The sequence below is a fragment of the Streptomyces gelaticus genome, from assembly GCF_014649535.1.
GTDB lineage: Bacteria > Actinomycetota > Actinomycetes > Streptomycetales > Streptomycetaceae > Streptomyces > Streptomyces gelaticus.
On the sequence record NZ_BMTF01000017.1, the window covers coordinates 66,144 to 123,380 of the forward strand.

Here is a 57,237-nt window from a genome sequence, read left to right on the forward strand (position 1 = left end):
CCGGGTGCTGGTCGACAAGCTGACCCCCTGGTTCGGCGGGGAGCCGGAGCGCGGCGAGGTGGTCGTGTTCCACGATCCGGACAACTGGCTGGCCGGGGAGCCGACCCCCGAGTCGAACATGGTGCAGGATTTCCTGAGCTTCATCGGCCTGATGCCGTCGTCCAAGGAGAAGGACCTGATCAAGCGGGTGATCGCGGTCGGTGGCGACACCGTGCAGTGCGCGAAGGGCGGCCCGGTCGAGGTCAACGGAAAGGCGCTCGACGAGCCGTACATCTTCCCGGGGAACTCGGCGTGCGACGACAAGCCCTTCGGGCCGTTCAAGGTGCCCGAGGGCAAGATCTGGGTGATGGGCGACCACCGGCAGAACTCCCTGGACTCGCGCTACCACACCGACGAGGCGACCAAGGGCTTCGTGCCGGTCGACGACGTCGTGGGGCGGGCCGTCGTGGTGGCGTGGCCGATCAACCGCTGGGCGACGCTGCCGGTCCCGGACACCTTCGACCAGCCGGGGATCGGCGCGGCGGCGGCTCTGGCCCCGGGGGCACTGGGCGTGGCGGGTGCGCTGCCCCTCGTACTGTGGCGCCGCAAGAGGCTGACCAGCGGGCGTACCGCCGGGTAGGGTGCCGACTCGGATCAGCGATTGTCGATCTCCGAGGTGGGTGACGCTGGGATGAGCGGAAACGGACGTACGGGTGACGGCCACGGGCGGCTCGGCAGCATGCTGTCGGGGCTGGCCGTGGCCGTCGGCTGTGTGTTCTTCCTCGGCGGGTTCGCCTGGGGAGCGGTGGTGTACAAGCCGTACACGGTGCCGACCGGATCGATGACCCCGACGGTGCAGGCCGGTGACCGAATACTTGCGCAGCGGATAGACGGCAACGAGGTGCACCGCGGCGACGTGGTCGTCTTCACCGATCCCACGTGGGACGCCAACCTGCCGATGGTGAAGCGGGTCGTCGGGATCGGCGGCGACAGGATCGCCTGCTGCGGGAAGGACGGGCGGCTCACGGTCAACGGCAAGCCCATCGACGAACCGTATCTGCACACAAAGGGCCCTGCCTCCGCCGAGGACTTCACGGCGGAGGTGCCCAAGGGGAAGCTCTTCCTGCTGGGGGACGAACGCACCGCCTCACTGGACTCGCGCGTCCACCTGGACGAAGCGGGACAGGGCTCCGTTCCCCGTGACGCGGTTCAGGCCCGGGTGGACGCCGTCGCGTGGCCGATGAACGGCATGGTCGATCGCCCGCAGGCCTTCGCCTCCCTCCCCGGCGGCGTGTCGTCGCCCGGACCGCTGTGGCTTCAGCTCGGCGCCGTGCTCGTGGGCGTGGTGCTCATCCTGTGCGGCGCGGCATACGGTCCGATCGTGGCGCGGTCCGCCCGGAACAGACGCGGAAAGGTGCCCGCCGGTGCGCGTTGAGAAGCGGAAGGTCGCCCGTGTGGTGCTCCTGGACCCCGACGACCGGATCCTCCTGATCCACGGATTCGAGCCCGAGGATCCGCAGAGCACGTGGTGGTTCACGCCCGGCGGCGGTCTGGAGGGCGACGAGACCCGGGAACAGGCCGCCCTGCGCGAGCTGACGGAGGAGACCGGCATCACCGATGTCGAGCTCGGCCCGCTGCTCTGGCAGCGGATGTGCTCGTTCCCGTTCGACGGGCGCCGCTGGCACCAGGACGAGTGGTACTTCCTGGCACGTACGACGCAGACCGCCACCGACACCAGTGGGCTGACCGGGCTGGAGCAGCGCAGCGTCGCGGGTCTGAGGTGGTGGACCTCCGCTGAACTGTCGGCGGCGCGTGAGACGGTGTACCCGACCAGACTCGCCGAGTTGCTGCGCACGCTGCTCGACGAGGGTCCTCCGCGTACGCCACTGGTTCTGGACCCCGAAATCGCCTGAGCGCCCGAGGGAGCCGGGGCCTGGCGCACAATAGGGGGACGCACGGCTGAAGGGGAACATGCCAATGAGCGCCGAGGACCTCGAAAAGTACGAGACCGAGATGGAGCTGAAGCTCTACCGGGAGTACCGAGATGTCGTCGGGCTGTTCAAATATGTGATCGAGACCGAACGGCGCTTCTACCTCACCAATGACTATGAGATGCAGGTGCACTCGGTCCAGGGCGAGGTGTTCTTCGAAGTATCGATGGCGGACGCCTGGGTCTGGGACATGTACCGGCCCGCACGGTTCGTCAAGCAGGTACGCGTGTTGACGTTCAAGGACGTCAACATCGAGGAGCTCAACAAGAGCGATCTCGAACTTCCGGGTGGCTGATCCCACTTTGAGAAGGGAGTGATTCCCACTTCCGGGTGGCCGGGTTATCCACAATTCCGGAGTTGTCCACCAAGATCCACAAGCCGGGGCCGGACACGTCAGAGTCGGTCCCGGAGGTGGTGCCGAAATGAACGCACGGGGGGCACTCGGGCGGTACGGCGAGGATCTGGCGGCGCGGTTGCTGGCCGATGCCGGCATGTCCGTACTGGAGCGGAACTGGCGCTGTCGCGCCGGTGAGATCGACATCGTCGCGATGGACGGCGACGCACTCGTGGTCTGTGAGGTGAAGACCCGCAGGGCGGGTGCGTTCGAGCACCCGATGGCGGCCGTCACGCCGGTCAAGGCGGAGCGGCTGCGGCGGCTGGCCGGTATCTGGCTGGACCGGCACGGCGGCCCGCCGCCCGGCGGGGTCCGGATCGACCTGGTCGGAGTGGTGCTGCCCAGACGCGGAGCACCCGTCGCCGAGCATGCGCGGGGGGTGGCCTGATGGGGTTCGCGCGGGCGTGCTCGGTGGCGCTGGTCGGCGTCGAGGGTGTGGTGGTGGAGGTCCAGGCGGACCTGGAGGCGGGGGTGGCCGCGTTCACCCTGGTGGGGCTGCCGGACAAGAGCCTGGTGGAGAGCCGGGACCGGGTCAGGGCCGCGGTGGTGAACTCGGGGGCCGAGTGGCCGCAGAAGAAGCTCACGGTGGGCCTGTCCCCGGCCTCCGTGCCGAAGGGCGGCTCCGGATTCGACCTCGCCGTCGCCTGTGCGGTGCTGGGGGCGGCCGAGCGGATCGATCCGGCGTCCATCGCCGATGTGGTGATGATCGGTGAGCTCGGGCTCGACGGCAGGGTCCGGCCGGTGCGCGGCGTGCTGCCGGCCGTGCTCGCCGCGGCGGAGGCCGGCTACCGGCAGGTCGTCGTGCCCGAGCAGACCGCGGGGGAGGCTGCGCTGGTCCCCGGGGTCTCCGTCCTCGGGGTACGGAGCCTGCGGCAGCTGATCGCCGTGCTCTGCGAGGAGCCGGTGCCCGACGAGCGGGCGGCGCACCACGAGGGGCGTCCCGACACCATGGGGGCCGGGCTGATGGTGCCCGGCGCGGGCATCGGTACCGGGCTCGCCCGGGCCGGGCAGAGCGACGGAAATCCACCGGATCTGGCGGACGTGGCGGGGCAGGCGCTGCCCCGCAAGGCTCTGGAGGTCGCCGCAGCCGGCGGCCACCATCTGCTGCTCTCGGGGCCGCCGGGCGCCGGCAAGACCATGCTGGCCGAGCGGTTGCCGGCGATCCTGCCGACGCTGACCAGGAAGGAGTCCCTGGAGGTGACCGCGGTGCACTCGGTGGCGGGCATCCTGCCGCCGGGGGAGCCACTGGTCGCCCGGCCGCCCTACTGCGCGCCCCACCATTCGGCCACGATGCAGTCGCTGGTCGGCGGGGGCAACGGACTGCCGCGGCCCGGCGCGGTCTCGCTGGCCCACCGGGGGATCCTCTTTTTGGACGAAGCGCCCGAATTCTCCGTGCGGGCACTGGACGCGCTGCGCCAGCCGCTGGAGTCGGGGCACGTGGTGGTGGCACGCAGCGCCGGGGTGGTGCGGCTGCCCGCCAGATTCCTGATGGTGCTGGCCGCCAACCCCTGCCCGTGCGGCCGGTACAGCCTCAGCGGCGCCGGCTGCGAATGCCCGCCGGCGGCGGTCAGGCGCTACCAGGCGCGACTCTCCGGACCACTGCTCGACCGGGTGGATCTGCGGGTGCTCGTCGACCCGGTCAGGCGTCAGGACCTGATGGGACAGGGCGGCAGGGGCGAGTCGACCGCCTCCGTCGCGGCCCGGGTCCGGGAGGCCAGGGCGCGGGCCGCGGACCGGCTGGCGGGCACCGCGTGGTCCTCCAACAGCGAGGTGCCCGGCCATGAGCTGCGGACCAGACTGGTCGCGGCGCCGGGCGCGCTCATGGAAGCCGAACGGGACATGGAACGGGGCCTGCTCACCGCTCGCGGCCTGGACCGGGTGCTCAGGGTGGCGTGGACGGTCGCCGACCTGCGCGGCGCCGACCGCCCGGACGCGTCCGATGTCGCGGTGGCGCTGGAACTGCGGACCGGGATTTCGCGCGGCGCACTGACGAACGCGGGGGCGTCATGACGGTGAGCGGTCAGGAGCGGCTGGCGCGGGCCGCCCTGACCCGCATCATCGAACCGGGGGACGAGCACGGTGGCCGCTGGCTGCGCGAGTGCGGTGCCGTCGAGCTGATACGGCGGATCACCACCAGGGACGGCACCGCGGAGCAACTGGGCGGGATGACCCCGAAACGGCTCGCCGGATACCGGCTGCGGGCCGAGAGCGCCGACCCCGGGCAGGATCTCTCGGCGGTCGCCGCGCTCGGCGGGCGGTTCATCTGCCCCGGGGACCGGGAATGGCCCACCCAGCTCGACGACCTCGCGGATGCCAGGCCCACCGGCCTGTGGGTGCGGGGGCCCCGGGATCTGCGGCTCTGGGCGCTGCGCTCGGTCGCCGTGGTCGGCGCCCGTGCCTGCACGCCCTACGGATCGCACATGGCGGCCGGTCTCGGCGCGGGGCTCGCGGAGCTGGGCTGGGTGGTCGTGTCGGGAGCCGCGTTCGGGGTCGACGGGGCGGCGCACCGCGGCGCGCTCGCCGCCGGCGGGGCGACGGCGGCGGTACTGGCCTGCGGGGTGGACGTCCCCTACCCCCGGGGACACGCCGAGCTGATCGGGCGGATCGCGGAACAGGGGCTCGTCATCGGCGAATTGCCACCGTCCGATCATCCCACCCGCAGCAGATTCATCCTGCGGAACCGGGTCATCGCCGCGTTGACGCGCGGGACGGTCGTGGTCGAGGCCGAATACCGCAGCGGTTCACTGGTCACCGCGCGCTGCGCACAGCGGCTCGGCCGCTTCACCATGGGCGTGCCGGGCCCCGCCACCAGTGGGTTGTCCGCAGGGGTCCATGAGCTCCTTCGCGGAGAGGGCGTCCTGGTGACCGACGCCGCGGAAGTCGCCGAACTCGTGGGGGAGATCGGCGAACTCGCTCCGGCCAGACGAGGCCCCGTCCATCCCAGGGACCTGCTGGACGCGGTCTCCGCCAGAGTCCTCGACGCACTGCCGTACCGGGGCTCTGTCGGCGGACGTGAGGTGGCCCGCACCGCAGGAACCAGCACCGACGAGGCGCTCGGCAGACTGTACGAACTGCACTCACTGGGGTTCGTCGAACGGGATGGCGATGGATGGCAGTTGACGCCGCGGCCGACTTGCAATGGTGACGCGCGGCGAGGCGGTACTTGACCTGGAGCATTCGGGTGAAAAGGTGAGGCAGATGACCTCGGCGGATCCTTCAGTGACGCCTCTGGGGCCGACGCACGCGGCGACGGCCCCGGACCTCAGTCATGTCGGATCGGCCGAAATCGCACGGCGCCGATCGCTTATCCTGCGCGGACCGCGACATCACAGTCACGCTACGCTCACAAGGATTCCGACTCAGACATACGTCCCAGCACTCCACAGCAGAACGGCTCAAGGCACCACATGCCCCAGCACACCTCCGGGTCTGGCCGCGCGGCAGTACCACCGGCTGCGCGTGGCACTGTGCGCCCCCCTGCCCCCTCCTCGCTCGACGAGTTGTGGCGTTCATACAAGTCCACGGGCGACGAACGGCTGCGGGAGCAGCTGATCCTGCACTACTCGCCGTTGGTGAAGTACGTCGCGGGCCGGGTGAGCGTGGGCCTGCCCTCCAACGTCGAGCAGGCGGACTTCGTCTCCTCGGGGGTCTTCGGACTGATCGACGCGATCGAGAAGTTCGACATCGAGCGGGCGATCAAGTTCGAGACGTACGCGATCACCCGCATCCGGGGCGCGATGATCGACGAACTGCGGGCGCTGGACTGGATCCCGCGCTCGGTGCGCCAGAAGGCGCGGGCCGTGGAACGCGCCTACGCCACGTTGGAGGCGCAGCTGCGGCGTACCCCTTCCGAGGCGGAGGTCGCCGCGGAGATGGGAATCGCCCTGGAGGAACTGCACGCGGTTTTCAGCCAGTTGTCACTGGCGAACGTGGTCGCGCTGGAGGAGCTGCTGCATGTCGGCGGCGAGGGCGGCGACCGGCTCAGCCTGATGGACACACTGGAGGACACCGCCGCCGACGATCCGGTGGAGGTCGCCGAGGACCGCGAGCTCAGACGGTTGCTCGCGCGGGCCATCAACACACTCCCGGAGCGCGAGAAGACAGTCGTGACGCTCTACTACTACGAGGGCCTCACCCTCGCCGAGATCGGCAATGTGCTCGGCGTCACCGAGAGCCGGGTCAGTCAGATCCACACCAAGTCGGTGCTCCAGCTGCGCGCGAAACTGGCCGACGCCGGACGCTGAGTCCCGCTCGCGACCAGTGCGGTTCATGGCCGCCTCGGCCAATGACCGGGGCCGTACCTGCCCTCTCGAACACCGGTCGCCGTAGAGTGGGCATGTGCCCAGGATTCGAGCGGCCTCGGTGGCCGAGCACCGGACCATGCAGCGCGGCGCCCTCCTGGACGCCGCACGCTCCCTGCTGTCCGAGGGCGGTACGGAGGCGTTGACCTTCCCCGCCCTCGCCGAACGCACGGGCCTCGCCCGGTCCTCCGTGTATGAGTACTTCCGCTCCCGCGCGGCGGTGGTCGAGGAGCTCTGCGCCGTCGACTTCCCCGTCTGGGCGGCCGAGGTCGAGAGCGCGATGGCGCAGGCCACCACGCCCGAGGGCAAGATCGAGGCCTATGTGCGCCGGCAGCTCGACCTCGTCGGGGACCGCCGTCACCGGGCGGTCGTCGCCATCTCGGCGAGCGAGCTGGACGCCGGGGCGCGCGAGAAGATCAGGGCCGCGCACGGCGGGCTGATCGCCATGATCGTCGAGGCGCTGGGCGACCTCGGCCACGCACAGCCGAGACTGGCGGCCATGTTGCTCCAGGGGTCGGTGGACGCCGCCGTGCGACGTATCGAACTGGCCGTGGCCGAGGAGCCGTCCGTGATCGCGGACACCGCCGTCGCCATGGTTCTCCGAGGTGTGCAGGGCGCACAGGACTGACGGGGCCGCCGCGTCGCGGCGACCGCGAGCAGAACGCCGGGGGCGGCGAGCCCGTCCCCGGTCCCCATGGCCGATTGCGCGGACACCGGCTCGGGCACGCCGAACACCGGGAGCAGCCGGGACGGGCCCCGTCGCAGCAGCGACGGCGGCAGCAGCGACAACGGATCCAGATAGGTGTCACCGCGCCGCAGCCCCCAGTGCAGACAGCCCGAAGCGCAGTGGAAGGGCCCCGCCTCCACTACGGCCACCACCTGTCCCGACGTCACCTTCTCGCCCTTCGCGACGAGCGCGCGCACCGGTTCGTACGTGGTCCGCAGCGGCGGGTCGCCGCTGCCGGCCACCTCGATCGCCACCACCCCGCGCCCCGCCACACGCCCCGCGAACGAGACCTGCCCCGAGGCGGCGGCGAGCACCGCCGCACCCGGTTCCGCAGCGAGGTCGACGCCGCGGTGACCTCGCCCGTAGGGACCGGCCGGGGGCTCCCATCCCCGTACGACCGCGGGCCGCCCCGCCAGCGGCCAGCCCCGGTCGCCGTCCGGCGCCGGTGCGGGGGCCGGAGCCGGTGCCGGTGTCCGTGCGGTGGCGACCGCCGGGCCGCACACCACCGCCAGCAGGGCCACCACCGCCACCACGAGCGCCTCCCGCAGGCGAAGTGAAGCGGGCTCCGCGGGAGCGGCAGGACCGGTCGGATCAGTTGTGCATCGCATGGCGGAACCATCCCGCAGTCCCACGATCCGCGGGGATCATGAGCCGGATCTGTGGACAACCATCCGGTTGTGGACAGCGTCGTCACCCGGCACCCGGGCCGTCCCGTACACTTCCTATGGCGATCCGGGTCACCGGGTCGACTTCGCACGCCCCGCCACCTCCCTCTCAGCGGACGGTGGCCGCGCTCCTCGGTCCCTCGTGGCACGGCGCGTCGGGGCGTCAGGCGCGACAGCAATCCTGCGGTCGCGACAACCGAGCACCTCAAGGAGTACGGCCATGGCCGTCGTCACGATGCGGGAGCTGCTGGAAAGCGGCGTCCACTTCGGTCACCAGACCCGTCGCTGGAACCCGAAGATGAAGCGCTTCATCTTCACCGAGCGCAACGGCATCTACATCATCGACCTGCTCCAGTCGCTGTCGTACATCGACCGCGCCTACGAGTTCGTCAAGGAGACCGTCGCCCACGGCGGCTCCATCATGTTCGTGGGTACGAAGAAGCAGGCCCAGGAGGCCATCGCCGAGCAGGCGACGCGCGTCGGCATGCCGTACGTCAACCAGCGTTGGCTCGGTGGCATGCTCACCAACTTCTCCACCGTCTACAAGCGCCTTCAGCGTCTGAAGGAGCTCGAGCTCATCGACTTCGAGGACGTGGCCGCCTCCGGCCTCACCAAGAAGGAGCTCCTGGTCCTCTCCCGCGAGAAGGCCAAGCTGGAGAAGACCCTCGGTGGTATCCGCGAGATGCAGAAGGTGCCGAGCGCCGTCTGGATCGTCGACACCAAGAAGGAGCACATCGCCGTCGGTGAGGCGCGCAAGCTCCACATCCCGGTCGTCGCGATCCTCGACACCAACTGCGACCCCGACGAGGTCGACTACAAGATCCCGGGCAACGACGACGCGATCCGCTCCGTCACCCTGCTCACCCGCGTGATCGCCGACGCCGTCGCCGAGGGCCTCATCGCCCGTTCCGGTGCCGCCACCGGTGACTCGAAGCCGGGCGAGAAGGCTGTCGGCGAACCGCTCGCCGAGTGGGAGCGCGACCTGCTCGAGGGCGACAAGAAGGCCGACGCCGAGGTGCAGACCTCCGCCGAGACCGAGAAGGTTGCGGACGCCGAGGCCACCGAGGCTCCGGCCGCGGACGCCGAGCAGGCCTGACACCCGTCACGGCTGAATGACGGCGGGGGTCGGTGCCACAAGCGCCGCCCCCGCCGTTCACCCGTAGATCTTTCAGACTTCGAGAGAGAAACACAGACTCATGGCGAACTACACCGCCGCTGACGTCAAGAAGCTCCGCGAGCTGACCGGCGCCGGCATGATGGACTGCAAGAAGGCGCTCGACGAGGCCGACGGCAACGTCGACAAGGCCGTCGAGGCGCTCCGTATCAAGGGCCAGAAGGGCGTCGCCAAGCGCGAGGGCCGTTCTGCCGAGAACGGTGCCGTCGTCTCCCTCGTCTCCGAGGACCAGACGTCCGGTGTTCTGCTGGAGCTGAAGTGCGAGACGGACTTCGTCGCCAAGGGCGAGAAGTTCCAGAACGTCGCGAACACCCTCGCCGCGCACGTCGCCGCCACCTCCCCGGCTGACATCCAGGCGCTGCTCGCCTCCGAGATCGAGGCCGGCAAGACCGTCCAGGCGTACGTCGACGAGGCCAACGCCAACCTCGGCGAGAAGATCGTCCTGGACCGCTTCGCGCAGTTCACCGGCGCGTACGTCTCCGTGTACATGCACCGCACCATGCCCGACCTGCCGCCGCAGATCGGTGTCCTGGTCGAGCTGGACAAGGCCGACGCCGAGCTGGCCAAGGGCATTGCGCAGCACATCGCCGCGTTCGCCCCGAAGTACCTGTCCCGCGAGGACGTCCCGGCCGAGGTCGTCGAGGCCGAGCGCCGCGTCGCCGAGGAGACCACGCGCGCCGAGGGCAAGCCCGAGGCCGCGCTCCCGAAGATCGTCGAGGGTCGCGTCAACGGCTTCTTCAAGGAGGCCACCCTCCTCGGCCAGCCGTACGCGCTGGACAACAAGAAGTCCGTTCAGAAGGTCCTGGACGAGGCCGGTGTCACCCTGAAGCGCTTCACGCGCATCAAGGTCGGCATCTGAGTCCGTCCGCGAACAACGGTGGACCCCTATAGGGTCTAGTGCAGTCGTCGGCCGCACTCACGCCGTACGACCGCAGATCTGACGAGGAGGCCATTGCCGCTGAGGGACACCAGACCCACCGGCAATGGTCTTCTTCGTATGTGCACGAGGAGAATCTCCATGAACAAGGGCGCGGACGCCGCAAAAGGTGACCACAAGCGCGACGACGGCAAGGTGGCCGGACGCTTCATGCTGAAGCTGTCCGGAGAGGCGTTCGCCGGCGGCGGGGGTCTCGGTGTCGACCCCGACGTCGTACACGCCATCGCCCGCGAAATCGCGGCGGTCGTCCGCGACGGCGCGGAAATCGCGGTCGTCATCGGTGGCGGCAACTTCTTCCGCGGCGCCGAGCTCCAGCAGCGCGGTATGGACCGGGCCCGGTCCGACTACATGGGCATGCTCGGCACGGTCATGAACTGCCTGGCGCTCCAGGACTTCCTGGAGAAGGAGGGCATCGACTCCCGCGTCCAGACCGCCATCACCATGGGGCAGGTCGCGGAGCCGTACATCCCGCTGCGCGCCGTACGCCACCTGGAGAAGGGGCGCGTCGTCATCTTCGGCGCCGGCATGGGGATGCCGTACTTCTCCACCGACACCACTGCCGCCCAGCGCGCCCTGGAGATCGACGCAGAGGCTCTTCTGATGGGCAAGAACGGGGTGGACGGGGTCTACGACTCCGACCCGAAGAGCAACCCCGACGCGGTGAAGTTCGACGCGCTCGAGTACAGCGAGGTTCTCGCCCGCGACCTCAAGGTCGCCGACGCCACCGCCATCACGCTCTGCCGCGACAACGACCTGCCGATCCTCGTCTTCGAGCTGACTGCAACGGGCAATATCGCCCGCGCGGTCAAGGGTGAGAAGATCGGCACGCTCGTGAGTGACCGGAGCACCCGGGTCTGAGGACCGGGGGACCTTCCCGGAGCACCACGGGAAGGTCCGGGCCCCCGGGGAAACAACAACCCCCGGGACCGGCCCCGAAGGATGGACAACGGCCTGCCGGTCGGACACCGTGCAGGTGAGGACGCGACGCAGGATCCGCCGGGCCCGGGCACGACGGGCCCACACAAGACACGCAGGAGCACGTGGTGATCGAAGAAACCCTCCTCGAGGCCGAGGAGAAGATGGAGAAGGCCGTCGTCGTCGCGAAAGAGGACTTCGCCGCGATCCGTACCGGCCGTGCGCACCCCGCGATGTTCAACAAGATCGTCGCCGACTACTACGGCGCGCTGACGCCGATCAACCAGCTCGCCTCGTTCTCGGTGCCCGAGCCGCGCATGGCCGTCGTGACACCGTTCGACAAGAGCGCGCTGCGCAACATCGAGCAGGCGATCCGCGACTCGGACCTCGGCGTCAACCCGAGCAACGACGGCAACATCATCCGGGTGACCTTCCCGGAGCTCACCGAGGAGCGCCGCCGCGACTACATCAAGGTCGCCAGGGGCAAGGCCGAGGACTCCAAGATCTCCATCCGCGCGGTGCGCCGCAAGGCCAAGGAGACCCTCGACAAGCTGGTCAAGGACAAGGAGTCGGGCGAGGACGACGTGCGTCGCGCCGAGAAGGAGCTCGACGACACCACCGCGAAGTACGTCGCGCAGGTCGACGAGCTGCTCAAGCACAAGGAAGCCGAGCTGCTCGAAGTCTGATGAACGACTCTTCCTGGGGCGCCCCGCAGGGAGCCGGCCACTGGGGTGCGCCCGAGATGCGGGCTGCCCCGGCGGGTCCTGCTTACGATGTGCATGACGCCCAGCAGACTCGGCCCATGCCCATCGTGCCGGACGTTCCCGACGCAGGTAGAGACGCTGACGACCGTGATGACCGGGGCCAGGGGGCCGGACGCCTGAGCGGCGGCCCTCTGTTCCGTGACGAGAAGCCGCAGGAGCCCATGTCCACCGCGCCACCGCCCCCGCAGAAGAAACGTGCGGGCCGTGACCTGCGAGCCGCCATAGGGGTCGGTGTGGGGCTGGGCGCCGTGATCGTCGCCTCGCTGTTCATCGTCAAGGCCGTCTTCGTCGGTGTGATCGCCGTCGCCGTCGTCGTGGGCCTGTGGGAGCTGACTTCCCGGCTCCAGGAGCGCAAGGGCATCAAGGCGCCGCTCGTCCCGCTGGCGGTGGGCGGCGCGGCGATGGTGGTCGCCGGCTACGCACAGGGTGCCGAGGGCGCCTGGGTGGCGATGGCGCTGACCGCGCTGGCGGTGCTCGTCTGGCGGATGACCGAGCCGCCCGAGGATTACCTCAAGGACGTCACGGCCGGTGTGTTCGCGGCGTTCTACGTACCGTTCCTCGCCACGTTCGTCGCCATGCTCCTGACCGCCGACGACGGGCCGCAGCGGGTGCTCACCTTCCTGCTGCTGACGGTGGTCAGCGACACGGGTGCGTACGCCGTCGGCTGGCGCTTCGGGAAGCACAAGCTCGCGCCGCGCATCAGCCCCGGAAAGACCCGGGAGGGCCTGTTCGGGGCCATCGCCTTCGCGATGGTGGCCGGTGCGCTGTGCATGCAGTTCCTGATCGACGGCGGCTCCTGGTGGCAGGGGCTGCTGCTCGGGCTCGCGGTCGCGGCCAGCGCCACTCTCGGCGACCTCGGCGAGTCGATGATCAAGCGGGACCTCGGCATCAAGGACATGGGCACGCTGCTGCCGGGCCACGGCGGCATCATGGACCGGCTCGACTCGCTGCTGCCGACCGCCCCGGTGGTCTGGCTGCTGATGGTGCTGTTCGTCGGATCCGGCTGAGAGCACGTCGCTGACCTGGGATTTTACGAGTGAGGGCCCGCTGTCCACAGGACGGCGGGCCCTCACTGTTCCGTCTGCGACACTGGATGGACCATGCCTAAGCCCGGAGAACTCACTTTCGTCGCGCCCCGCGGAGCCAAGAAGCCGCCGCGGCATCTCGCCGACCTCACGCCCGCCGAGCGCAAGGAAGCCGTCGCCGCGATCGGCGAGAAGCCGTTCCGCGCCCAGCAGCTCTCGCAGCACTACTTCGCGCGGTACGCGCACGACCCGGCCGAGTGGACCAACATCCCGGCCGCGTCGCGGGACAAGCTCGCCGAGGCGATGTTCCCCGACCTGATGTCGGTGGTCCGCCACATCAGCTGCGACAACGACACCACCCGCAAGACGCTCTGGAAGCTGCACGACGGGACGCTCGTCGAGTCCGTCCTGATGCGCTACCCGGAGCGGGTGACGATGTGCATCTCCTCGCAGGCGGGCTGCGGGATGAACTGCCCGTTCTGCGCGACGGGGCAGGCCGGTCTCGACCGCAATCTGTCGACCGCCGAGATCGTCCACCAGATCGTGGACGGGATGCGGGCGCTGCGCGACGGCGAGGTCCCCGGAGGCCCTGCGCGGCTCTCCAACATCGTCTTCATGGGCATGGGCGAGCCGCTCGCCAACTACAACCGGGTGGTCGGTGCGATCCGCCGGCTGACCGACCCCGAGCCGGACGGGCTGGGGCTCTCGCAGCGTGGGATCACCGTCTCCACGGTGGGTCTGGTGCCCGCGATGCTCCGCTTCGCGGACGAGGGCTTCAAGTGCCGTCTCGCCGTCTCGCTGCACGCGCCGGACGACGAGCTGCGCGACACCCTCGTTCCCGTGAACACGCGCTGGAAGGTGGGCGAGGTGCTGGACGCGGCGTGGGAGTACGCCGAGAAGTCCGGCCGCCGCATCTCCATCGAGTACGCGCTGATCCGTGACATCAACGACCAGGCGTGGCGTGGTGACCGGCTCGGCCGGCTCCTCAAGGGCAAGCGGGTGCATGTCAACCTGATCCCGCTGAACCCCACGCCCGGTTCCAAGTGGACCGCCTCGCGGCCCGAGGACGAGAAGGCGTTCGTCGAGGCGATCGCGGCCCACGGGGTGCCGGTGACCGTGCGCGACACCCGCGGCCAGGAGATCGACGGAGCCTGCGGACAGCTGGCGGCGGCCGAGCGCTGAGGCCGCTCCCGGCCGGGACCGGGGGCCCGTGTAGCCTGGGCCCGAATTCAACTTCATATTCCGACAGGGGAGCGCCACAGCGCTGAGAGTGCGGCACCGAGGACAGGTCGTCCGCAGACCCTCTGAACCTCGCCCGGGTCATTCCGGGTAGGAAGTTCGGTCATCAACTCATGCTGTTGCGCCCTGCCCGCTTCTCCGCGGGCGGGGCCGCGTCTCTTCCTGGCCAAAACCCAGGAGGAATCCACAATGAGCACCACGCGCAGGACCAGGCAGCTCGCGGCGTCGGCCGCCGCCGCCGCGCTCGGCGTCACTGCACTCGCCGGGTGCGGGAGTTCCGACGACTCGGCCTCCGGTTCCGGCGGCACGAAGGGGTCGGGGTCCAAGACCGTGACCCTCGTCAGCCACGACTCCTTCAACGCATCCAAGGACGTACTGAAGGAGTTCACCAAGGAAACCGGCTACACCGTCAAGGTGCTGAAGAGCGGCGACGCGGGTGTCGCGCTCAACCAGGAGATCCTGACCAAGGGCTCCCCGCGCGGCGACGTGTTCTTCGGTGTCGACAACACGCTGCTCTCCCGCGCCCTCGACAGCGGGCTCTTCACCCCGTACGAGGCCAAGGGCATCGACCGGGTCGCGGCAGACACCCGGCTCGACGCCGGCCGGTACCGGGTCACCCCGATCGACACCGGCGACATCTGCGTCAACTACGACAAGAAGTACTTCGCCGACAGGAAGCTCGCACCGCCGCGGTCCTTCGACGACTTGGCGAAGCCCGCGTACAAGGACCTCCTCGTCACCGAGAACGCCGGCACCTCCTCGCCCGGCCTCGGCTTCCTTCTCGGCACCGTCGCCGCCTACGGTGAGAAGGGCTACCAGGACTACTGGAAGAAGCTGGAGAACAACGGCGTCAAGGTCGTCGACGGCTGGGAGCAGGCGTACAACGAGGAGTTCTCCGGCTCCGCGGGCGGCAAGAAGGCCAAGGCCGACCGGCCGCTCGTCGTCTCGTACGCCTCCAGCCCGCCCGTCGAGGTGCTGTACGCGAAGCCGCAGCCGGCCGAGGCGCCGACCGGTGTCGCCACCGGGACCTGCTTCCGCCAGACCGAGTTCGCGGGGCTGCTGAAGGGCGCGAAGAACGAGGCGGGCGGCAAGGCTCTGCTGGACTTCCTGATCAGCAAGAAGTTCCAGGAGGACATGCCGCTCAACATGTTCGTGAACCCGGTCGTCAAGGACGCGGAACTGCCGGAGCTCTTCACGAAGTTCGGCGCGACGGTGGACAGGCCGGCGACCGTGGCCCCGGACCTGATCGCCAAGAACCGTGAGCAGTGGGTCCAGTCGTGGTCCTCGCTCGTAGTGAAGTAACGAAGGCCCCCGTACGCGGACCGGGCGCGGGCGGGAAGGTTCCCCGCCGCCGGTCCGCGCACGCCGAGGCGGCTCGGGCGAAGGCCCGGCGCGGAAGTGCGGTGCGGCTCGGCCTGATGGCCGTGCCCGTCGCGTTCTTCGCGCTGTTCTTCGCCTACCCGGTCGCCGCGATCGTCGGCCGCGGTCTGAAGGTGGACGGCGTCTGGCAGTTCGGCCGGATCGGCGAGGTGCTGACCCGGCCGGACATCCGCGACGTCCTCTGGTTCACCAGCTGGCAGGCGCTCGCCTCGACCGCGTTGACCCTGCTGATCGCGCTGCCCGGCGCCTATGTCTTCGCCCGCTTCGACTTCCCCGGCAAGCAACTGCTGCGGGCGGTCGTCACGGTGCCGTTCGTCCTGCCGACCGTGGTCGTCGGGACGGCCTTCCTGGCGCTGCTGGGGCGGGGCGGATTCCTCGACGAGCTCTGGGGCGTGCGGCTCGACACCACCGTGTGGGCGATTCTGCTCGCCCATGTCTTCTTCAACTACGCGGTGGTCGTACGGACGGTCGGCGGGCTGTGGGCCCAGCTCGACCCCCGGCAGGAGGAGGCCGCCAGGGTGCTGGGGGCGGGACGGTTCGCCGCCTGGCGGCGGGTCACCCTGCCTGCCCTCGCACCCGCCGTGGCCGCGGCCGCGCTGATGGTCTTCCTCTTCACCTTCACCTCCTTCGGGGTCGTGCAGATCCTCGGCGGTCCCGGGTTCTCCACGCTGGAGGTGGAGATCTACCGGCAGACCGCGCAGCTGCTCGCCCTGCCGACGGCCGCCGTGCTGACGCTGGTGCAGTTCGCCGCGGTCGGCGCGATCCTCGCCGTGCACGCGTGGACCGTACGGCGCCGGGAGACCGCGCTGAAGCTGGTCGACCCGGCGCAGACCGCCCGCAGGCCGCGCGGTGCCGGGCAGTGGACGCTGCTCTGCGGGGTGCTGCTGACCGTACTGCTGCTGATCCTCCTGCCGCTCGGAGTGCTCGTCGAGCGCTCGCTGAACACCGATGGCAGCCATGGCTTCGACTTCTACCGAGCCCTGGCGTCCGTGGACGCGGGTGGCGGTACGTTCCTGGTCGCGCCGCTCGAAGCGATCTGGAACTCCTTGCAGTACGCGCTGGTCGCGACGGTCATCGCGCTGGTCGTCGGTGGGCTCGCCGCCGCGGCGCTGACCCGGCGCGCAGGCCGGCTCGTGCGCGGCTTCGACGCGCTGCTGATGCTGCCGCTCGGGGTTTCCGCGGTCACCGTCGGCTTCGGCTTCCTGATCACCCTGGACAAGCCGCCGCTGGATCTGCGGACCTCCTGGATCCTGGTGCCGCTCGCCCAGGCGCTGGTCGGTGTGCCCTTCGTCGTACGGACCATGCTGCCCGTGCTGCGCGCGGTGGACGGGCGGCTGAGGGAGGCGGCCGCGGTGCTGGGGGCATCGCCGCTGCGGGCCTGGCGGGAGGTCGAGCTGCCGCTGGTGCGACGGGCGCTGCTGGTCGCGGCCGGTTTCGCGTTCGCCGTCTCGCTCGGCGAGTTCGGCGCGACGGTGTTCATCGCGCGGCCCGATCGCCCGACCCTGCCGGTCGCCGTGGCCCGGCTGCTGGGGCGGGCCGGGGAGCTCAACTACGGCCAGGCGATGGCCCTCAGCACCATCCTGATGGTGGTCTGCGCCGTCTCGCTGCTGCTGCTCGAACGTATCCGCACGGACCGGTCCGGGGAGTTCTAGAGATGCTGACACTGGAATCGGCCACGGTTCGCTTCGGCGAGCGGGCGGCGCTGGACGCGGTGGATCTGGAGGTCGCCGAGCACGAGACCGTGTGTGTGCTCGGGCCGAGCGGAAGCGGCAAGTCCACCCTGCTGAGGGTGGTTGCCGGGCTGCACCCGCCGGATGGCGGCCGGGTGCTGCTGGACGGCGTCGACCAGGCCGGGGTGCCGGTGCACCGGCGCGGGCTCGGCCTGATGTTCCAGGACCACCAGCTCTTCCCGCACCGGGACGTCGGCGCCAATGTCGCGTTCGGGCTGCGGATGCACGGGGTGTCGCGCCGCGACCAGGAGCACAGGATCGGCGAACTCCTCGACCTGGTGGGCCTGCCCGGTGCCGAACGCCGTGCCGTTGCCGCGCTGTCCGGCGGCGAGCAGCAGCGCGTCGCCCTCGCGCGGGCCCTCGCCCCGCGCCCCAAGCTGTTGATGCTGGACGAGCCGCTCGGCCAGCTCGACCGGGGTCTGCGTGAGCGGCTCGTCGTCGAACTGCGCACGCTCTTCGGACAGTTGGGTACGACGGTGCTCGCCGTCACGCACGACCAGGGTGAGGCGTTCGCCCTGGCCGACCGGGTGGTGGTGATGCGCGAGGGACGGGTCGCCCAGGCGGGCACCCCGCTGGAGGTCTGGCAGCGGCCCGCCTCCGCCTTCGTCGCCCGGTTCCTCGGCTTCGACAACGTGGTCGGGGCGGCGGTGACCGGTGCCGTCGCCGACACGGTGTGGGGCGAGGTGCCGGTGCCCGAGGGCTCGCCGCAGGGGGAGTGCGATCTGCTGGTGCGTCCGGCCGGAGTCCGGATCGGTGCCCCCGACGAGGGGCTGCGCTGCGTGGTCGGGACGCGTACGTTCCGGGGCAACCACGTCACCGTACGGCTCGTGCCGGAGCGCGGTCCGGTCCTGGAGGCGGAGTGCGCGCTGCGGGACGCACCCGAGGAGGGCACGGTGGTCGGGGCGGGCTTCGACGCTGCGGAGACCGTCGTCCTGCCCGCCGGCTTCTGAGCCCGGGCGCGTTCACCGGACCGGACCGGCCGGGGGGCGGCCCCGGTCGCGTGATCCGGCCGTCGGCCGGACGATTGCCTGATGCCCCGGAGCGCGGCTCCGCCCGCCCCGGGGCCCGGGCTCGTCCTCGCGGACAGCCCCGGGGCCGTGCAGCAGATCCGGAAGGACTCCGGGAAGGACAGGGAAAATGACCGAGTCAGCGCGCGAGGGCATCGACATCACCCGCATCATCGATGCTCCGCGGGAACGGGTCTTCGAGGCCTGGACGACGCCCGAGCACTTCGCGGCCTGGTTCGGCGGTGACGCCGAGGTTCCGCTCGACCGGGTGTCGATGGACGTCAGGCCGGGCGGCGCCTGGAGCTTGGTGATGGTGGTGCCGGGCACCGAGATGCCGTTCCACGGGGTCTACCGGGAGGTGGCGGCCCCCGAGCGGCTGGTGCTCACGATGAAGGACGCCTCCGCGCCCGCGGACAGCGAGGGCGAGACCGTCACCGCCACCTTCACCGACCGCGGCGACAGGACCACCGAGCTGGTCTTCCAGCAGCGCGGCGGCAACCTCACGCCCGAGCAGTACGCGGCGGCCGAGGACGGCTGGGAGGCGTTCTTCGATGCCCTGGTGGCCCGGCTCGCATCCTCCTGAACCGGCCGGCCCGCGCAGGTCGGCAGCCGGGTGCGGGCCTCACAGCCCCTGTCCGCTCCTGTACGGTGCCGGCTGCGCCGTGTCGTCCGGATTGTCCATCCTGTCACGCTGCGTAGCCGTCGGATGGTCCCGGTCCGACGGCGCGCGGCCTCAGGCCGTCAGTGGCAGTGCGGCCAGCTCCGCGATCAGCCAGGTCAGCGGAGCGAAGACGAACAGCAGCGCGACGGCGCGCAGGGCCGTAGCGGCGCGCAGCGCCGATGCCGGGGCGCCGAGCCGCAGCAGCGCCTGCGAGGTCTGCGCGCGAGCCTGCCTCGCCTCCAGCGCGGAGGTCAGCAGCGTCGCCGTCGTACAGCCGAGGACGAGCACCGAGCCCAGTGCCGTGAGCGGGCCGAGGGGATGCGCCCCCGCCCCGTACAACGCGTAGCCGGCGACGGCCGCGGCGAGCACCGCGCAGACCACGCCGAGCGGCCGGCCGATCCGGCGCGACTCGTCCATCAGCACCCGGCCCGCCAGCAGCCGCACGGCACCGGGGCGCACCGCCTGCAGCAGTCGCCCGCACAGGTGGGTCAGGCCCGGACCGGCCATGGCCAGCCCGACCGCCGTCAGCGTCCACCCGGCCAGTACCCCGGTCGGGGTGGCTTCGAGCGTGCCGGGCAGCGGGAGCAGGCTGTGACCGTCACCCCGGCTCATGTACGCCTCGACGGCGAGGCCGATCGCGGCCAGTGCCACGCCCCAGGGCAGCCCGGTCGGGGGCGCCGCCGGATCGGGTGCCTCCGGCTCCGTCAGGACTTCCGAGGAGGCGTCGTCCGGGGCCGCCGTCGAGACCGGCCTGGCCCGCAGCGCGAGCGCGCTCGCGGTCGCCGCGGCCACCGGGACCAGGGCCAGCAGCACGAGCGCGGCGGCGAGCGGCAGCGGGGCCTCGGCGTCGAGCAGCCCGGCCGCCGCGCCGTCGAACGGCAGCCCGGTCAGATCACCCCGCAGATGCAGGAAGAACAGCAGCGCCACCATCGATCCGAGGGTGCAGGAGACGGCGGTGGAGACAGCGGCGAGCGCGGCGAGCCGGACCGGCCCGAGGCCCACGGCGGACAGCCCGGAGCGCGGCCGGGTGCTCGGGTCGGTCCGGGCCACCGCGACCGCGAACTGCACGGTGGCGGCGAGCGGCACGAAGCACCACAGCAGGCGCAGCACGGCCGCGGTGGAGTGTGCCGGGTGCCCCGACGCATAGCTCAGGGTGCACAGCAGGAGGAAGCCGACTCCTGCGGAGGCGGCGGCTACCAGCATGCGCCGCAGCAGGACCAGCGGGTGGGAACCCCGGGCTAGACGGAGAGCGAGCACGCCGCGCGGCCCTCCGCATCGGATACGGAGGGCAGGGCGACGGTGGCGACGCGGCGGCCGTCCAGCAGCGGGACCGTGCGGTCGGCGAGGGCGGCGATCTCCGGGTCATGGGTGGCGAGCACGACCGTGATGCCGTGCGAACGGGCCGCACTGGTGAGGGTGCGCAGCACATGTGTCCGGTCGCCGCGGTGCAGGGTCGCGGTCGGCTCGTCGGCGAAGATCACCGTGGGGGCGGCGGCCAGGGCGCGGGCCACGGCGATCCGCTGGCGCTGTCCCTGGAGCAGGGTGTGCGGTCGCTGTCCGGCGCAGGGGCCGATGTCGAGCCTCTCCAGCCACTCCAGGGCGGCCTTCTTCGCCTCCCGGCGCGGGGTGCCGCGCAGCAGCAGCGGAAGGGCCGTGTTCTCCCAGGTGTTCAGTTCGGGCACCAGCTGGGGCTCCGGGGCGATCCAGCCGAACCTGTCGCGGCGCAGCCGTTCGCGCAGCCGGGGCCCCATGGTGTGGACGGGGACGCTGTTGAACCACACCTCGCCCTGCTCGGGCACCAGCTGACCGGACAGGCAGTGCAGCAGGGTCGTCTTGCCGCAGCCCCGGGGGCCGGTCACGGCGAGGATCTCGCCGTCACGGACGCCCACGGAGACGCCGCCGAGCGCGGGTGAGCCGTTGTGGGAGTGGTGCAGGGAACGCGCCCAGATCACGTCGTTGTCCGGCGGGGCCACCATGGCGTACACCTCGGTTCAGATCGTAATTCCCGTTCCCCCGTACGGGGGAACGAAGAGAAGGCCGATCGGTCACTCGGCACCGTAGGGATTCGAACCGCGGTGAGTGCACAGCACACGGCCCGGATGCGTCCCTTCCCACTCGAATGGGCGCATCCGGGCCGTGTGGACCGTATGAGGGTGACGGCTGGAAGCCGGTCAAGCAGTGGTCAAGCGATGGTCGAGCCGAAAGGCCGTCCGACCGGCGGCCGATCCGTGGTCGGCCGCCGGTCGGGGTGCCGGTCAGAGCTTGGTCCATGCCTCCGTGAGGACGTTGCGCAGGATGCCCTCGATCTCGTCGAACGTCGACTGGTCGGAGACCAGCGGCGGCGCGAGCTGGACGACCGGGTCGCCACGGTCGTCGGCCCGGCAGTACAGGCCGTTGTCGTACAGCGCCTTGGAGAGGAAGCCGTACAGGACGCGCTCGGTCTCCTCGTCGGTGAAGGTCTCCTTGGTGGCCTTGTCCTTCACCAGCTCGATGCCGTAGAAGAAGCCGTTGCCGCGGACATCGCCGACGATCGGCAGGTCGAGCAGCTTCTGGAGCGTCGTGAAGAAGGCGTTCTCGTTGTCCAGGACGTGCTGGTTGAGGCCCTCGCGCTCGAAGATGTCGAGGTTGGCGAGACCGACCGCTGCGGAGACCGGGTGGCCACCGAAGGTGTAGCCGTGCAGGAAGGTGTTGCCACCCTCGTAGAACGGCGCGGCGATGCGGTCCGAGACGATGCAGGCACCGATCGGGGAGTAGCCCGAGGTCATGCCCTTGGCGCAGGTGATCATGTCCGGCACGTAGCCGAACTTGTCGCAGGCGAACATCGTGCCGAGGCGGCCGAAGGCGCAGATGACCTCGTCGGAGACGAGCAGCACGTCGTACTTGTCGCAGATCTCGCGGACACGCTGGAAGTATCCGGGCGGCGGCGGGAAGCAGCCACCGGCGTTCTGCACCGGCTCCAGGAAGACCGCGGCGACGGTCTCCGGGCCCTCGAAGAGGATCTCCTGCTCGATCTGGTCGGCGGCCCAGCGGCCGAAGGCCTCGGGGTCGTCGCCGTGGATCGGGGCGCGGTAGATGTTGGTGTTCGGCACCTTGTGCGTGCCGGGGACCAGGGGCTCGAAGGGGGCCTTCAGGGCCGGCAGGCCGGTGATGGAGAGGGCGCCCTGCGGGGTGCCGTGATAGGCGACCGCACGCGAGATGACCTTGTACTTGGTCGGCTTGCCCTGGAGCTTGAAGTACTGCTTGGCCAGCTTCCAGGCGGTCTCGACGGCCTCGCCGCCACCGGTGGTGAAGAAGACCTTGTTGAGGTCGCCCGGCGCGTAGTCGGCCAGGCGCTCGGCCAGCTCGACGGCCTTCGGGTGGGCATAGGACCACACCGGGAAGAAGGCCAGCTCCTGGCCCTGCTTGTAGGCCGCCTCGGCGAGCTCGTGACGGCCGTGACCGGCGTTGACCACGAACAGGCCGGACAGGCCGTCCAGGTAACGCTTGCCCTGGTCGTCGAAGATGTAGGTGCCCTCGCCACGCACGATGGTGGGAACGGGCGCGTTCTCGTAGTCCGACATGCGGGTGAAGTGCATCCACAGGTGGTCGTACGCGGTTCGGCTGAGGTCCTTGCTCACGGCTATCGGGTTCCCCACATATAGGTCTGCTTCTTGAGCTTCAGGTACACAAAGCTCTCGGTGGAGCGCACACCGGGGAGGGCCCGGATGCGTTTGTTGATCGTTTCCAGCAGGTGGTCGTCGTCCTCGCAGACGATCTCCACCATCAGGTCGAAGGAGCCCGCGGTCATCACCACGTACTCGCACTCGGCCATGGCCGACAGCGCTTCCGCGACGGGATCGAGGTCGCCCTCGACATTGATGCCGACCATCGCCTGACGCCGGAACCCCACGGTGAGGGGATCGGTGACGGCGACGATCTGCATCACGCCCTGATCGAGCAGCTTCTGGACGCGCTGGCGCACGGCCGCCTCGGAGAGGCCGACGGCCTTGCCTATCGCGGCGTACGGACGGCGTCCGTCCTCCTGGAGCTGCTCGATGATTGCGAGGGACACGGCATCGACCGCTGGTGACGATCCGTTCCCGGTCCTGGAGTCTGCGCTGCGACTGGCCACGGCTCCACTGTGCACCGGGACTCGTCGGTCTGGCAACCCCAGATCGATGAAATTCGTTGTTTGGAGGTCTTGATCTCACTGAATCCGAAGTTCGCGGCGGTTGGCCATGTCGAAAGCGATACCCGAGCGACTACCCTGGGCATCTCACACATTGGACGTGTCGACAGGAGGGGTGGTTGTGACCACCGAGGTGCGCCGTCTGCGCAACTACATCAACGGAGAATTCCGGGACGCCGCTGACGGGCGGACCATCGATGTGATCAACCCGGTGACGGAAGAGGTCTACGCGACCTCGCCGCTGTCCGGGCAGGCCGATGTCGATGCCGCGATGGACGCCGCAGCGGTCGCTTTCCCCGCCTGGCGCGACGCCACGCCCGCCGAGCGCCAGAAGGCCCTGCTGAAGATCGCGGACGCCTTCGAGGAGCGCGCCGAGGACCTCATCGCCGCCGAGTCGGAGAACACCGGCAAGCCGCTCGAAGCCGTCCGCACCGAAGAGGTCCCCCCGATGGTGGACCAGATCCGCTTCTTCGCGGGTGCGGCCCGGCTGCTCGAGGGCCGCTCGGCCGGCGAGTACATGGAGGGCCTGACCTCCATCGTCCGGCGTGAGCCGGTGGGTGTCTGCGCGCAGGTCGCGCCGTGGAACTACCCGATGATGATGGCCGTCTGGAAGTTCGCCCCGGCGCTCGCCGCGGGCAACACCGTCGTCATCAAGCCGTCCGACACCACCCCGGCGTCGACCGTGCTGATCGCCGAGATCATCGGCCAGATCCTGCCCAAGGGCGTCTTCAACGTCATCTGCGGCGACCGGGACACCGGCCGCGCGATGGTCGAGCACCCGACCCCGGCGATGGCCTCCATCACCGGCTCGGTCCGGGCCGGCATGCAGGTCGCCGAGTCCGCCTCCAAGGACGTCAAGCGGGTCCACCTGGAGCTCGGCGGCAAGGCCCCGGTCGTCGTGTTCGAGGACACCGACATCGCCAAGGCCGTCGAGGGCATCTCCGTCGCGGGTTACTTCAACGCCGGCCAGGACTGTACGGCCGCCACCCGCGTCCTGGTCCACGAGTCCATCCACGACGAGTTCGTCACCGCGCTCGCCAAGGCCGCCGCCGATACCAAGACGGGGCAGCCGGACGACGAGGACGTGCTGTACGGCCCGCTCAACAACGCCAACCAGCTCAAGCAGGTCAGCGGCTTCATCGAGCGCCTGCCCGCCCACGCCAAGGTCGAGGCGGGCGGCCACCGGGTCGGCGACAAGGGCTACTTCTACGCCCCGACGGTCGTCTCCGGCCTCAAGCAGGACGACGAGATCATCCAGAACGAGGTCTTCGGCCCGGTCATCACCGTCCAGAAGTTCACGGACGAGGCCCAGGCCGTGGAGTACGCCAACGGCGTCGAGTACGCCCTGGCCTCCTCGGTGTGGACCAAGGACCACGCCCGCGCCATGCGGATGTCCAAGAACCTCGACTTCGGCTGCGTGTGGATCAACACCCACATTCCGCTCGTCGCCGAGATGCCGCACGGCGGCTTCAAGAAGTCCGGCTACGGCAAGGACCTCTCCGCGTACGGCTTCGAGGACTACACCCGCATCAAGCACGTCATGACCTCGCTCGACGACTGATATCCCGTCAGCAGGCAGGTCACGGCCCCGGGCACGCGCCCGGGGCCGTCGCCTTTCCCCGGTGCCGATCCGCCTCCCGGAATCGACAGGGTGTGCGGACGGAGCGCGTGCCGCTGGACGGTTGGTCCATTGCCCGCCCCGCCGGCCGACCGGCATCCTGCGCAGGTGCGAGCAACCCCGAAGAACCTCATGTCCCGCCGGTCCCTGCTGCGCGCCTTCGGAGCCACGGCCGCCGGTGTCACGCTGGCCGGCTGCGGAGTGCCCGCCGCCTATGTGGAGCCCGGTGACCGCGCCGGACGCGACACCTCGGCGAGCGACCGCACCCTGCACTTCGCGAACTGGCCCCTCTACATCGACACCGACGACGAGGACTCGTCGAAGCGGCCCACCCTCGACGCCTTCGGCAAGCGGACCGGGATCTCCGTCACGTACACCGAGGAGATCAACGACAACGACGAGTTCTTCGGGAAGATCAGCCCGGCGCTGATGAACCACCAGGAGACCGGCCGCGACCTGATCGTCATGAGCGACTGGATGTCCGCCCGGTTCGTACGGCTGGGCTGGGTGCAGGAGATGGACCGGGCGAAGCAGCCGAACGTGGCCAAGTACCTGGACCCGCAGCTGCGTTCGCCCGCCTTCGACAAGGGCCGGATGCACAGCGTCCCCTGGCAGTCCGGGATCACCGGCATCGCCTACAACCGCAAGAGGCTCGGCCGCGAGATCAAGCACCTGAGCGATCTGTGGGCGGACGACCTGCGCGGCAAGGTGACCCTGATGTCCGGGCTCGACGAGTCCATGGCCCTGCTGATGCAGGGCAACGGCGTGGACATCACCCGCTGGCGGCCCGACGACTTCTACCGGGTGTGCGACCAGGTCGAGAAGCTGGTGAGGAAGAGGCACATCCGCCGCTTCACCGGCAACGACTACATCAAGGACCTGTCGACCGGCGACGTGCTCGCCTGCCAGGCCTACTCCGGCGACGTCATCCAGCTCCAGGCCGACAACCCGGAGATCGAGTTCGTCGTTCCCGAGGAGGGCGCCGAGCTCTGGGCGGAGTCGCTCATGATCCCCAACCTCGCGCGCCACAAGCGCAACGCGGAGCGGCTCATCGACTACTACTACGAGCCGGAGGTCGCCGCCGAGCTGGCGACCTGGGTCAACTACGTCTGCCCCGTTCCGGCCGCCCGTGACGTGCTGGCCTCCGCCAAGGACAAGGAGACCGCCGCACTCGCCGAGGACCCGCTGATCTTCCCCGACGACGCGATGCGCAAGCGGCTCGCCATCGCCCGCGACATCACCTCCGAGGAACGCACCGGATTCGCGAAGAAGTGGAACGCCATCGTCGGGCTCTGAGCCGTACCAGGGGTGGCGCAAGGGGCCGGTAACCGCGGGCGTACGCTGCGGACATGAGCGAGCGAAGAGCCCTGCTGAGGCGCATACGCGTGTGGTTGGTCGTCTTTATCGTCTGTCTGGTCCTGAGCGGGCTGACCGCCTTCCCGCTCGTGCACGAACTCCACTGGGCCGAGGATCTGTTGAGGTCCTCGGCCTCTCCCGTGCCTGAGCACTTCCCGGCCCTGATGGAGTGGATCACCAAGGTCCGCACCGGCCTCGACGAGGCCGATGCGAAGTACCCCTTCGTGCTGTACGGCACCGATTGGCTGGCCTTCGCGCATCTCGTCATCGCGGTCGCCTTCTACGGCCCCTACCGCGACCCGGTCCGCAATATCTGGGTCATCGAATTCGGCATGATCGCCTGCGCCGGGATCATCCCGCTCGCGCTGATCTGCGGGCCCATCCGTGGCATCCCCTTCTGGTGGTCCGTCATCGACATGTCGTTCGGTGTCTTCGGGGTGATCCCGCTGCTCGTGGTGCGCCGCATGATCAAGCAGCTGGAGGCGGTGGAGCGGACACCGCGGCCGGAGCCCGCTGCGACGACCGCTCCGGCGGTCTGAGTCACCCGGCCGACGGGGCGCCGAAGGCTGGGTGCCGGGTGCGAAGTCCCGCTCCTGAGAAGTGGCTTCGCGCAGGGTCTGCACCGGGTCGTGCGGGTCGAAGCGGTCGGCAGGTCCCGCATGCGCATCGGACGGTGCCGTCAGGGCTTCCGCGCCACCGCGCCGAACTGCGCGACCCGTGCCGCCCCGGGCTCGGCGCGCCACTGCGCGCACGACACGATCCCCGGCTCCACCAGGTCGAGCCCCGCCAGGAAACCGGCGAACTCGGCGCGTCCGCGGGCGGTGATCGGCGGGACGGCGTTCTCGTTCCAGAACCGCATCGCCGCCTCGTTGCCCTCACCGCCCAGCTCCAGGGTGGGGTGGGTGAGCACCAGATGGCTGCCGGAGGGCAGCGCGTCCATCAGTGTGCGCACGATGCGCCGCGCCTCGTCCGTGTCGAGTACGAAATTGAGGATGCCCAGGAGCAGGACCGCGACCGGCCGCTCCAGGTCGAGGGTCGGCTGCGCGGCGCGCAGGATCCGCTTCGGCTCGCGGGCGTCCGCGTCGATGTACAGGGTCGCACCCCGGGGCGAGCCGGCCAGCAGCGCGCGGGCGTGCGCCAGCACGGTCGGGTCGTTGTCGACGTACACGACACGGCAGTCGGGAGAGGTGTGCCGGGCGATCTCGTGCGTGTTCCCGGCGGTCGGCAGACCGGTGCCGATGTCCAAGAACTGCCTGATCCCCGCCTCACCGGCCAGATAGCGGACCGCCCGCCCCAGGAACGCCCGGTCGGCGCGCGCCACTTCGCCGATGCTCGGGTACAGGGCGGTGACCCGGTCGCCTACCGCGCGGTCCACCGGGTAGTTGTCCGTGCCGCCGAGCCAGTGGTTCCAGACCCGCGCGTTGTGGGCGACATCGGAACGGACGTGGTCGGGGACGGGGGTGGTGCGGGGATCGGTCACGACGCTGCTCCTCCTGCTCCGGGCCCGGCATCACGGACGATGGGGCATGTCCATGATGCCGGACCAATCAAGAAGAGCCGTCGGCCGGGGAGTTGACGAGGACGCGGTGCAGGACGTCGACCCGGTTGGTGGTGATCGAGTCGACGCCGTGCCGCACGAGGCGGCGCATGGTGCGCCCGGTGTCGGCCGTCCATGCGGAGACCAGCAGCCCGTCCCGGTGCAGACGGCCCGTCAGCTCCCGGTCCACCAGCCCGAACCGGTAGTTCAGCCAGCGCGGCCGCACCGCGTCGAGCAGCGCGGCGCGCGGCGGCGCGAGGGTCGTCCAGGTCAGGGCGATCTCGGCCCCCGGGTCGGCGGCCCGCACCCGGAGCATGGCGTCGGCGCCGGCGCAGTAGTACACCCGCTCGCCGGCCCCGCACTCGTGCACCGCGGCGACGACCCTCGGCACGGAGCCGTGGGTGGAGCCCGGCAGGTCGATCATGATCCGGTGCGCCCCGGCGGCGAGCAGCGCCTCGCGCAGGGTGGGCACACCGCCCCGGGTCAGTTCGGTGAGCTCTCCGTGGGTCAGCCGGTCGAGCCGCACGTCATGGCCCCACAGCCGCTTCAGCGTGGAGTCGTGCAGCAGGACCGGCACGCCGTCGCGGGTGACCCGTACATCGATCTCGACGGCGTCCGCCCCCCGGCCGAGGGCGGAGCGGATCGAGGGGAGTGTGTTCTCGCGGACACGGTAGGGATCGCCGCGATGTGCCACGGCGATGACTGAGCTGACCATGGGGCCATTGTGACCACGGGTCACCGGCCGGGCTGCTCCAGCCAGTTGGCCGTGTACGTGTCGATCTCGGCGTCCAGCTTCCGCTTGCCGGCCGCGTCGAGGTAGGACGCCTCGACCGCGTTCTTCGCCAGCGACGCGAGACCCCGCTCGTCCAGACCGAGCAGGCGGGCGGCCACCCCGTACTCGTTGTTGAGGTCCGTGCCGAACATCGGCGGGTCGTCGCTGTTGATGGTCACCAGTACGCCCGCGTCGACCATCTCCTTGACCGGGTGCTGCTCGATGTCCGCCACCGCGCGGGTCGCGATGTTCGAGGTCGGGCAGACCTCCAGCGCGATGCGGTGCTCGGCGAGATGGGCCAGCAGCTTCCGGTCCCGGACGGAGCTGGTGCCGTGGCCTATGCGCTCGGCGCGCAGATGGGTCAGGGCGTCCCAGACGGTCTGCGGCCCGGTGGTCTCCCCGGCGTGCGGCACGGAGTGCAGGCCCGAGGCGATCGCCCGGTCGAAGTAGGGCTTGAACTGCGGGCGTTCCACACCGATCTCCGGACCGCCGAGACCGAACGAGACGAGCCCTTCGGGCCGCAGGTCCACGGCGAGCCGGGTGGTCTCCTCGGCGGCTTCGAGCCCGGCCTCGCCCGGAATGTCGAAGCACCAGCGCAGTACGACCCCGAGCTCGGCCTCGGCGGCCTTGCGGGCGTCCTCTATGGCCTCCATGAACGCCTGCTCCGGGATGCCGCGCCGGGTCGAGGAGAACGGGGTCACGGTCAGCTCCGCATAGCGGATGTTCTGCCGTGCCATGTCGCGGGCGACCTCGAAGGTCAGCAGGCGGACGTCCTCCGGAGTGCGGATCAGGTCCACGACGGAGAGGTACACATCGATGAAGTGCGCGAAGTCCGTGAAGGTGAAGTAGTCGGCGAGCGCCTCGGGGTCGGTGGGGACCTTGGAGTCGGGGTGGTGCGCGGCCAGCTCGGCGACGATACGGGGCGAGGCGGAGCCGACATGGTGGACATGCAGTTCGGCCTTGGGCAGCCCCGCGATGAAAGGGTGCAGATCGGTCAACGGAATCTCCGGCGCGTGGGACGGTTCGGGTGCCGGGCACGGTCGGCCGGGCAGGGGACGGGGATCATCGTAGGCCGGGGCCCCCGGCGGGCGCAGGGGCCGTAGCATGACGGGACCACGATGGGGGAGGCCCATGTCAGACAACACAGAGCAGCCCGAGGGCGGGGCCGCGCCGCGCGATCCGTGGGCTCCGCCGGACAGCAAGGTGCCGCTGGAGAAGCCGGCCGGCGATCCTCGCCCGCCCGCTGTGCACCAGCAGCCCACGGTCACCTCGATGCCGGGCACCGGGGACGGCCCCGCACCGGCCGACGCACCGCCGCCGGCGTTCGGTTCGCCGGCGCAGAGCGGCCCGGTGCCCGGAACCGGATTCGGCCCCGGTCCCGGTGAAGTACCGCCGCCGCCGCTCGGGCCGAACGGACCGGGCCAGCAGATCCCGCCGACCGCCGGACAGTACGGCTACCCGGCCGCGCCGTCCCCGCAGTACGGCGGCTACCCGGGATACCCCGGCTACAACCAGGCGCCCTGGGGCGGCCCGCCGCCCGCCAACGGCATGGGTACCGCGGCCATGGTGCTCGGCATCCTGGCCGTCTGCATGTTCTGCGTCTACGGGATACCCAGCCTGATCCTGGGCGTACTGGCCCTGATCTTCGGCATCCTCGGGCGCAAGAGGGTGCAGCGCGGTGAGGCGAACAACAGCGGTCAGGCGCTCGCCGGGATCATCATGGGATCCATCGGCATCGTCTTCGGTGTGGCGATCATCAGCTTCTTCATCTGGCTGTTCGCCACCCACGCCGAGGAATTCGAGGACAGCGGCTACAACGACGACCCGTACTCCACGTCCCTGGTCGTCGACGTCAGCCGGTAGCAGCCTTCGGGTGACGGACCCCCGCGGTACCGGCGCCGCTGTCACCGCCGATGGCCCGGCGGGGCCGTGTCCCGGCCCCGCCGGGCCATCGGGCGTCCGGGCGGGGACTCATGAGGCGCGCAGCTCCGCCCGCGCCTCCATCAGCGCGAACCCCAGCAGATTCAGGCCCCGCCAGCTCGCCGGACTGGCCGCCCGCGGGTCGTCCGCCGCCAGTCCGATGCCCCAGATCCGGTCCATCGGGCTCGCCTCGACCAGCACCCGGTCCCCGGTGTTCAGCAGGAACTCCCGCAGCTGTGGATCGCCGCCGAACTTGTGCACACTGCCGGCCACCACCAGCGCGAACCGCTCGCGCTCCCATGTCGCGTCGTCGAAACCGCGGACCAGCCGGCCCACCTTCTTCGCCGCCGCCGGGCTCTTCGCCGCCACCGCCGCGGCCTCCGACTCCGCATCGCCGAACAGCCGGGCCTTGGCGGCCATCATCCAGTGCTCGGCCGAGGCGTACCGCACGCCGTCGACCGTGAACGGCGAGGGCCACCACTGGCTGAGGCAGCTCGCGCCGATGTGGCCGTCGGGCCGCGGACGGTGCCCCCAGAAGTGCAGGTACTTCACCTTCTCGCCGCGCGCGGTCCGCGCCAGGAGATCGTCCATGTGTTCCATGACATGCGATTCTGGCATTCGCCACTGACACTACGTACGGGGATTTCCGCGGCGACGCGACACATGGTCGACAGATTCCGTCGCGTAACCAAAAGGCAACAACGGAATCACTTGTTGGTGTTGATCCCCTCTGCCAGGATCGGCACTCAAATCGAGCAGAGGCTACGCCGCCCCCGTGCTCCGGGGTGCGCGGCGGAGGAGATCGTCATGGGCAACGGCATCCAGGTGCGGGACCGCTTCGCGGACGGCGCACAGTACATCGGCGGAAAGCTGCGGTCCGGAACATCGGGACGTCACCACGACGTGGTGAACCCTGCGACGGGCCAGACCGTCTACAGCTACGAACTGGCGGGCACCGCGGACGTGGACGCCGCCGTGGCAGCCGCACGCGAGGCATTCCCCGGCTGGTCGGGCACGACACCCGCCGAGCGCTCCGAGGCGATGCACCGCTTCGCCGCCGTCCTCGCCGAGCAGGCCGAGGACTTCGCGTACGTGGAGTCCCTCCAGTGCGGCAAGCCGATCAAGCTCTCCACCGAGTTCGACGTGCCCGGCACCGTGGACAACACCTCCTTCTTCGCCGGTGCTGCCCGCCACCTGGAGGGCAAGTCGGCCGCCGAGTACGACGGCGACCACACCTCCTACGTACGCCGTGAGGCGATCGGCGTCGTCGGCTCGATCGCGCCCTGGAACTACCCGCTCCAGATGGCCGCCTGGAAGATCCTCCCGGCCGTCGCCGCGGGCAACACCATCGTCCTCAAGCCCGCCGAGATCACCCCGCTGACCTCGCTGATGTTCGCCCAGGCGGCCACCGAGGCGGGCATCCCCGACGGTGTGATCAACATCGTCACCGGCGCGGGCAAGGACGCCGGGGAGCACCTGGTCGGCCACCCGGACGTGGTCATGACCTCCTTCACCGGCTCCACCGCCGTCGGCAAGCGGGTCGCGGAGATCGCCACCTCCACCGTCAAGCGCCTCCACCTCGAACTCGGCGGCAAGGCCCCCTTCGTGGTCTTCGACGACGCCGACCTCGAAGCCGCGGTCAACGGCGCGGTCGCCGGAGCGCTCATCAACACCGGCCAGGACTGCACCGCGGCCACCCGCGCCTATGTCCAGCGCCCGCTGTACGACGCCTTCGTGGAGGGTGTCGCCGCGCTCATGGAGACCGTCCGGCTCGGCGACCCCTTCGACCCGTCGACCGACCTCGGCCCGCTGATCAGCCACGCCCAGCGGGACCGGGTCGCCGGCTTCGTCGAGCGGGCCCGCGGCTACGCCACCGTCGTCACCGGCGGCGAGGCCCCCGGCGGCGAACTGGCGGCCGGCGCCTACTACCGGCCGACGCTGGTCGCCGGAGCCGCCCAGGACAGTGAGATCGTCCAGTCGGAGATCTTCGGCCCGGTCCTGGTCGTGCTGCCCTTCGACACCGACGACGAGGGCATCCGCCTCGCCAACGACACCCCGTACGGCCTCGCCGCCTCCGCCTGGAGCCGCGACCTGTACCGCGCCAACCGCGCCACCCGGGAGATCAAGGCCGGCTGCGTCTGGGTCAACGACCACATCCCGATCATCAGCGAGATGCCGCACGGCGGATACAAGGCCAGTGGCTTCGGCAAGGACATGTCGTCGTACTCCTTCGAGGAGTACACGCAGGTCAAGCACGTCATGTACGACAACACCGCGGTCGCCCGCAAGGACTGGCACCGCACGATCTTCGGGGACCGATAACCCGGCCGACCCGGGCCACACACACCCGAAAGGGCAACGCGCATGGAGCAGTACGAGCCCGAGCGCCTCTCCGCGGCCCAACTCGCCGCGATGCGGCGCAGCCTGACCAGCGGCCGGGGCGCTCTGACCCGCCGATCGATCCTCCGCGCCTCCGGCATGGGGGCGCTCGCGATCGGCGGACTGGGGATGCTGAGCGGCTGCGGCATCCCTCCCGCGAAGCGGGAAGGGGATGCCGCGGCGGCCTCGGACGACCACTCGGCCACGGAGAAGCAGATCAACTTCTCCAACTGGACCGAGTACATGGACGTCACCGACGACGGCAAGCACCGGCCCAGCCTGGAGGCGTTCACCGAACGCACCGGGATCAAGGTCAAGTACACCGAGGACATCAACGACAACGTCGAGTTCTTCGGCAAGATCAAGCCGCAGCTCGCGGCCGGCCAGGACACCGGCCGCGACATCATCTGCGTCACCGACTGGCTGGCCGCCCGCATCGTCCGCCTCGGCTGGGCGCAGAAGCTCGACGCTTCGCACCTGCCGCACGCCTACGCCAACCTCTCGGCCCAGTTCCGCTCCCCGGACTGGGATCCGGGCCGCGCCTACTCGTACCCCTGGGCGGGCATCCCCACCGTCATCGCCTACAACTCCAAGGCGACCGGCGGCCGCAAAGTCGACTCCGTCAGCCAGCTGCTCGACGACCCGAAGCTCAAGGGCCGGGTCAGCTTCCTCTCGGAGATGCGCGACTCCGTCGGCATGACCCTGCTCGACATGGGCAAGGACCCCGGCACCTTCACCGACGCCGACTACGAGGCCGCGATCGGACGGCTCCAGAAGGGCGTCGACAAGAACCAGATCCGCCGCTTCACCGGCAACGACTACACCGCGGACCTCGACAAGGGCGACATCGCCGCCTGTGTCGCCTGGGCCGGCGACGTCATCCAGCTCCAGGCCGGGAATCCGGACATCAAGTACGCGATCCCGGCCGCGGGTTACGTCATATCCAGCGACAACCTGATGGTCCCGGTGAAGGCCCGGCACAAGACCAACGCCGAGAAGCTCATCGACTACTACTACGAGCCGTCGGTCGCCGCGAAGCTCGCCGCGTACATCAACTTCGTCTGTCCGGTCGACGGGGTCCGCGACGAGCTGGCGAAGATCGATCGGGCGATGGCTGCCAACGTCCTGATCCTCCCGGACAAGGAGATGGCGTCCCGGTCGCACGCCTTCCGCTCCCTGACCAGCCAGGAAGAGACGGCGTACGAAGAGAAGTTCGCCAAGCTCATCGGCGCCTGACCGCCGCGCCCCTCCCCGGCCCACCCGATCTCCCACCGACCTCCCCCTGACACCACTGGGACCGCGATCCATGACACAGCAGCAGACAGGCGGCGACGTCCGCCTCACCGGGATCAGCAAGACGTACGGCTCCTTCGAAGCCGTCAAGCCGCTCGATCTGACCGTCCCGCAGGGCTCCTTCTTCGCGCTGCTCGGCGCGTCCGGCTGCGGCAAGACCACCACCCTGCGGATGATCGCCGGCCTGGAGGAGGCCACCACCGGCACGGTCTCGCTCGGCGGCCAGGACATCACCGGGCTTCCCCCGTACAAACGGCCCGTCAACACGGTCTTCCAGAGCTACGCACTCTTCCCGCACCTCGACATCTCGGAGAACGTCGCCTTCGGTCTGCGCCGGCGCGGCATCAAATCGGTGAAGAAGCAGGTCGCCGAGATGCTGGAGCTCGTCCAGCTCGGCGACTTCGCCAAGCGCAAGCCGCACCAGCTCTCCGGCGGCCAGCAGCAGCGCGTCGCCGTCGCCCGCGCCCTGATCAACCACCCGCAGGTGCTGCTGCTCGACGAACCGCTCGGCGCCCTCGACCTCAAGCTGCGCCGCCAGATGCAGCTCGAACTCAAGCGCATCCAGACCGAGGTCGGCATCACCTTCATCCATGTCACCCACGACCAGGAGGAGGCCATGACGATGGCCGACACCGTCGCGGTGATGAACGGGGGCCGGGTCGAGCAGCTCGGCGCCCCCGCCGATCTGTACGAGAACCCGAGGACGACCTTCGTCGCCAACTTCCTCGGCACCTCCAACCTCATCGAGGGCGAGGTCGTCTCCGCGGGCACGGACATCGTCGTGGCCGCGGGCGGCGGGAAGCTGCGGCTGCCCACCGACCGGTGCACGGCCCCGACCGTGAACGGCGGCAAGCTGCTCCTCGGCGTCCGCCCGGAGAAGATCTCGCTCGCGCACGCCGACGACGCGGACGCGATCGCGGACGGCCGCAACCGGGTCACCGGCCGGATCGTCGACTCCAGCTTCATCGGAGTGTCCACCCAGTACGTGGTGGAGAGCCCGGCCGGCGAGGCGCTGCAGGTCTACGAGCAGAACATCGAGCGCGACGCCCGGCTCACGCCCGGCGCCGAGGTCGTGCTGCACTGGAATCCGGCGCACACCTTCGGGCTGGACGCCGCCCAGGACATCGACGCCGGTGTGGAGACGGTGGAGGACGCGGCGTGACCGTCACCAAGGAGGCGCCACCGGCGCCCGTCACGGCGGAGCTCAAGGTACGCAAGCCCTCCACCCGCAAGCGTCTCGTCCCGTACTGGCTGCTGCTCCCCGGCATCCTGTGGCTGCTGGTCTTCTTCGCGCTGCCGCTGGTCTACCAGGCGTCGACCTCCGTGCAGACCGGATCCCTGGAGAAGGGATTCGAGGTCACCTGGCACTTCCAGACCTACTGGGACGCGCTGACCGACTACTACCCGCAGTTCGTCCGGTCCCTGCTGTACGCGGGCACCGCCACGCTCCTGTGCCTGCTGCTCGGCTACCCGCTCGCCTACCTCATCGCGTTCAAGGCCGGCCGCTGGCGCAACGTCGTCCTGGTGCTGGTCATCGCGCCGTTCTTCACCAGCTTCCTGATCCGCACGCTCGCCTGGAAGACGATCCTCGCGGACGGCGGCGCGGTCGTCGACGTACTGAACACCCTGCACGTCCTGGACGTCACCAGCTGGCTCGGCTGGACCGAGTCCAACCGGGTGCTGGCCACGCCGATGGCGGTGGTCTGCGGTCTCACGTACAACTTCCTGCCGTTCATGATCCTTCCGCTCTACACCTCGCTGGAGCGGATCGACGGCAGGCTGCACGAGGCGGCCGGCGACCTGTACGCCACCCCCGCCACCACCTTCCGCAAGGTGACCTTCCCGCTCTCCATGCCCGGCGTCGTCTCCGGAACGCTGCTCACTTTCATCCCGGCCAGCGGTGACTACGTCAACGCCGAACTGCTGGGCTCCACCGACACCAAGATGGTCGGCAGCGTCATCCAGACCCAGTTCCTGCGGGTCCTGGACTATCCGACGGCGGCCGCGCTCTCCTTCATCCTCATGGCGGTCGTCCTGATCATGGTCACCGTCTACATCCGACGCTCCGGGACGGAGGACCTGGTCTGATGCCCGTACTGCGCTGGATTCGCCGGAATCTGATCGTCATCGCTGGTCTGCTGACCCTCGCGTACATGATCCTGCCGAACGTCGTCGTCATGGTGTTCTCGTTCAACAAGCCGAACGGGCGCTTCAACTACGCCTGGCAGCGTTTCTCCCTGGACGCCTGGAAGGACCCCTGTGGCGTCGCCGACATGTGTGGCTCGCTCTCGCTGTCCCTCCAGATCGCCGTCTGGGCCACCGTGGGCGCGACCGTGCTCGGCACGATGATCTCCTTCGCGCTGGTCCGCTACCGCTTCCGGGCGCGCGGCGCGATCAATTCGCTGATCTTCCTGCCGATGGCGATGCCCGAGGTCGTCATGGCCGCCTCGCTGCTCACGCTCTTCCTCAACATGGGCGCACAGTTGGGCTTCTGGACGATCCTGATCGCGCACATCATGTTCTGCCTGAGCTTCGTCGTGACGGCAGTGAAGGCACGCGTCATGTCGATGGACCCGAGGCTGGAGGAGGCGGCCAGCGATCTGTACGCCGGACCCGTGCAGACCTTCCTGCGGGTGACGCTGCCGATCGCCGCCCCCGGAATCGCCGCGGGAGCGCTGCTGGCCTTCGCGCTCTCCTTCGACGATTTCATCATCACCAATTTCAATGCGGGCTCCACCGTGACCTTCCCCATGTTCGTCTGGGGATCGGCACAGCGCGGCACGCCCGTGCAGATCAACGTCATCGGTACGGCGATGTTCATCATTGCCGTCATGGTGGTCGTCGTCGGCCAGCTCATCGCGAACCGGCGCAAGAACAGCGCACGCTAGAAAGTCTGAAGGAGTTGGAAACCATGGCCCCAGCTGCCATGCGTACTGCTGCACAATCACTCTCCGACGCGAAGCCCGTGTCGTTCTGGCTGGACGACCCGGGCAGGCCCGAGGCGCTGCCCGCGCTCACCGGTGACGAGCACTGCGATCTGCTCGTCGTCGGCGGCGGCTACAGCGGACTGTGGACCGCGTTGATCGCCAAGGAACGCGACCCGGAACGGGATGTCGTACTGATCGAGGGGCACGAGGTGGGCTGGGCCGCCTCGGGGCGCAACGGCGGATTCTGCGCCGCCTCCCTCACCCACGGCCTGCCCAACGGCCTGGAGCGCTGGCCGGAGGAGATCCACAAGCTGGAGGAGCTCGGGGAGCGCAACCTCGACGCCATCGAGGCCGCCGTCGCCCGCTACGCGATCGACTGCGAATTCGAGCGCACCGGAGAAATCGATGTCGCCACCGAACCGCACCAGCTCGAAGAGCTCCGGGAATGGCACCAGGAGGCCGAGAAACTCGGTTTCACCGGAACGGAATTCCTGGACCGGGACGCGCTGCGCGCCGAAGTCGACTCACCGACATTCCTGGGCGGCATCTGGGACCGCAGGGGCGTCGCCATGCTGCACCCGGCCAAGCTGGCCTGGGGCCTGAAGCAGGCCTGTCTCGGTCTCGGGGTGCGGATCTACGAGCACACCCGGGGTCTGGAAATGGCCAGGTCCACCACGGGAATGGCGGTCCGTACCCCGTACGGAAGGGTCTTCGCGCGGCGGGTCGCACTCGGTACGAACATCTTCCCGTCGCTGGTCAAGCGGGTGCGCCCGTACACGGTGCCGGTCTACGACTACGCACTGATGACCGAGCCGCTCACCGCGGACCAGTTGGCCTCCATCGGCTGGCAGAACCGGCAGGGGCTGGGCGACAGCGCCAATCAGTTCCACTACTTCCGGCTGTCGGCCGACAACCGGATCCTGTGGGGCGGCTATGACGCGATCTATCCGTTCGGCGGCCGCTTGAGCGCCGATCTCGATCAGCGTCCGGAGACCTTCCTCAAACTCGCGGGCCAGTTCTTCGACTGTTTCCCGCAGTTGGCGGGGCTCCGTTTCAGCCATGCCTGGGGCGGGGCGATCGATACCTGTTCGCGCTTTTCCGCATTCTTCGGCACGGCCCATCAGGGCCGCGTCGCGTATGCCGCCGGATTCACCGGACTCGGCGTCGGCGCCACCCGTTTCGGGGCCGATGTGATGCTCGATCTGCTGGCGGGCGAACAGAACGAACGGACCACGCTGGAAATGGTCCGCAGCAAGCCGATGCCGTTCCCGCCGGAGCCCTTCGCCTGGGCCGGGATCGAGCTCACCAAGAGGTCCCTGGCCAGGGCGGACAGCAATGGCGGCCACCGCAATCTCTGGCTGCGGACGATGGACCGGCTGGGGCTCGGTTTCGACAGCTGAGCCGGGCGGGCCGGTCACCCTCGCGGGTGACCGGCCCGTTCGTCTGCCAACTCGTGGCCCGAACCCGCGTAATCGATCAGTGCCACCGCTCTCTCCCATGTGAACACACCGGCAATGCATGGCCGGTACACAGGGAAATGGAGGCCGGTCATGGCTGGCGCGGGGGTCGAAACAGCAGTCGAGTGGCTTGTGTCGGTGGCGCCGGATCCGGACGCCTGCCGGCGGGAATGGGAGCGCAATCCCCGCGGGGTCGCGCTCCTGCCCGCCGGCCGGCGCTGGGACGTGCTGATCCTTCCGGGGGAGCTGGGCTATCCCACCTTCGACGTACTGACCCGTCTCATCGACAGACCCGGTCCTGTTCTCTCCGACTTCGGCGACGCCCGCATGGGTTTCTTCGTGGCGCCGGGCACCGTCGCCCGCTGGGTCGGCACCGGAGTACGGGGCGTGGGACAGGGAACCTGGATCGTCGTGCCCCATCCGGGCGGGGCGTCCAACGGCGGGGTGCGCTGGCTGATCCCGCCCGACGGCTCGGGAACCCTCACCGACGCGGCACTTCTGGAGCTCGCTATGCACGACGCGGTGGCCAGGCAGGCCGAGAACGGGAGGGACTGACGGTGAACCGGCGGGCGGGGGAACGGTGTACGCGGCCGACCGGGCGGGCGGCCCGGGCTGTCAGAGGTCTTGACAAGCTGATTGGTCTGGACCATGTTGTGGCGGCCGCACCCAATTCCCCCCACGCACGGAGGCCGTTGTGGAACGCACGGGACCGCCCGCCCGATTTGCCGGAGTCGTGGCCGCCTTCGCGGCGACCCTGCTCGCCGCCGGCGGTCTGATGGGCGGCGCGGACTTCCACATCGCCATGACCGACATGCTGCTCACCGGCTTCCCGGTGGCGGGCGACCGGACCAAGGTCTTCCCCCCGCTCCGCCCCGACCAGGTCGCCATCGGTCTGCCGGCCTCCACCCAGGCGGGCAACGGCCACACCTCGCCCGCCGAGGTCACCAAGGCGCTGAACTGCCTGACGAAGAAGACCGACTGCGGCTCCTACGCCACCCACGGGACATGGCCGACGCTGCGCGGGCTGATGACGTGGTCGATCAACTGGGACCGGTTCGACAACGGGGAGTTCTCGAAGAACTTCGACGCCTACTTCGGCAGCTGAGGCCGAGCGGCAGAAGCAGCATTCCGCACAGGAACCAGCTGCCCAGCACATCCAGCGGCCAGTGGTAGCCGCGCAGCACCAGACCGATGCCCGTCGCCGTGGTCAGCAGGACAGCGGCGACGGGCATCATCCATGACCACGGCCGTCGCAGGTACGGCGCGACCAGCAGCGCCGCCGCCCCGTACGCCACCGCGGCCGTCGCGGCATGGCCGGACGGGAAGTAGCCGGGGGCGTCCGTCAGCGGCCCCGGACGGGCGATCCAGGCCTTCAGCGGAACGACCAGAGCCGGCACCGCGCCCATGGCGAGCGCCGCGTACAGCGGGGCACGGCGCGCACCGCGCACCAGGGCGAGAACGATCGCGCAGCCCAGCACCGGGAGTGCGATCTGCATATTGCCCAGATCGGCGAGGAATTCGGCCGGCCGGGCCGGGCCGTCCCCCACGACCGCCCGGCCGGTCCGCTCGTCGAGCGCGCGCAACGGGCCGTCGGCCGCGACCTGCCAGGTGGTGAGCGCGAACAGCGCCAGGAGGGCCGGGAAAAGGAAAAGGGCCGGCCGCCCGGGAACAGGGGGGGTGGTTCCGGGGCGGCCGGTCGGACCGGTTTGCCGCACGCCCCGGGGGGTCTGGGGCGAGCGGCCATCCGATCGGTGAGGAGTTCCGGAGCCGGAGGCTCCGGTGGTGTGCGCGAAGGCACGGCCAGGACGGCGCTGGGGAAGCTCCGGCCCGGCATCGCCCGCAGTCCCCTGCGGGCGGGGTGTTTCTCTCATCTGCAGAAACCGTACGGCAGGCGATGGAGGACCGACAGCGGGAAACAGATCCCGCCATCGGCCTCCCACACCTTCTTCACAGGCCCTCACGCGGGCCCCTCGGACCCCCTGCGGAATCGCGTTCCGGAGCCGCCGGGGTTCGCACAGGTCAGATCCGGCCGAAAGCCTGCTCGATGACGTCGAGCGCCTCGTTGAGCAGGTCCTCGCCGATCACCAGCGGCGGGAGGAAGCGCAGGACGTTGCCGTAGGTGCCGCAGGTGAGGACCAGCACACCCTCCGCGTGGCAGGCCTTGGCGAGCTTCGCGGCGGCCTCCGGGTTCGGGTCCTTCGTGCCGGACTTCACCAGCTCGATCGCGATCATCGCGCCGCGACCGCGGATGTCACCGATGATGTCGCCGTTGTCGAGCTTCGACTGCATCTCGCCGAGGCGGCCCTTCATGACCTCCTCGATGCGCTTCGCCTTCCCGTTCAGGTCCAGCTCGCGCATCGTCTCGATGGCGCCGAGCGCACCCGCGCAGGCGACCGGGTTGCCGCCGTAGGTGCCGCCGAGGCCGCCGGAGTGGGCGGAGTCCATGATCTCGGCGCGGCCGGTCACGGCGGAGAGCGGCAGACCGCCCGCGATGCCCTTGGCGGTGGTGATCAGGTCCGGGACGATGCCCTCGTCCTCGCAGGCGAACCACTGGCCGGTGCGGCAGAAGCCGGACTGGATCTCGTCGGCGACGAAGACGATGCCGTTGTCCTTGGCGAACTGGGCGATCGCCGGGAGGAAGCCCTTGGCCGGCTCGATGAAGCCGCCCTCGCCGAGCACCGGCTCGATGATGATCGCGGCGACGTTCTCCGCGCCGATCTGCTTGTTGATCTGGTCGATGGCCTGGGCGGACGCCTCGGCACCGGCGTTCTCGGCACCGGTCGGCCAGCGGTAGCCGTACGCCACCGGCACCCGGTAGACCTCGGGCGCGAACGGGCCGAAGCCCTGCTTGTACGGCATGTTCTTGGCGGTCAGCGCCATCGTGAGGTTGGTGCGGCCGTGGTAGCCGTGGTCGAAGACGACGACCGCGGTGCGCTTGGTGTGGATGCGGGCGATCTTCACCGCGTTCTCGACGGCCTCGGCGCCGGAGTTGAACAGCGCGGACTTCTTCGGGTGGTCGCCCGGCGTCAGCTCCGCGAGCTGCTCGCAGACCTCGACGTACCCCTCGTACGGCGTGACCATGAAGCAGGTGTGGGTGAAGTCGGCGAGCTGCGCGGACGCGCGGCGCACGACGGCCTCGGCGGAGGCGCCGACCGAGGTCACGGCGATACCGGAGCCGAGGTCGATCAGACGGTTGCCGTCCACGTCCTCGATGATCCCGCCACCGGCGCGGGCGGTGAACACCGGCAGGGTGGAGCCCACACCTGCGGCCACCGTCTCCAGACGGCGGGCCTGCAGCTCCACCGACTTCGGGCCGGGAATGGCAGTGACGACGCGGCGCTCCTGCGGGATTGCGGTCATGAGGGGCTCCTGGGGGGATGTTTCGGACGCTTCTTCGTGCAGGCTATGGGTGGGGCCAGGGGTACGGCATGTTCCGATCGGGAGTGGTGCCCGCGCGTCGTTGTCCGTCACGGACATAGCGAGGGGGTGCGGGGCCCCGGGGGACAGGCGAAGACATCCCGCCGGACCGCGTCCGACGGGGTGATGCGGGGCACTAGATTGATGACTTCGGGCGCGCGCGCCCGAAGTTACCGGTCGGCGCTGGTCAGGGGACGAGGGACAGCAGATGGACACCGAGGGCACGTACGGCTCGCGCGACACCCGCTCCGGTAGCCCGGTGCCGCGCCCGGCGGGCCCGCCACCACCCGAACTGCCGCCGAGGCCGGAATACGCCCCCGCCTCCCGCCTCGCGCTGGGGGACTGGCTGCGCACTCCGCGCGCGGCGGCCGAGCCCGGCCTGTGGCGGTTCGGCCACACACCCCGGCCCGAGTCCGACCCCGACCGGGTGCCCGACCGGGCGCTGATCGGCGGTGCGATCGTGGCGCTGCTCGCCGCCATGCTGGTGTGGTCGCTGTGGCGCAACGGATATGTGCCGCACAGCCGGATCCTCCTCGAAGTGGTCACACCGTCCGACTGGTGGGGGCTCGAACGCCCCGCGGCGGCCCTGACCGCCCTCGCCGTCTACAACAGCTTGGTCGCCGCCCTGGTGATCTGGGGCTTCGGGCGGCTGGGCAACTGGCGCGAGGTGTTCCACCGGTACGCCGTCGACCACCCCCAGCCGGGCCGGGCGCTGGCCACCGCACTGGTCGGGGCCGTCCTCGTCTGGTGTTTCGCCAATGCCGACGAGCTGCTGCCCTTCGACGACCTGGCGCTGGGCCTGACCCCGTACTCCTGGCTGTACGGCGGCACGGCCGAGGAGACCCTGGAGCGCGTGGAGACCTTCAAGACGGTCTACCACCTGGTGGGCGCCGCCGCGATCCTGCTGCCGATCGCGCGGGCCGGCGGCTGGCTCACCCTCGCCCGGGAGCTGCGCGGCCGTGCGAAGCCCGGACCGGAACACGAGAAGGCGCCCGGTGAGAACCCCGCCGACTGGCCCCAGCTGCGCGCCGCGGGCCGGCACGAGGCCGCCGACCGGCTGGTGGCGGACGAGCGGGCCGGGCGGATGAACGACGTCGACTGCGTACGGATCCGGCGTGCCTGGCTCTCCGTGGAGGCCGACCCCGCCCGGACCGGCCCGTTCACCGACGCCGTGCTCGGCCGGGGCGCGGGGGCCTGTCCGCACCCTTCGGGCGACCGGGACCTGCCGGCCCGGGCCGCCACCCACGACCTGCTCACCTCGCAGGTGCGGCTGGGCCGGTACACGGACTTCGAGCGCAACCCGGCGGCCCGGCGGGGCGCGGGCGCCGCCGTCGACCCGGCGTCCCTGGGCTCCTCGCTGCTGGCCGTCGGGCCCTTCGGATCGGGCAAGACCCGGCACCTGGTGCGGCCCGTCGTGGAGTCGCTCGCCCTCCAGGCCCTCGCCGGGCAGGCCGTTGTGGTGGCCGTCTGCGCGACGGGCACCCCGCTCGGGCCCGACGAGGGCTACGACGTGGTGATCAGGCCCGGCGACGCCTCCTGTGCCCACGACCTCGACCTGTACAGCGGGACCGACGACGCCGACGAGGCCGCTGCCCTGCTCGCCGAGGCGATCGCGGGCGACCTGCCCGGCATCGACGCGCGGCGGGCCACGACCGCACTCGCCCAGCTGCTCGGCCCGTACCGGGCGGTCCACGACCGCTTCCCGTCCGTCCCGGTGCTGCGCGAACTGCTCGACGGCTCTCCCGGCGCCCTCGCCGAGCTCCGGGCCCGGCTCGACAGCGATGCGCACGGCTCCTACCTGCGCGAACTCGACACCCGGGCCCGGCAGGCGGGCACCCCCGGCGACCCGGCGGTCCTGCTCGCCGACCGGCTCGCCGCCCTGGACCGGCCCGCCTTCGCGGGCTTCTTCGACACCAGCGGCGCGACCCGGCCGTTCTCGGTACGCACCCTCGAACACCCGCTGCGGGTCCGCATCGACCTGCCCGAACGCGCCCACCCCGAGGCCGCCCGCCTGATCGCCCGGCTGGTGCTCGCCCAGTTCACCGCCGGGGCGGCCGCCCGCACGGACCGCTCGCTGTTCGCCTTCCTGGCCCTGGACGACGCCACGCACACCGTCACCACCGAGTCCGTACGGGCCGTGCAACGGCTGCGGAACTGCAACGCCGGAGTCCTGCTCACCCTGCGCGGGCTGGGCGACGTGCCGGAGAGCCTGCACACGGCGCTGCTCGGCTCGGTCGGCTGTCACATGACCTTCTCCGGCGTCACGACCTGGGACGGGCGGCTCTTCGCGCAGGCCTGGGGCACCGAATGGGTGGAGACCACCGAGGTCGCCAAGCACACGGTCTTCGCCGACCAGCCGCTCACCCGGGCCGTGCACGCCCTGCGCAAGCTCGTCACCGGCAAGGCGGTGACCACCGACGCGGTGACCGTGCGCCAGGTCGAGCGGGAGCGCTGGTCGGCCTCGGAACTGGCCCACCGGGTGCCTGCCGGACACGCGGTACTGTCCCTGACGACCGTGCGGGGGGAGCACGCGCCGCCACTGCTCGTGGATCTGAACGGCTGAGCGGTGCGGGACGCGGCCCCGGTCCTTGGGCGTGGTCATGCCGGACCCTGCCAGCCTGGCAGAATTGGCAGCAGCCGTTCATACGGGACGGCGAAAACCGACTCCCCGAGGTCCCACGGTCCCCATGCCCCTCACTCTCGCCTCGCTCGTCCAGCGTTCGGCGCTCAGACTCACCGTGCGCGCGGGGGCGGACCGGCTCGACGCGCCCGTGCGCTGGGCGCACGCCAGCGAGCTGACCGACCCCGTTCCTTACATGGAGGGCGGTGAGTTCCTGCTCGTCACCGCCACCAACCTCGACGCCGAGAACCCCGAGGCGATGCGGCGGTACGTGCGCCGGCTGGCCGGGGCCGGAGTCGTCGGCCTGGGCTTCGCGGTCGGCGTCCACTACGACGAGCTGCCGAAGGCGCTGGTCGACGCGGCCGAGGAAGCGGGGCTGCCGCTCCTCGAAGTGCCTCGACGCACCCCGTTCATCGCGATCGCCAAGGCCGTGTCCTCGGCGATCGCCGAGGACCAGTACCGGGCCGTGACGGCCGGGTTCGAGGTCCAGCGGGAACTGACCAGGGCCGCACTCTCCGGCGACGGACCCGGTGAACTCCTCACCCGCCTCGCCGCCCACCTCGACGGCTGGGCCGCGCTGTACGACGCGGCCGGCCAGGTCGTCGCCGCGGCCCCCGAATGGGCCGCCCGCCGCGCCGCCCGGCTCACCCCCGACGTGGAACGCCTGCGGGACCGCCCGGCCCCGGCCAGCATGGTCGTCGGCGGCGCCGAGGACCGGGTCGAGCTCCAGTCCCTGGGCACCGGCCGCCGGGTCAGGGGAGCGCTGGCCGTCGGCACCGGCGCGGCACTCGGCACCGCGGAGCGGTACGCCGTGCACTCCGCCGTCGCCCTGCTCACCCTGACCACCGCACGCTCCCGGTCCCTCCAGGGCGCCGAGCAGCGCCTCGGCGCGGCGGTGCTGCGCATGCTGCTCGCCGGCCAGCCGGACCACGCCAGGGCCGTCGCCGGCGACCTGTACGGGGGGCTGCTCGACGCCCCGTTCCGGCTGCTCATCGCGGAGGCGTCCGACCCCGCCACCCCCGCGCCGCTCGGCGAGGCGATGGAGGCGGCGGCCCTGAGGACCGGCGAGACCCTGCTGACCGTCCCCGAGGGCGACCGGCTCGTCGTCCTCGCCGCGGACGGCGGAGCGGCGGTCGCGGCCTGCGCGGCGTACGCGGAGGCCCAGGAGGCACGGACGCCCGCCGAAGGGGCGAGGGCGGAGGAGGGCCAGGTGGTCGTGGGTCTCTCCGCACCGGCGGGCCCGATCGCCGTCTCCGCCGCGTACAAGCAGGCCGAACAGGCCCTGTCGGTGGCGCGCCGCCGGGGCAGGGCGCTGGTCGAGCACGAGGAGCTGGCGGCCGGCTCGGTGCTCCCGCTGCTCGCGGACGACGCGGTGCGGGCCTTCGCCGACGGGATGCTCCGCGCCCTGCACGAACACGACGCCAAGGGTCGCGGCGACCTCGTGGCCTCGCTGCGGGCCTGGCTCGCCCACCACGGCCAGTGGGACGCCGCCGCGGCGGACCTGGGGGTGCACCGCCACACCCTGCGCTACCGGATGCGCCGGGTGGAGGAGATCCTGGGCCGCTCGCTGGACGATCCGGACGTCCGGATGGAGCTGTGGCTGGCGCTGAAGGCGACGAGCACCCCGTCGGCGCCGGAGGCGTAGCCGCTGCGCCGGAGCCCGCTGTTGCGTCCGCATCCGACAAAGCGGCGTGTCCCCGGTGCGCACTTCTCCACCCCGGACAAACGCCAGGGAGGCCGCGCGGCCCTACGGTGGGGGCAGGAAACCCCCACCGCTCCGAAGGGCCGGAACCTCCATGACTTCCACCCACGCCTTCTGGCTCGCCGGCCGCCAGGCCACCGGCGAGGACAGCTTCGACGTCACCAACCCCTGGGACGGCCGTCTCGTCGGCACCGTCAGCGTGCCGACCGACGCCCAGACCGAGGAGGCCGTCGCGGCCGCGCACGCCGTGCGCGAGGAGTTCGCCGCGACCCCGGCGCACGTCCGGGCCGCCGCACTCGACCACGTCGTACGGCGTCTGGTGGAGCGCACCGAGGAGATCGCCCAGCTGATCTCCGCCGAGAACGGCAAGCCCATCAAGTGGGCCCGCGGCGAGGTCGGCCGCGCCGTCTCGGTGTTCCGGTTCGCCGCGGAGGAGGCCCGCCGCTTCAACGGCGGCGACGCCCAGCGCCTGGACACCGACGCCGGTGGCACCGGCCGTCTCGGCCTGACCCGCCGCTTCCCGCGCGGTGCGGTCCTCGGCATCGCGCCGTTCAACTTCCCGCTGAACCTGAGCGCCCACAAGGTGGCCCCGGCCATCGCCGTCGGCGCCCCGATCATCCTGAAGCCCGCCCCGGCCACCCCGATCTCCTCCCTGATCCTGGGCGAGCTGCTGGCCGAGACCGACCTGCCGGCCGGTTCCTGGTCCGTGCTGACGGTCCCCAACGACCGGATGCCCGCCCTGGTCCAGGACGAGCGCCTGCCCGTGATCTCCTTCACCGGTTCCGGCCCCGTCGGCTACTCGATCATGGAGTCGGTGCCGCGCAAGCACTGCACCCTTGAGCTCGGCGGCAACGGCGCCGCGGTCGTCCTCGGCGACTACGCCTCGGACGAGGACCTGGACTGGGCCGCGACCCGTATCGCGACCTTCTCCAACTACCAGGGCGGCCAGTCCTGCATCTCCGTGCAGCGCGTCATCGCGGACGCCTCGGTCTACGACCGGCTCGTCCCGAAGATCGTCGCCGCGGTCGAGGCCCAGGTCACCGGCGACCCGTCGGACGCCGCCACCGACGTCGGCCCGCTGGTCAGCGAGGACGCCGCCAAGCGTGTCGAGTCCTGGGTCGACGAGGCCGTGCAGGCCGGCGCCCAGCTGCTCACCGGCGGCAAGCGGGACGGTGCCACCTACGCCCCGACGGTGCTCGCGGAGCTCCCGGACAACGTCACCCTCTCCTGCGAGGAGGTCTTCGGACCGGTGCTGTCCGTGCAGAAGGTGGACGGCGAGGCCGAGGCATTCGCGGCCGTCAACTCCTCCAAGTACGGCCTGCAGGCAGGTGTGTTCACGCACGACCTGCAGACCGCCTTCCGCGCCCACCGCGCCCTCGAGGTCGGCGGCGTGATCATCGGTGACGTCCCCTCCTACCGCGCGGACCAGATGCCGTACGGCGGTGCCAAGCAGTCCGGCGTCGGCCGCGAGGGCGTCCGCTACGCCATGGACGACTACACCTACGAGCGCGTGCTGGTTCTCACCGGCCTCGCCCTGTAGTCCGCGAACCGGATCGAACCGATCCACCGACGTCGCCTGTGTTCCGCCTGGACAGCACGACAGCAGGCGGCAGCGAGACGGCCTGAACCCAAACTGTGCGGGGGTTCAGGCCGTCTCCGCGTTTCCGTCGTGTCCGCCACCGCAGGCGGGTCGGTCGGGTGGCCCGCGACCCGATCGGCGTCCGGGGGATGGTGGGCGTGTCAGGATTCAGGTACATACGGACGAGTAGAGCCGGTTGGTACCGGTGGGCGCCTCCCACGCGGACCGGCCGCGTCCACCCACTCACAACGCGGCGAGGTGAGCTCCTCATGTCCGCACCATCCGCCCCCAAGAACACGCCCAGGGTCACCGAGCGTGAAGCGCGCCAAGTGGCCGAGGCCGCGCGCGAACAGGACTGGCACAAGCCGAGCTTCGCCAAGGAACTCTTCCTCGGGCGCTTCCGGCTCGACCTGATCCATCCGCATCCGATGCCGCCCCCGGACGACGTCCGGCGCGGCGAGGCCTTCCTCGCCCGGCTGCGCGAGTTCTGCGAGACGAGGATCGACGGCGCCCTGATCGAGCGCGAGGCGAGAATCCCCGACGAGGTGATCAGCGGTCTCAAGGAGCTCGGCGCGCTCGGGATGAAGATCGATCCCAAGTACGGCGGCCTCGGCCTGACCCAGGTCTACTACAACAAGGCCCTCGCCCTGGTCGGCTCCGTGAGCCCGGCCATCGGCGCGCTGCTCTCCGCCCACCAGTCCATCGGTGTGCCGCAGCCGCTGAAGATCTTCGGCAGCCAGGAGCAGAAGGAGACCTTCCTGCCCCGGCTGGCCCGTACCGACATCTCGGCGTTCCTCCTCACCGAACCGGACGTCGGCTCCGACCCGGCCCGGCTCGCCACCTCGGCCGTACCGGACGGGCCCGACTACGTCCTCGACGGGGTGAAGCTGTGGACGACCAACGGCGTCGTCGCCGATCTGCTCGTCGTGATGGCCCGGGTACCGAAGTCGGAGGGCCACAAGGGCGGTATCACCGCGTTCGTCGTCGAGGCGGACTCCCCGGGCATCACCGTCGAGAACCGCAACGCCTTCATGGGCCTGCGCGGCCTGGAGAACGGAGTCACCCGTTTCCACCGGGTCCGGGTCCCGGCCGCGAACCGCATCGGACCCGAGGGCGCCGGGCTCAAGATCGCCCTCACCACGCTCAACACGGGACGGCTCTCGCTGCCCGCCATGTGCGTCGGCGCCGGGAAATGGTGTCTGAAAATCGCCCGCGAATGGTCCGCGGTACGCGAGCAGTGGGGCAGGCCGGTCGCCCGGCACGAGGCCGTCGGCGCCAAGATCTCCTTCATCGCCGCGACCACCTTCGCGCTCGAAGCGGTGGTCGACCTCTCCTCGCAGATGGCGGACGAGAACCGCAACGACATCCGTATCGAAGCCGCCCTCGCCAAACTGTACGGCTCCGAGATGGGCTGTCTGATGGCCGACGAACTCGTCCAGATCCGCGGCGGACGCGGCTTCGAGACCGCCGATTCCCTCGCCGCCCGCGGCGAGCGGGCCGTCCCCGCCGAACAGCTCCTGCGCGATCTGCGGATCAACCGGATCTTCGAGGGCTCGACCGAGATCATGCATCTGCTGATCGCCCGCGAGGCCGTGGACGCCCATCTGAAGGTCGCCGGGGACATCATCGACCCCGACAAGCCCCTCTCCGCCAAGGCGAAGGCGGGCGCGAACGCGGCCGGCTTCTACGCCCGCTGGCTGCCCAGGCTCGTCACGGGACCGGGGCAACTCCCGCGCACTTACGGGGAGTTCAACCCCTCCGGCCACCCCGACCTGTCCGCCCATCTGCGCTACGTCGAGCGCGCCTCCCGGAAGCTCGCACGCTCCACCTTCTACGCCATGTCGCGCTGGCAGGGCCGGATGGAGACCAAGCAGGGCTTCCTCGGACGGATCGTCGACATCGGCGCGGAACTCTTCGCGATGAGCGCCGCCTGCGTACGCGCCGAACTGCTGCGCTCCTCGGGCGACCACGGACGCGAGGCCTACCGGCTGGCCGACGTTTTCTGCCACCAGTCCCGCGTCCGGGTCGAGGAGCTCTTCACCCGGCTGTGGTCCAACACCGACGACCTGGACCGGCGTCTGGTCGACGGCGTCCTGTCCGGTGCGTACACCTGGCTGGAGGAGGGCGTCGTCGACCCGAGCGGCGAAGGGCCCTGGATCGCCGACGCCACCCCGGGGCCGTCCGCCCGGGAGAACGTCCACCGGACCGTCCGCTGAACCACCGGCCGGGCCGGGCATCACGTTCGACGGCCCCTGCGTACGGAAGACGTACCCGGGATTCCACGAGGCCCGGGGTGCGTCCGGCGGATCACGGCCGGGGCCGCGGCGCCCCGCCCGCCCCGTGCACGGGACGCACTGTCCACGCCCACAGGCGGAGCGGCAACAATGGGGGGCATGAGCGACAGCCCTGCCCCCCTCGCCGACCCGCACCTCGTCTTCGACGCAGCCGAAGGCCGCCGGGATCTCGTCATCCTCGGCTCCACCGGCTCCATCGGCACCCAGGCCATCGACCTGGTGCTGCGCAACCCCGACCGCTTCCGCGTCACCGCGCTCTCCGCCGCCGGTGGACGGGTCGCCCTCCTCGCCGAGCAGGCGCGGCGGCTGCGGGTGCGCACCGTGGCCGTCGCCGCACCGGACGCCGTACCGGCCCTGCGTGAGGCGCTGCACGAGCAGTACGGGACGGGTGAGCCGCTCCCCGAGATCCTGGCGGGGCCCGACGCCGCCGCACAGCTGGCGGCGAGCGACTGCCACACCGTGCTCAACGGAATCACCGGCTCGATCGGACTCGCCCCGACGCTCGCCGCACTGGAGGCGGGCCGCACGCTCGCGCTGGCCAACAAGGAGTCGCTGATCGTCGGCGGCCCGCTGGTCAAGGCGCTGGCGAAGCCCGGCCAGATCATCCCGGTCGACTCCGAGCACGCCGCGCTCTTCCAGGCGCTGGGCGCCGGTACCCGCGCCGACGTACGCAAGCTCGTGGTCACCGCCTCCGGCGGCCCCTTCCGGGGACGGACGAAGAGCGAGCTGGCGGACGTCACACGCGAGCAGGCCCTCGCCCACCCGACCTGGGCCATGGGACCGGTCATCACGATCAACTCCGCCACCCTGGTCAACAAGGGGCTGGAGGTCATCGAGGCCCATCTCCTCTACGACATCCCGTTCGACCGGATCGAGGTCGTCGTCCACCCCCAGTCGTACGTTCACTCCATGGTGGAGTTCACCGACGGCTCCACCCTTGCCCAGGCCACGCCCCCGGACATGAGGGGCCCGATCGCCATCGGCCTGGGCTGGCCCGCCCGTGTCCCGGACGCCGCCCCCGCCTTCGACTGGTCCAAGGCGTCCAGCTGGGAGTTCTTCCCCCTCGACAACGAGGCCTTCCCGTCCGTCGGGCTGGCCAGGCACGTCGGCACGCTCGGGGCCACCGCACCGGCCGTCTTCAACGCCGCCAACGAGGAATGCGTCGACGCATTCCTCGCCGGACGGCTGCCGTTCAACGGAATCATGGATACGGTCACCGCGGTGGTGACAGAACACGGCACCCCCGCCACGGGAACTTCGCTCACGGTCGCAGACGTCCTGGAAGCGGAGACCTGGGCACGCGCCCGGGCCCGTGAACTCTCGGCGAAAGCGACAGCGGAGGCGCGCGCATGAGTATTACGACGGTCCTGTTGACGATTCTGGGCATCGTCGTCTTCGCCATCGGTCTGCTGTTCTCGATCGCCTGGCACGAGCTCGGGCACCTGTCGACGGCCAAGCTCTTCGGTATCCGCGTCCCCCAGTACATGGTCGGATTCGGGCCGACGATCTGGTCGCGGAAGAAGGGCGACACCGAGTACGGGATCAAGGCCATCCCGGCCGGCGGCTACATCCGCATGATCGGCATGTTCCCGCCGGGAGAGGACGGGCGCCTGGAGGCGCGGTCCACCTCGCCGTGGCGCGGCATGATCGAGGACGCCAGGTCCGCCGCCTTCGAAGAGCTCGAACCGGGTGACGAGAAGCGCCTCTTCTACACGCGCAAGCCGTGGAAGCGCGTCATTGTGATGTTCGCCGGACCGTTCATGAACCTGGTCCTCGCCGTCGCGATCTTCATCGGTGTGGCGATGACCTTCGGCTTCCAGACCCAGACCACCGAGGTGGCCGGTGTCCAGAAGTGCGTGATCGCCCAGAGCGAGAACCGCAACACCTGCAAGAAGTCCGACCCGGTCTCGCCCGCCCAGGCGGCGGGACTCAAGAAGGGCGACAAGATCGTCGCCTTCGACGGCCAGAAGGTCGACGACTGGGCCACGCTCTCCGACAAGATCCGCGACACCATCGGCCCCGCCAACATCACCGTCCTGCGCGACGGCCAGGAGCAGACCCTCCACGCCGTGCTCAAGGAGAACGCGGTGGCGAAGAAGGACTCCAAGGGCGAGGTGATCCCCGATCAGTACATCCGGGCCGGCTACCTCGGCTTCGCCGCCCAGACCGAGATCGTCCCGCTCTCCTTCGGCGACTCGGTCGTCCGCATGGGAGACATGGTCGAGAACGGCGTCGACTCGATCATCGCCCTTCCGTCCAAGATCCCGGGTCTGTGGGACGCCGCCTTCGGCGACGGCGAGCGGGCCGCGGACTCCCCGGTCGGCGTGGTCGGCGCGGCCAGGATCGGCGGCGAGGTGATGACGCTGGACGTACCGGCGCAGAACCAGATCGCGATGATGCTGTTCCTGCTGGCGGGCTTCAACCTCTCGCTGTTCCTCTTCAACATGCTGCCCCTGCTGCCGCTCGACGGCGGGCACATCGCCGGAGCGCTCTGGGAGGCCCTGCGCCGCAATGTGGCACGGGTCTTCAAACGCCCCGATCCGGGCCCCTTCGACGTGGCCAAACTGATGCCGGTCGCCTATGTCGTCGCCGGGGTCTTCATCTGTTTCACACTGCTGGTGCTGGTCGCCGACATCGTGAATCCGGTCAAGATCTCCTGACCCACCGAGCATCTCGTGCACCACGAGTGACGGCCCGGCACACAGTGTGTGTCCGGGCCGCCGCTTTTCTGTGGTGCTCCTGGACGTGGTGTGCTCCGGGCTGCCGTCGGTGCCGTAACCTCGAAGGCCGGAGCCCGCCGATCTCGGGACCTCGATCCACACCTTGGGGATGCTCAGCGCATGACTGCGATTTCTCTCGGAATTCCGTCCGTTCCGACCAAGCTCGCCGACCGGAGGATCAGCCGCAAGATCCAGGTCGGGTCGGTTGCCGTGGGCGGGGATGCGCCGGTGTCGGTGCAGTCGATGACCACGACGCGGACGTCGGACGTCGGTGCGACGTTGCAGCAGATCGCGGAGCTGACGGCGTCCGGCTGTCAGATCGTGCGGGTGGCGTGTCCGACGCAGGACGACGCGGACGCGCTGGCGACGATCGCGAAGAAGTCGCAGATCCCGGTGATCGCGGATATTCACTTCCAGCCGAAGTATGTGTTCGCGGCGATCGACGCGGGCTGCGCGGCGGTGCGGGTGAACCCGGGGAACATCAAGCAGTTCGACGACAAGGTGAAGGAGATCGCGCGGGCGGCGAACGATGCGGGTACGCCGATCCGGATCGGCGTGAACGCGGGTTCGCTGGATGCGCGGTTGCTGGCGAAGTACGGGAAGGCGACTCCCGAGGCGCTGGTGGAGTCGGCGCTGTGGGAGGCGTCGCTGTTCGAGGAGCACGGTTTCCGGGACATCAAGATCTCGGTGAAGCACAACGATCCGGTGGTGATGGTGAATGCGTACCGTCAGCTGGCGGCTCGTTGTGACTATCCGTTGCACCTGGGGGTGACGGAGGCGGGGCCGGCGTTCCAGGGGACGATCAAGTCGGCTGTGGCGTTCGGTGCGTTGCTGTCGGAGGGGATCGGGGACACGATCCGGGTGTCGTTGTCGGCGCCGCCGGCCGAGGAGGTCAAGGTCGGTATCCAGATCCTGGAGTCGCTGAATCTGCGTCAGCGGCGGCTGGAGATCGTGTCGTGTCCGTCGTGCGGGCGGGCGCAGGTGGATGTGTACAAGCTGGCGGACCAGGTGACGGCGGGTCTTGAGGGCATGGAGGTGCCGTTGCGGGTGGCCGTGATGGGCTGTGTCGTCAATGGTCCGGGTGAGGCCCGCGAGGCGGATCTGGGTGTTGCTTCGGGCAACGGCAAGGGACAGATCTTCGTGAAGGGCGAGGTCATCAAGACCGTGCCGGAGTCGAAGATCGTCGAGACGCTGATCGAAGAGGCCATGAAGATCGCCGAGCAGATGGAGAAGGACGGCATCGCCTCGGGCGAGCCCGAGGTCTCCGTCAGCTGAACCCATGACCCGCACCGCAGCGCCCCGCCGGACGGCCACCGACCGGCGGGGCGCCGCCGTGAGCGACCTCACCGAGCACCGCGGACCCTGTTCGCAGGCGCGGGCGGCACGGATCAGCCGCGTCGGTTACAGTGCGGAAATCAGCAGACCGTATGGTGAGGCCCCCTCGTGTTGACGCAGACCACCACCCGGGTCCTCGAACCCGGCGACCTCGGTGCCGCTCTCGCCGTCCTGGAGAGCGAGCCCGTCGCCAACGCCTTCGTGACGTCACGGGTCCAGATCGCGGGGCTCGATCCCTGGCGCCTCGGCGGCGAGATGTGGGGCTGGTACACCGGCGGCAGCCTCCGCTCGCTCTGCTACTCGGGCGCCAACCTCGTCCCCATCTGCGCCACCCCCGAGGCCGTCCGGGCCTTCGCCGACCGGGCTCGCAGGGCCGGCCGCCGCTGCTCCTCGATCGTCGGCCCCGCCGAACCCACCGCCCAGCTGTGGCGGCTCCTCGAACCCGGCTGGGGCCCCGCCCGCGAAGTCCGGGCGAACCAGCCGCTGATGGTCACCGAGAGTCCGTCCGCCGACATCACCCCCGACCCGCTGGTCCGCCGGATCCGCAAGGACGAGATGGACGTCGTCATGCCGGCCTGCGTGGCGATGTTCACCGAGGAGGTCGGCATCTCCCCGCTCGCGGGCGACGGCGGGCTCCTCTACCAGGCACGCGTCGCCGAGCTCGTCGGAGCCGGCCGTTCCTTCGCCAGGATCGAGAACGGCAAGGTCGTCTTCAAGGCGGAGATCGGCGCCGCGACCCCGCAGGCCTGCCAGATCCAGGGCGTCTGGGTCGCCCCCGAACACCGCGGCCGCGGACTCTCCGAAACGGGCATGGCGGCGGTCCTGCGCTACGCGCTGGCCGATGTCGCCCCGGTCGTCAGCCTCTACGTGAACGACTACAACACCCCCGCGCGCCGGGCCTACGCCCGGGTCGGCTTCCGGGAGGCCGGCGCGTTCATGAGCGTGCTGTTCTGACCCCCCGGCCGTCGGCGCCACCGACCCGTACCCCGTACCCCGCCCCGGCCAGTAGGGTCGGCGCATGGCAGCAGATTCCGGGGGCGGCCCCCGCACTCCCAGCGTCCGGATCGGGCCCATCGATCTCGCCGCGCGCGTGGACGAGGCACTCGCCGTGCAGGCCGTCGCCTTCGGTCTGGGTCCCGAAGAGATCGAGGTACGGCGCCACATCGTCCTCAGACACCTCGACCACCCCGATGCCCGCGCCCTCGGCGCCACCACCGCCGACGAGCGGCTCGTCGGCTTCGTCTACGGCATGCCGAACGAACGCGGCCAGTGGTGGTCCACCGTGGTCGAGCCCTACCTCCGCGCCACCGGCTGCGTGCACTGGCTCGACGACTCCTTCGTCATCACCGAGCTGCACGTCCTGCCGCGGTTCCAGAACCGGGGCATCGGGCGCAGCCTGATCACCACCATCACCGACGCCGTCGACCAGCCCCGGTCCATCCTCTCCGCCGTCGACACCGAGAGTCCGGCACGTGGTCTGTACCGCAGTCTCGGCTACCAGGACCTGGCACGTCAGGTGCTCTTTCCCAGTGCTCCCAAGCCGTACGCCGTGATGGGAGCGCCGCTCCCGCTGCGTCGCAGGGGCTGAGAACGCGGACAATGGATTTCCGCCCACCCGTGCCACCCGGCTAACCTCCTGCACATCAACCTTTCCGAGCAGGAGTTCACCATGGCCCAGGTCCAGCGCATGTCCCGATTGATGATCAAGACACTGCGCGACGACCCGGCCGACGCCGAGACGCTCAACCACAAGCTGCTCGTCCGGGCCGGTTACGTTCGTCGCACCGCGGCCGGAATCTGGACCTGGCTGCCGCTCGGCAAGAAGGTCCTGGAGAACATCACCCGCGTCGTCCGCGAGGAGATGGACGCCATCGGCGGCCAGGAGGTGCTGCTCCCCGCGCTGCTGCCCAAGGAGGCGTACGAGGCGAGCGGGCGGTACGACGAGTACGGCGAGCTGCTGTTCCGGCTCAAGGACCGCAAGGGCGCCGACTACCTCCTCGGCCCCACCCACGAGGAGATCTTCACCCAGGTCGTCAAGGACATGTGCTCGTCCTACAAGGACCTGCCCGTGATCCTGTACCAGATCCAGACCAAGTACCGCGACGAGGCCCGCCCCCGGGCCGGCGTGCTGCGCGGCCGCGAGTTCCAGATGAAGGACTCGTACTCCTTCGACACCACCGACGAGGGTCTCGCCGAGGCGTACCAGCTCCACCGCGCCGCCTACATCCGGATCTTCGAGCGGCTCGGCCTCGACCACCGCATCGTCTCCGCCGTCTCCGGCGCCATGGGCGGCTCGGCGTCCGAGGAGTTCCTCGCGCCCGCCCCGGCCGGTGAGGACACCTTCGTCGACTGCCCCGCCTGCGACTACGCGGCCAACACCGAGGCCGTGACCTTCAGGGCCACCCCCGCGGACGGCTCGGCGCACGGCCCCGTCGAGGAGCTGGACACCCCCGACACCCCGACCATCGAGACGCTCGCCGCGCACCTCGGCGTCGAGGCCTCCGCCACCCTGAAGAACCTGCTGGTCAAGGTCGACGGCGAGATCGTGGCCGTGGGTGTGCCGGGCGACCGCGAGGTCGACCTCGGCAAGCTCGGCGAGCACCTCGCCCCCGCCGTGGTCGAGCTGGTCACCGCCGAGGACTTCGAGGGCCGCTCCGACCTGGTACGCGGTTACGTCGGCCCGCAGGGCCTGGAGAAGGTCCGTTACATCGCCGACCCGCGCGTCGCCCCCGGCACCGCCTGGATCACCGGCGCCAACAAGGAGGGCAAGCACGCGAAGAACGTCGTCGCGGGCCGCGACTTCGAGGTCGACGACTACCTCGACGTGGTCGTCGTCGAGGCGGGCGACCCCTGCCCCGAGTGCGGCACCGGCCTTCAGGTGGACCGCGCCATCGAGATCGGCCACATCTTCCAGCTCGGCCGCAAGTACGCCGACATCTTCTCCCTCGACGTCCTCGGCCAGCAGGGCAAGCCGGTCCGCGTCACGATGGGCTCGTACGGCATCGGCGTCTCCCGTGCGGTGGCCGCCCTCGCCGAGCAGACCGCCGACGACAAGGGCCTGTGCTGGCCCCGGGAGATCGCCCCGGCCGATGTGCACGTCGTCGCGGCGGGCAAGGCGCTCCAGACCGAGCTGGCGCTCGACGTCTCCGAGAAGCTGAACGCCGCGGGCCTGCGCGTCCTGGTCGACGACCGTCCGGGCATCTCGCCCGGCGTCAAGTTCACCGACTCCGAGCTCATCGGCGTACCGAAGATCC

General features: G+C 70.3%; 50 protein-coding genes and 2 pseudogenes (1 of these 52 cut by a window edge). 41 read left to right on the forward strand and 11 right to left on the reverse strand.

The features are described from left to right. The 9 genes from lepB (IE107_RS23210) to IE107_RS23250 all read left to right on the forward strand — a co-directional run. Positions 1 to 619, forward strand: a 619-nt coding sequence (gene lepB / locus IE107_RS23210) for a signal peptidase I (protein ID WP_229867187.1), incomplete at its 5' end; no start/stop codon positions are given. A gap of 51 nt (positions 620 to 670) precedes the next feature. Continuing rightward, positions 671 to 1,414, forward strand: a complete 744-nt coding sequence (gene lepB / locus IE107_RS23215) for a signal peptidase I (protein ID WP_189545897.1) — start codon at positions 671 to 673, stop codon at positions 1,412 to 1,414. Then, the gene (locus IE107_RS23220; protein WP_189545899.1) at positions 1,404 to 1,892 is read left to right on the forward strand and encodes an NUDIX hydrolase; all 489 of its coding nucleotides are present in this window, start codon (positions 1,404 to 1,406) and stop codon (positions 1,890 to 1,892) included. Before lepB (IE107_RS23215) ends, IE107_RS23220 begins: the two co-directional genes overlap by 11 nt. A gap of 64 nt (positions 1,893 to 1,956) precedes the next feature. Beyond that, positions 1,957 to 2,265, forward strand: coding sequence for a DUF2469 domain-containing protein (locus IE107_RS23225; RefSeq protein ID WP_003965949.1), 309 nt, complete (start codon positions 1,957 to 1,959; stop codon positions 2,263 to 2,265). A gap of 127 nt (positions 2,266 to 2,392) precedes the next feature. After that, entirely contained in the window at positions 2,393 to 2,752 is a 360-nt protein-coding gene (locus IE107_RS23230; protein WP_189545901.1) for a YraN family protein, read from the forward strand. Beyond that, positions 2,752 to 4,374 carry a YifB family Mg chelatase-like AAA ATPase gene (locus IE107_RS23235; protein ID WP_189545903.1) on the forward strand — a complete coding sequence of 541 codons (1,623 nt, stop codon included), beginning with the start codon at positions 2,752 to 2,754 and terminating at the stop codon, positions 4,372 to 4,374. The genes IE107_RS23230 and IE107_RS23235 overlap by 1 nt, the downstream gene beginning before the upstream one ends. Continuing rightward, entirely contained in the window at positions 4,371 to 5,531 is a 1,161-nt protein-coding gene (gene dprA, locus IE107_RS23240; protein ID WP_189545905.1) for a DNA-processing protein DprA, read from the forward strand. Before IE107_RS23235 ends, dprA begins: the two co-directional genes overlap by 4 nt. A 240-nt stretch (positions 5,532 to 5,771) precedes the next feature. Next, positions 5,772 to 6,608, forward strand: coding sequence for an RNA polymerase sigma factor WhiG (gene whiG, locus IE107_RS23245; protein WP_189545907.1), 837 nt, complete (start codon positions 5,772 to 5,774; stop codon positions 6,606 to 6,608). A gap of 118 nt (positions 6,609 to 6,726) precedes the next feature. Then, positions 6,727 to 7,293, forward strand: a complete 567-nt coding sequence (locus IE107_RS23250; protein WP_189546040.1) for a TetR/AcrR family transcriptional regulator — start codon at positions 6,727 to 6,729, stop codon at positions 7,291 to 7,293. A 221-nt stretch (positions 7,294 to 7,514) separates the two neighbouring features. Here IE107_RS23250 and IE107_RS23255 read toward each other — a convergent pair. Next, positions 7,515 to 8,000 (reverse strand): annotated as a pseudogene (locus IE107_RS23255) (peptidoglycan DD-metalloendopeptidase family protein); the annotation flags it as partial. Between the two features lie 277 nt (positions 8,001 to 8,277). Between IE107_RS23255 and rpsB the strand changes: the two are divergent. The 10 genes from rpsB (at position 8,278) to IE107_RS23305 (ending at position 18,811) form a co-directional block, all read left to right on the forward strand. Continuing rightward, positions 8,278 to 9,153 (forward strand): 30S ribosomal protein S2, encoded by an 876-nt coding sequence (rpsB, locus tag IE107_RS23260; protein ID WP_189545909.1) that lies wholly within the window; start codon positions 8,278 to 8,280, stop codon positions 9,151 to 9,153. A 100-nt stretch (positions 9,154 to 9,253) separates the two neighbouring features. Beyond that, positions 9,254 to 10,090 carry a translation elongation factor Ts gene (tsf, locus tag IE107_RS23265; protein WP_189545911.1) on the forward strand — a complete coding sequence of 279 codons (837 nt, stop codon included), beginning with the start codon at positions 9,254 to 9,256 and terminating at the stop codon, positions 10,088 to 10,090. A gap of 159 nt (positions 10,091 to 10,249) precedes the next feature. Next, positions 10,250 to 11,026 (forward strand): UMP kinase, encoded by a 777-nt coding sequence (pyrH, locus tag IE107_RS23270; RefSeq protein WP_189545913.1) that lies wholly within the window; start codon positions 10,250 to 10,252, stop codon positions 11,024 to 11,026. A gap of 185 nt (positions 11,027 to 11,211) precedes the next feature. Continuing rightward, the gene (gene frr / locus IE107_RS23275; RefSeq protein ID WP_189545915.1) at positions 11,212 to 11,769 is read left to right on the forward strand and encodes a ribosome recycling factor; all 558 of its coding nucleotides are present in this window, start codon (positions 11,212 to 11,214) and stop codon (positions 11,767 to 11,769) included. Next, entirely contained in the window at positions 11,769 to 12,854 is a 1,086-nt protein-coding gene (locus IE107_RS23280; RefSeq protein WP_189545917.1) for a phosphatidate cytidylyltransferase, read from the forward strand. The genes frr and IE107_RS23280 overlap by 1 nt, the downstream gene beginning before the upstream one ends. A gap of 93 nt (positions 12,855 to 12,947) precedes the next feature. Beyond that, entirely contained in the window at positions 12,948 to 14,054 is a 1,107-nt protein-coding gene (gene rlmN / locus IE107_RS23285; RefSeq protein WP_189545919.1) for a dual-specificity RNA methyltransferase RlmN, read from the forward strand. Between the two features lie 246 nt (positions 14,055 to 14,300). Then, entirely contained in the window at positions 14,301 to 15,413 is a 1,113-nt protein-coding gene (locus tag IE107_RS23290; protein WP_189545921.1) for a thiamine ABC transporter substrate-binding protein, read from the forward strand. A gap of 116 nt (positions 15,414 to 15,529) precedes the next feature. Then, a complete protein-coding gene (locus IE107_RS23295; RefSeq protein ID WP_189546041.1) occupies positions 15,530 to 17,143 on the forward strand; it encodes an ABC transporter permease in 1,614 nt (537 codons plus the stop codon). A 2-nt stretch (positions 17,144 to 17,145) separates the two neighbouring features. Further along, the gene (locus tag IE107_RS23300) at positions 17,146 to 18,171 is read left to right on the forward strand and encodes an ABC transporter ATP-binding protein (protein WP_189545923.1); all 1,026 of its coding nucleotides are present in this window, start codon (positions 17,146 to 17,148) and stop codon (positions 18,169 to 18,171) included. Positions 18,172 to 18,358: 187 nt separating this feature from the next. Beyond that, the gene (locus IE107_RS23305) at positions 18,359 to 18,811 is read left to right on the forward strand and encodes an SRPBCC family protein (RefSeq protein ID WP_189545925.1); all 453 of its coding nucleotides are present in this window, start codon (positions 18,359 to 18,361) and stop codon (positions 18,809 to 18,811) included. A 150-nt stretch (positions 18,812 to 18,961) separates the two neighbouring features. Here the strand turns inward: IE107_RS23305 and IE107_RS23310 are convergent, their stop codons facing one another. The 4 genes from IE107_RS23310 to IE107_RS23325 all read right to left on the reverse strand — a co-directional run bounded on the left by IE107_RS23310 (position 18,962) and on the right by IE107_RS23325 (position 23,015). Continuing rightward, on the reverse strand, positions 18,962 to 20,146 hold the full coding sequence (locus tag IE107_RS23310) for a hypothetical protein (protein WP_189545927.1): 1,185 nt from the start codon (positions 20,144 to 20,146) through the stop codon (positions 18,962 to 18,964). Further along, complete coding sequence (locus IE107_RS23315) at positions 20,128 to 20,865, reverse strand: ABC transporter ATP-binding protein (protein WP_189545929.1); 738 nt, start codon at positions 20,863 to 20,865, stop codon at positions 20,128 to 20,130. Before IE107_RS23315 ends, IE107_RS23310 begins: the two co-directional genes overlap by 19 nt. A 279-nt stretch (positions 20,866 to 21,144) precedes the next feature. Then, complete coding sequence (locus IE107_RS23320) at positions 21,145 to 22,524, reverse strand: aspartate aminotransferase family protein (protein WP_189545931.1); 1,380 nt, start codon at positions 22,522 to 22,524, stop codon at positions 21,145 to 21,147. Then, a complete protein-coding gene (locus tag IE107_RS23325) occupies positions 22,509 to 23,015 on the reverse strand; it encodes an Lrp/AsnC family transcriptional regulator (protein ID WP_189545932.1) in 507 nt (168 codons plus the stop codon). Before IE107_RS23325 ends, IE107_RS23320 begins: the two co-directional genes overlap by 16 nt. A gap of 163 nt (positions 23,016 to 23,178) precedes the next feature. Between IE107_RS23325 and IE107_RS23330 the strand changes: the two genes are divergently transcribed. The 3 genes from IE107_RS23330 to IE107_RS23340 all read left to right on the forward strand — a co-directional run bounded on the left by IE107_RS23330 (position 23,179) and on the right by IE107_RS23340 (position 26,570). Beyond that, complete coding sequence (locus tag IE107_RS23330; RefSeq protein ID WP_189545933.1) at positions 23,179 to 24,618, forward strand: gamma-aminobutyraldehyde dehydrogenase; 1,440 nt, start codon at positions 23,179 to 23,181, stop codon at positions 24,616 to 24,618. Positions 24,619 to 24,807: 189 nt separating this feature from the next. Continuing rightward, positions 24,808 to 25,971 carry an ABC transporter substrate-binding protein gene (locus tag IE107_RS23335; RefSeq protein WP_189546042.1) on the forward strand — a complete coding sequence of 388 codons (1,164 nt, stop codon included), beginning with the start codon at positions 24,808 to 24,810 and terminating at the stop codon, positions 25,969 to 25,971. A gap of 53 nt (positions 25,972 to 26,024) precedes the next feature. Then, complete coding sequence (locus tag IE107_RS23340; RefSeq protein WP_189545934.1) at positions 26,025 to 26,570, forward strand: hypothetical protein; 546 nt, start codon at positions 26,025 to 26,027, stop codon at positions 26,568 to 26,570. Between the two features lie 140 nt (positions 26,571 to 26,710). Here the strand turns inward: IE107_RS23340 and IE107_RS23345 are convergent, their stop codons facing one another. The 3 genes from IE107_RS23345 to IE107_RS23355 form a co-directional block, all read right to left on the reverse strand. Further along, positions 26,711 to 27,511, reverse strand: a complete 801-nt coding sequence (locus IE107_RS23345; protein WP_189545935.1) for an SAM-dependent methyltransferase — start codon at positions 27,509 to 27,511, stop codon at positions 26,711 to 26,713. A 67-nt stretch (positions 27,512 to 27,578) separates the two neighbouring features. After that, positions 27,579 to 28,283: a glycerophosphodiester phosphodiesterase gene (locus IE107_RS23350; protein ID WP_189545936.1), complete on the reverse strand. Its 705-nt coding sequence runs from the start codon at positions 28,281 to 28,283 to the stop codon at positions 27,579 to 27,581. 20 nt (positions 28,284 to 28,303) lie between these two features. After that, positions 28,304 to 29,338: an adenosine deaminase gene (locus IE107_RS23355; protein ID WP_189545937.1), complete on the reverse strand. Its 1,035-nt coding sequence runs from the start codon at positions 29,336 to 29,338 to the stop codon at positions 28,304 to 28,306. A gap of 133 nt (positions 29,339 to 29,471) precedes the next feature. Here IE107_RS23355 and IE107_RS23360 point away from each other — a divergent pair, with 133 nt between their 5' ends. Beyond that, complete coding sequence (locus tag IE107_RS23360; protein ID WP_189545938.1) at positions 29,472 to 30,203, forward strand: DUF4190 domain-containing protein; 732 nt, start codon at positions 29,472 to 29,474, stop codon at positions 30,201 to 30,203. A gap of 108 nt (positions 30,204 to 30,311) precedes the next feature. Here the strand turns inward: IE107_RS23360 and ybiA are convergent, their stop codons facing one another. Then, positions 30,312 to 30,851: a riboflavin biosynthesis intermediates N-glycosidase gene (ybiA, locus tag IE107_RS23365; protein ID WP_373302480.1), complete on the reverse strand. Its 540-nt coding sequence runs from the start codon at positions 30,849 to 30,851 to the stop codon at positions 30,312 to 30,314. A gap of 216 nt (positions 30,852 to 31,067) precedes the next feature. On the opposite strand from ybiA, the gene IE107_RS23370 reads away from it, so the two are divergent. The 8 genes and pseudogenes from IE107_RS23370 to IE107_RS23405 form a co-directional block, all read left to right on the forward strand. Next, positions 31,068 to 32,582 (forward strand): gamma-aminobutyraldehyde dehydrogenase, encoded by a 1,515-nt coding sequence (locus IE107_RS23370; RefSeq protein ID WP_189545941.1) that lies wholly within the window; start codon positions 31,068 to 31,070, stop codon positions 32,580 to 32,582. Positions 32,583 to 32,624: 42 nt separating this feature from the next. Beyond that, a complete protein-coding gene (locus tag IE107_RS23375; RefSeq protein ID WP_189545943.1) occupies positions 32,625 to 33,875 on the forward strand; it encodes an ABC transporter substrate-binding protein in 1,251 nt (416 codons plus the stop codon). Between the two features lie 70 nt (positions 33,876 to 33,945). After that, positions 33,946 to 35,094 (forward strand): ABC transporter ATP-binding protein, encoded by a 1,149-nt coding sequence (locus IE107_RS23380; protein ID WP_189545945.1) that lies wholly within the window; start codon positions 33,946 to 33,948, stop codon positions 35,092 to 35,094. Next, entirely contained in the window at positions 35,091 to 36,020 is a 930-nt protein-coding gene (locus IE107_RS23385; RefSeq protein ID WP_189545947.1) for an ABC transporter permease, read from the forward strand. The genes IE107_RS23380 and IE107_RS23385 overlap by 4 nt, the downstream gene beginning before the upstream one ends. Further along, positions 36,020 to 36,820, forward strand: coding sequence for an ABC transporter permease (locus IE107_RS23390; protein ID WP_189545949.1), 801 nt, complete (start codon positions 36,020 to 36,022; stop codon positions 36,818 to 36,820). The genes IE107_RS23385 and IE107_RS23390 overlap by 1 nt, the downstream gene beginning before the upstream one ends. Positions 36,821 to 36,843: 23 nt before the next feature. Beyond that, the gene (locus tag IE107_RS23395; RefSeq protein ID WP_189545951.1) at positions 36,844 to 38,259 is read left to right on the forward strand and encodes an NAD(P)/FAD-dependent oxidoreductase; all 1,416 of its coding nucleotides are present in this window, start codon (positions 36,844 to 36,846) and stop codon (positions 38,257 to 38,259) included. A 150-nt stretch (positions 38,260 to 38,409) separates the two neighbouring features. Then, complete coding sequence (locus IE107_RS23400; RefSeq protein ID WP_189545953.1) at positions 38,410 to 38,871, forward strand: bifunctional DNA primase/polymerase; 462 nt, start codon at positions 38,410 to 38,412, stop codon at positions 38,869 to 38,871. Between the two features lie 220 nt (positions 38,872 to 39,091). Then, positions 39,092 to 39,421, forward strand: a pseudogene (locus IE107_RS23405) (chitinase); the annotation flags it as partial. Here IE107_RS23405 and IE107_RS23410 read toward each other — a convergent pair. Together IE107_RS23410 and gabT are read right to left on the reverse strand one after the other, a co-directional pair. Continuing rightward, entirely contained in the window at positions 39,357 to 40,187 is an 831-nt protein-coding gene (locus IE107_RS23410) for a phosphatase PAP2 family protein (RefSeq protein WP_189545954.1), read from the reverse strand. The pseudogene IE107_RS23405 and the gene IE107_RS23410 overlap by 65 nt on opposite strands. Positions 40,188 to 40,335: 148 nt before the next feature. Beyond that, on the reverse strand, positions 40,336 to 41,676 hold the full coding sequence (gene gabT / locus IE107_RS23415; protein ID WP_072487193.1) for a 4-aminobutyrate--2-oxoglutarate transaminase: 1,341 nt from the start codon (positions 41,674 to 41,676) through the stop codon (positions 40,336 to 40,338). A gap of 265 nt (positions 41,677 to 41,941) precedes the next feature. Here gabT and IE107_RS23420 point away from each other — a divergent pair, with 265 nt between their 5' ends. The 10 genes from IE107_RS23420 to IE107_RS23465 form a co-directional block, all read left to right on the forward strand. Next, positions 41,942 to 44,296, forward strand: a complete 2,355-nt coding sequence (locus IE107_RS23420) for an ATP/GTP-binding protein (RefSeq protein WP_189545956.1) — start codon at positions 41,942 to 41,944, stop codon at positions 44,294 to 44,296. 124 nt (positions 44,297 to 44,420) lie between these two features. Beyond that, the gene (locus tag IE107_RS23425) at positions 44,421 to 45,998 is read left to right on the forward strand and encodes a PucR family transcriptional regulator (RefSeq protein ID WP_189545958.1); all 1,578 of its coding nucleotides are present in this window, start codon (positions 44,421 to 44,423) and stop codon (positions 45,996 to 45,998) included. Between the two features lie 151 nt (positions 45,999 to 46,149). After that, complete coding sequence (locus tag IE107_RS23430) at positions 46,150 to 47,595, forward strand: aldehyde dehydrogenase family protein (protein ID WP_189545959.1); 1,446 nt, start codon at positions 46,150 to 46,152, stop codon at positions 47,593 to 47,595. Between the two features lie 308 nt (positions 47,596 to 47,903). Further along, the gene (locus tag IE107_RS23435; protein ID WP_189545960.1) at positions 47,904 to 49,850 is read left to right on the forward strand and encodes an acyl-CoA dehydrogenase family protein; all 1,947 of its coding nucleotides are present in this window, start codon (positions 47,904 to 47,906) and stop codon (positions 49,848 to 49,850) included. A gap of 177 nt (positions 49,851 to 50,027) precedes the next feature. Continuing rightward, on the forward strand, positions 50,028 to 51,281 hold the full coding sequence (gene dxr / locus IE107_RS23440) for a 1-deoxy-D-xylulose-5-phosphate reductoisomerase (protein ID WP_189545961.1): 1,254 nt from the start codon (positions 50,028 to 50,030) through the stop codon (positions 51,279 to 51,281). Continuing rightward, positions 51,278 to 52,588: a M50 family metallopeptidase gene (locus IE107_RS23445; protein WP_189545962.1), complete on the forward strand. Its 1,311-nt coding sequence runs from the start codon at positions 51,278 to 51,280 to the stop codon at positions 52,586 to 52,588. The genes dxr and IE107_RS23445 overlap by 4 nt, the downstream gene beginning before the upstream one ends. A gap of 180 nt (positions 52,589 to 52,768) precedes the next feature. Next, positions 52,769 to 53,923 carry a flavodoxin-dependent (E)-4-hydroxy-3-methylbut-2-enyl-diphosphate synthase gene (ispG, locus tag IE107_RS23450; protein ID WP_189546043.1) on the forward strand — a complete coding sequence of 385 codons (1,155 nt, stop codon included), beginning with the start codon at positions 52,769 to 52,771 and terminating at the stop codon, positions 53,921 to 53,923. Positions 53,924 to 54,091: 168 nt separating this feature from the next. After that, positions 54,092 to 54,937 carry a GNAT family N-acetyltransferase gene (locus tag IE107_RS23455; protein ID WP_189545963.1) on the forward strand — a complete coding sequence of 282 codons (846 nt, stop codon included), beginning with the start codon at positions 54,092 to 54,094 and terminating at the stop codon, positions 54,935 to 54,937. Between the two features lie 64 nt (positions 54,938 to 55,001). Continuing rightward, positions 55,002 to 55,571: a GNAT family N-acetyltransferase gene (locus IE107_RS23460; RefSeq protein WP_189545964.1), complete on the forward strand. Its 570-nt coding sequence runs from the start codon at positions 55,002 to 55,004 to the stop codon at positions 55,569 to 55,571. Positions 55,572 to 55,652: 81 nt separating this feature from the next. Further along, positions 55,653 to 57,237, forward strand: the 5' portion of a protein-coding gene (locus IE107_RS23465; protein ID WP_189545965.1) for a proline--tRNA ligase. Its footprint extends 110 nt past the window's final position; only the first 1,585 of its 1,695 coding nucleotides appear in the window; the start codon lies at positions 55,653 to 55,655; the stop codon falls past the right edge of the window.

What these genes read in the sequence shown, in the direction of transcription:
- lepB (WP_189545897.1), top strand. Translation starts at nt 671, where the DNA reads ATGAGCGGAAACGGACGTACGGGTGACGGCCACGGGCGGCTCGGCAGC.
- IE107_RS23225 (WP_003965949.1), top strand. Translation starts at nt 1,957, where the DNA reads ATGAGCGCCGAGGACCTCGAAAAGTACGAGACCGAGATGGAGCTGAAG.
- IE107_RS23230 (WP_189545901.1), top strand. Translation starts at nt 2,393, where the DNA reads ATGAACGCACGGGGGGCACTCGGGCGGTACGGCGAGGATCTGGCGGCG.
- IE107_RS23235 (WP_189545903.1), top strand. Translation starts at nt 2,752, where the DNA reads ATGGGGTTCGCGCGGGCGTGCTCGGTGGCGCTGGTCGGCGTCGAGGGT.
- dprA (WP_189545905.1), top strand. Translation starts at nt 4,371, where the DNA reads ATGACGGTGAGCGGTCAGGAGCGGCTGGCGCGGGCCGCCCTGACCCGC.
- whiG (WP_189545907.1), top strand. Translation starts at nt 5,772, where the DNA reads ATGCCCCAGCACACCTCCGGGTCTGGCCGCGCGGCAGTACCACCGGCT.
- rpsB (WP_189545909.1), top strand. Translation starts at nt 8,278, where the DNA reads ATGGCCGTCGTCACGATGCGGGAGCTGCTGGAAAGCGGCGTCCACTTC.
- tsf (WP_189545911.1), top strand. Translation starts at nt 9,254, where the DNA reads ATGGCGAACTACACCGCCGCTGACGTCAAGAAGCTCCGCGAGCTGACC.
- pyrH (WP_189545913.1), top strand. Translation starts at nt 10,250, where the DNA reads ATGAACAAGGGCGCGGACGCCGCAAAAGGTGACCACAAGCGCGACGAC.
- IE107_RS23280 (WP_189545917.1), top strand. Translation starts at nt 11,769, where the DNA reads ATGAACGACTCTTCCTGGGGCGCCCCGCAGGGAGCCGGCCACTGGGGT.
- rlmN (WP_189545919.1), top strand. Translation starts at nt 12,948, where the DNA reads ATGCCTAAGCCCGGAGAACTCACTTTCGTCGCGCCCCGCGGAGCCAAG.
- IE107_RS23290 (WP_189545921.1), top strand. Translation starts at nt 14,301, where the DNA reads ATGAGCACCACGCGCAGGACCAGGCAGCTCGCGGCGTCGGCCGCCGCC.
- IE107_RS23295 (WP_189546041.1), top strand. Translation starts at nt 15,530, where the DNA reads ATGGCCGTGCCCGTCGCGTTCTTCGCGCTGTTCTTCGCCTACCCGGTC.
- IE107_RS23300 (WP_189545923.1), top strand. Translation starts at nt 17,146, where the DNA reads ATGCTGACACTGGAATCGGCCACGGTTCGCTTCGGCGAGCGGGCGGCG.
- IE107_RS23305 (WP_189545925.1), top strand. Translation starts at nt 18,359, where the DNA reads ATGACCGAGTCAGCGCGCGAGGGCATCGACATCACCCGCATCATCGAT.
- IE107_RS23315 (WP_189545929.1), bottom strand. Translation starts at nt 20,865, where the DNA reads ATGGTGGCCCCGCCGGACAACGACGTGATCTGGGCGCGTTCCCTGCAC.
- IE107_RS23335 (WP_189546042.1), top strand. Translation starts at nt 24,808, where the DNA reads ATGTCCCGCCGGTCCCTGCTGCGCGCCTTCGGAGCCACGGCCGCCGGT.
- IE107_RS23340 (WP_189545934.1), top strand. Translation starts at nt 26,025, where the DNA reads ATGAGCGAGCGAAGAGCCCTGCTGAGGCGCATACGCGTGTGGTTGGTC.
- IE107_RS23350 (WP_189545936.1), bottom strand. Translation starts at nt 28,283, where the DNA reads ATGGTCAGCTCAGTCATCGCCGTGGCACATCGCGGCGATCCCTACCGT.
- IE107_RS23360 (WP_189545938.1), top strand. Translation starts at nt 29,472, where the DNA reads ATGTCAGACAACACAGAGCAGCCCGAGGGCGGGGCCGCGCCGCGCGAT.
- ybiA (WP_373302480.1), bottom strand. Translation starts at nt 30,851, where the DNA reads ATGGACGATCTCCTGGCGCGGACCGCGCGCGGCGAGAAGGTGAAGTAC.
- IE107_RS23370 (WP_189545941.1), top strand. Translation starts at nt 31,068, where the DNA reads ATGGGCAACGGCATCCAGGTGCGGGACCGCTTCGCGGACGGCGCACAG.
- IE107_RS23375 (WP_189545943.1), top strand. Translation starts at nt 32,625, where the DNA reads ATGGAGCAGTACGAGCCCGAGCGCCTCTCCGCGGCCCAACTCGCCGCG.
- IE107_RS23380 (WP_189545945.1), top strand. Translation starts at nt 33,946, where the DNA reads ATGACACAGCAGCAGACAGGCGGCGACGTCCGCCTCACCGGGATCAGC.
- IE107_RS23390 (WP_189545949.1), top strand. Translation starts at nt 36,020, where the DNA reads ATGCCCGTACTGCGCTGGATTCGCCGGAATCTGATCGTCATCGCTGGT.
- IE107_RS23395 (WP_189545951.1), top strand. Translation starts at nt 36,844, where the DNA reads ATGGCCCCAGCTGCCATGCGTACTGCTGCACAATCACTCTCCGACGCG.
- IE107_RS23400 (WP_189545953.1), top strand. Translation starts at nt 38,410, where the DNA reads ATGGCTGGCGCGGGGGTCGAAACAGCAGTCGAGTGGCTTGTGTCGGTG.
- IE107_RS23410 (WP_189545954.1), bottom strand. Translation starts at nt 40,187, where the DNA reads ATGAGAGAAACACCCCGCCCGCAGGGGACTGCGGGCGATGCCGGGCCG.
- gabT (WP_072487193.1), bottom strand. Translation starts at nt 41,676, where the DNA reads ATGACCGCAATCCCGCAGGAGCGCCGCGTCGTCACTGCCATTCCCGGC.
- IE107_RS23420 (WP_189545956.1), top strand. Translation starts at nt 41,942, where the DNA reads ATGGACACCGAGGGCACGTACGGCTCGCGCGACACCCGCTCCGGTAGC.
- IE107_RS23425 (WP_189545958.1), top strand. Translation starts at nt 44,421, where the DNA reads ATGCCCCTCACTCTCGCCTCGCTCGTCCAGCGTTCGGCGCTCAGACTC.
- IE107_RS23430 (WP_189545959.1), top strand. Translation starts at nt 46,150, where the DNA reads ATGACTTCCACCCACGCCTTCTGGCTCGCCGGCCGCCAGGCCACCGGC.
- IE107_RS23435 (WP_189545960.1), top strand. Translation starts at nt 47,904, where the DNA reads ATGTCCGCACCATCCGCCCCCAAGAACACGCCCAGGGTCACCGAGCGT.
- dxr (WP_189545961.1), top strand. Translation starts at nt 50,028, where the DNA reads ATGAGCGACAGCCCTGCCCCCCTCGCCGACCCGCACCTCGTCTTCGAC.
- IE107_RS23445 (WP_189545962.1), top strand. Translation starts at nt 51,278, where the DNA reads ATGAGTATTACGACGGTCCTGTTGACGATTCTGGGCATCGTCGTCTTC.
- ispG (WP_189546043.1), top strand. Translation starts at nt 52,769, where the DNA reads ATGACTGCGATTTCTCTCGGAATTCCGTCCGTTCCGACCAAGCTCGCC.
- IE107_RS23460 (WP_189545964.1), top strand. Translation starts at nt 55,002, where the DNA reads ATGGCAGCAGATTCCGGGGGCGGCCCCCGCACTCCCAGCGTCCGGATC.